This is a genomic window from Arthrobacter sp. KKT183 (genome assembly GCF_055657625.1).
Window position 1 is genome coordinate 1702300 of sequence record NZ_CM145770.1, and the last position, 57671, is coordinate 1759970.

The following is a 57671-nucleotide window of genomic DNA, read 5'->3' on the forward strand; positions in this document are numbered from 1 at the left end:
GGATACCAGGCCTGCACGACGGCCAGCAACCACACAATCGACGCCGGTACGGAAGGGTTGGTGCGCACCCTGGACACCCTGGACCGGCTCGGACTCGAACACACCGGCTCCTACCGCACCGAAGCGGACGCCCAGGAGTTGATGATCCTCGAGACGCCGGCCGCGCAGGTTGCAGTCATCGAAGCCACCTACGGTCTGAACGGCCTGATTCCGGAATTCCCGTGGCAGGTGGACATGCTCGACGCGCCCACCATGATCGCGAAGGCGGAGAGGGCGCGCGAGGAGGGCGCCGACGTCGTTATCGCGGCTATCCATGCCGGCGACGAATATGCGTCGCTTCCCAACCAGCAGCAGATCGACCTCGCCCATGCCCTTGCCGACAGCGGGGCGGTCGACTTCATCTATGGCCACCACACGCACTCGGTGCTGCCGATCGAGTATTACAACGACACCTGGATCGTCTATGGCCTGGGTAACGGCGTCACGGAACTGTCGCCGGTGTATGACGTGAACAATGAGGGATTGACCATTCGGGCGCAGTTCGCCGCCGATGAGTCAGGTCAGTGGTCGGTCAGCGACCTGGCCTGGGTGCCCTCGGTGATCGTCCGGGATCCGTACCGCTGGTGTTCGCTGGCTCCAGACCAGGAGCCGGGCTCCTGCTCAACCCCGGAGCATGAAGCGGCGGTCAAGGCCAGAACGCTGGCAACGGTGGAGACTTACGGCGCGTCCGAAGACGGCGCGCACCAGTGGCTGGTGACCGGGGAAGACTAAGCGGAACCGACTCAGCGCGGCCGGGCAGCAGCGTGGCGGCGCGCCAGCTCGGCAAGGCTGTCATCGACATCGCCCGGCTCGAAGGAGCCGTACTTGCGAGTCACCGCCTCACGGATCAGGAAGTCGGCAACCGCGGGATTCTTCGGCAACAGTGAGCCATGGAGGTAACTGGCGACGATGTTGAGGTGCCGGGCTCCTTCATGGTCCTCCTTCGAGTTATTGCCTTCACCCTTGGTCACGGTGGCGAGCGGACGGACGTTTGGACCGAGGAAGGTCTGACCGCTGTGGTTCTCATAGCCGTGGATGTCGCCGAACTCCTCGCTCCGGGCGACCACGTTCCCGATCAGCCGCTCCGACCCGCCATGCGTTTCGATGTCCAGGATTCCGATCCCGGGTATCACTGTGCCGTCATGGGTCTTGAAGAAGTTTCCGAAAAGCTGGTAAAGACCGCAGATCGCGAGCATGGGCGTACCGTCCCCGGCAAGCGAGCGAAGATGGGCTGCATTGGACTGCAGGTCCTGCTGGATTACAACCTGCCCGCTGTCCTGTCCGCCGCCGCCGATGAGGATGTCCACGTCTGAAGGGAAGGTGTCCCCGGCATTGTGTTCGAGGATCACCGCCTCATACCCGTGCCAGGCGAGGCGCTGCTTGAGCACCAGCACATTGCCCCAGTCGCCATAGATGTTCATGTCCCGCGGATAGAGCTGCAGGATCCGAACGGCGCCCTTACTCGCGGGCGGGTTAGCGGGAGAGCCCGCAGGAGTGCCGGAACTCATGAAACCACCTTCACATCGGTAATTTTGGACAGGTCCCTGCGGATCGCGAGCATCGCGGTATAGGTGCAGAAGATCCGCTTCGGGCGGTCCTTCGCACCGCGGATGAACCTGCGGAGTGCTGATCCGGTGTCAGGATCGATGTCCTGAACGGCGACGTCGTCGTACTGCAGTCGCAGTGCCATGTCATACGCGCGGACGCCGCTGACCATGTCCACGCCGCCGGCCCGCAGGCTGTCGAAATCAACGTCCCAGAGCCATGACATGTCCCGTCCATCGGCGTAATTGTCATTGATCGCGATCATGGTTGCGTAGCCTGCAGCATCGAAGGACTTCAGGCCCAGGCGGAAGCCGCTCGGATTCTTCACCAGGACAAGCTCCAGGGGCTGGCCGTCCACCAGCAGGGATTCCCCGCGTCCGAAGGCCGGCTCAACCGCTGCGAGCGAGCGCAGCATCGCGTCGCGTTGTGCCTCACCGCCCAGGATGATCCTCGCCATTGCGAGCGCCGCGGCGGCGTTGAAGATGTTGTAGACGCCGCGGAGGCTCAGGTCGACGGTGCTTGCCTCGCCGTCCATGCTGAACGTAGCGGTATTGGATTCGACCGTTTCAAGCACGACGTCGGCGGGCAGGGAAGAGGCTGGTGCTGTTCCTGTGGCGCCGCGAAGGTCATCATCGCTGGGAAAGGTGTCCCGGAGAGATTCAGCCAGCCCGAAATAAGCCACCGCGGCGTTGCGGACCGATGGTGCAATTGAAGCGACCCGCGGATCTTCCCGGTTCAATACCACCGTGCCGGTGGTCTTTACTGCGATGTGCTCGAGCAGCTTGGTGGTCTTGTCGATCTCACCGAAGCGGTCAAGCTGATCCCGGAGGACATTGAGCAGCAGAGAATGGGTCGGAGGGACCAGATTCACAAAGTGGACGGCGTGGGCTTCGTCCAGTTCCAGGACGGCGACGTCGGCTCTCAGCCGTCCGCGCCAGTCCACCTCGCCGAGCAGCGCGGCGGCAACGCCCCTGGTGAAGTTGCTTCCCGTCCGGTTGGTGAAGACTTTCAGCCCCTGGCCCTCAAGGAGTTCGACCACCATCTTGGTGGTGGTGGTCTTCCCGTTGGTGCCGCTGACGACGATGATGCCCTTGGGCAGGTTTCGCAGCGCCCGCGCCATGAAGCCTGGATCGATTCGTTCGACGACCAGACCGGGAAACGCCGAACCACCGCCGCGCAGACGCGTGAGCGCCCGAACTGTTTTGCCCAGGGGCACGCTCAAGGTAGACAGACCAGACATGGTGTCTAACTTATCGCGCTTTCGTTGCCTACCCGGTATGGCGCCCGACAGTCCCAGCGCCAAACTAGACTGGGTCGGTGACTTCCACCATTTCCCTTGGCGGTGCCGCCCTGCGCGTTGGCGTTCTCGCAGTGCAGGGCGACGTACGCGAGCACATCCGGGTGATCAAATCCTTGGGCGGAGAGGCGTCCGCCGTCCGGCGCCCCAGCGAGCTGGAGCAGGTCGAGGGCGTTATCATCCCCGGCGGGGAGTCGACCACCATGGACAAGCTGACCCGCGCGTTCGGGCTCGCCGAACCGCTGCGCGAACTCATCCGCGAAGGGTTCCCGGTCTACGGGTCCTGTGCGGGAATGATCATGCTCGCGGACACCATTGCTGATCCCTCCGTTGACCTGGCGGGCAATCCCCAGCAGACCATCGGGGGCCTGGATATCGTGGTCCGCCGCAACGCCTTCGGCAGGCAACGCGAGTCCTTCGAGACGGACCTCCCGTTTGAGGAACTGCCTGGGAACGGCTCCGACGTCCACGCGGTGTTCATCAGGGCCCCGTGGGTGGAGAAGGTAGGGGAGTCGGTGAAGGTCCTCGCACAGGTCGAGGCGCCGGATACGCCGCCCGCCGAGCACGGTGCCCACACTGGGCGTGACAGTGCCAGGGCACAGCCGGTCGCTAGGATTGTTGCAGTTCGCTCAGGAAACCTGCTCGCCACGAGCTTCCACCCGGAAGTGACCGGTGAGCATCGCATCCATGAGCTTTTCCTATCGTTGATCGCACAAAGAAGGGCAGAGCATGTCGGGGCACTCTAAATGGGCTACCACCAAACACAAGAAGGCCGTGATTGACGCCAAGCGCGCCAAGTCTTTCGCGAAGCTGATCAAGAATATCGAGGTGGCGGCCCGCGCCGGCGGCGCTGACCTGGCGGGCAATCCGGCCCTCGAGCTTGCCGTGCAGAAGGCCAAGAAGACGTCCGTTCCCATCGACAACATCAACCGGGCGGTCAAGCGCGGCGCTGGGCTCACCGGCGAAGTCGTCGACTACTCGGAGATCATTTATGAAGCGCGCGGACCCCAGGGTTCGGCGCTGCTCATCGAATGCCTCACGGACAACAAGAACCGTGCAGCCTCGGAGGTCCGGGTCGCCATTACCCGAAACGGTGGATCAATTGCTGATCCCGGATCGGTCGCCTACCTGTTCGCGCGCAAAGGCGTAGTCTCCCTGCCGAAGAAAGACTTGTCGGAGGACGATGTCCTGATGGCAGTCCTGGACGCAGGCGCTGAAGAGGTGAAGGAGTCGGGTGAATCATTCGACGTCCACTCCGAGCCCACAGACCTCCGCGCGGTCGTCGCGGGTCTCGAAGAAGCCGGTATCGAATACGAGACCGACGAGGTCGAGTTTGTCCCGTCGATGCAGGTTGAACTCGATGCGGACGCCGCACGCAAGTTCCTCAAGCTCGTGGACGCGCTCGAAGAGCTCGACGACGTCCAGAACGTGTACTCGAATGCGGAGCTCGGCGATGACGTGCTCGCTGAGCTGGAGAGCGACGATTAGTTTCCGCTCCGCCCATCTTGGGGGACACCCGTGACACTGCGGGTCATGGGTGTTGACCCGGGGTTGACCCGCTGCGGACTTGCCGTGGTCGATGTCGAACCGAACCGGCGCGCCACTCTGGTGGCGGTCGGTGTGGTCGGTACGCCGGCTGACCACAGCCTCGATCGCCGCCTGCTGATGATCGCCGAGTCAGTGGATGTGTGGCTGGACACGCACTCACCGGCGGTGCTCGCCGTCGAACGCGTTTTCAGCCAGCTCAACGTCAGCACCGTCATGGGTACCGCTCAGGCTTCGGGCGTGGTGATAGCGGCGGCGGCGAGGCGGGGCATTCCGGTAGCGCTTCACACACCGACCGAGGTCAAGGCGGCAGTGACGGGTAACGGCCAGTCTGACAAGGCCGCAGTGACCAAGATGGTGACGAAAATCCTTCGCCTCGCAACGCCGCCCACCCCTGCCGACGCCGCTGATGCACTGGCACTTGCCATCACGCACGCCTGGCGAACCGGAACTACGTCCTCAGCCCGAAGCCAGGGTGGGGTTGGCCAGACCGCAGCCCAACGGCTGTGGGCGGAAGCGGAAGCGAAGGCGCGTCAACGGCGATGAACCTACTCCCGGGTAGTCTGCGTGCCGGAGTACATCGGTGTGGCGGCGCCGGATAGTCCGCGCCGGGACGTACGCTGATTCGTAGATATGTTCGGTGATATTCGTTTCGATTCTCAGCATCTGGAGCCCAGCGCATGATCAGTTCTCTGACCGGGACCGTAAGCCATGTGGGCCTGCACTCGGCCGTACTCGACGTCAACGGGTTCGGAATGCAGGTACAGGCAACGCCCCAGACTCTTTCCACCCTCCGGCTTGGCAACCAGGCCAGGCTCAACACCTCGCTGATAGTCCGCGAGGATTCCATGACCCTGTTCGGATTCACGGATGCTGACGAGCGTGAGGTGTTCGAGACACTGCTGGGCGTCAGCGGCGTAGGCCCACGGTTGGCGCTGGCGGTGCTCGCGGTGTACGCCCCGGCGGCCATCCGCACCGCCGCATCGTCCGGGGATGACAAAGCATTCAGCAAGGTGCCGGGGATCGGCCCCAAGGGCGCGCGACGCATTGTGCTTGAACTCGCTGACAAACTCATTCCGCTTGAGACGGATACCCCAACTACAGCTTCCGGCGCCTGGCAGTCACAGGTTCTCGCCGCGATGATGGGTCTGGGCTGGTCGGAAAAGGACGCCGGCTCAGCCATCGACGCCGCAGTGAAGGATTCTCCAGAGATTGCGGCATCTGGGGATGTCGGTTCGATCCTGAAGCTCACACTGCGCAGGCTGGGCCAGGATGGCGCCCGCAGCTCGGCACGGGCTTCGGTGAACTGATGACAGATCAGGAACAGCCCCTTGTCTCGCCGGCCGTGGATCCGGAGGACCGGGCGGTCGAGGCAGCCCTGCGGCCGAAGAACCTGGATGATTTCGTCGGTCAGGCAAGAGTGCGCCGCCAGCTGTCCCTCGTCCTCGAAGCATCCCGGATGCGTGGCCGCAGCGCGGACCATGTTCTCCTTTCCGGACCTCCCGGGCTCGGAAAGACCACCCTGGCGATGATCATCGCCGCGGAGATGAATGCGCCCCTCCGCATCAGTTCAGGCCCCGCCATCCAGCATGCCGGAGACCTCGCCGCTATCTTGTCCTCGCTGACCGAGGGGGAGGTGCTCTTTCTCGACGAGATCCACCGCATGTCGCGCCCTGCGGAAGAAATGCTGTACATGGCAATGGAGGACTTCCGGGTAGACATCATCGTGGGCAAAGGGCCGGGCGCAACAGCGATTCCGCTGGATCTGCCACCTTTCACCCTGGTCGGCGCCACCACCCGCGCCGGGCTGCTGCCGGGTCCGCTGCGCGACCGGTTTGGATTCACCGGCCATCTCGAGTTCTACTCCACGGCGGAGCTTGAGCTCGTTCTCCGGCGCTCGGCCATGATGATGGACATGCGGGTCAACTCCGCAGCCTTTGCTGAGGTAGCCGGACGTTCCCGCGGCACCCCCAGAATCGCGAACCGCCTCCTCCGGCGCGTTCGTGACTGGGCACTTGTGAACGGCGTGGACGTCATCGATGCACGGTGCGCCGAATCCGCTCTGGATATGTACGAGGTTGACGCCAAAGGACTCGACCGCCTCGACCGGTCTGTGCTGACGGCGCTTGTGACAAAGTTCAATGGAGGGCCGGTGGGACTGTCCACTCTGGCCATTGCAGTAGGGGAAGAACCCGAGACCGTGGAAACGGTCGCCGAGCCGTATCTCGTGCGCGAGGGGATGCTCGGCAGAACGCCGCGCGGGCGAATCGCCACAGCAGCTGCGTGGGAACATCTGGGTCTGGTCATGCCTGCATCAATCGCAGCAGCCATGCCCGAAGGACTTTTCCCGGTCTACGAGGATGATCCCGTTTCCGGGGTCGAAATGGCGCTCGGGAGCGAAACGGAATGGAGCCGCAACAGCGGCTAGTGCGAAAGTTGAGGCCCATTCCCCGTAGACTGTTCTGACGCGTGGCGCAGCGCACGGTCAAAGCTCTGGAAACACTGCTGGCTTAATAGTCAGGCAGTGCTCCCGCGGACCGCGCGCAGCCGCGGAACTTCAGCGTCGGAATCACCTGCACCGCAGCCGACTGTGCTGACCAAATATAGGAACGGATCTTCTCTGTGCTCGCAAATGTAGTTGCCCAGACCACCGAGCAGACGGGTGGCGGGTTTGACATCTTCAGCCTGCTCCTCCCGTTGGCTCTCGCCTTTCTGATCTTCACCATGTTCCGCAAGCAGCGGAAGATGAAAAAGCAGGTCGCGGAGCAGCGCACCCAGATGGTCCCGGGTACCGAGGTCATGACCAACTTCGGTCTCTTCGGCACCATCGTTTCCCTCGACGAGGACAACAACAAGGCCCTTATCGAGCTTTCCCCGGGTGTTACCGCGACCGTTCACTCCCAGACCCTGAGCAAGGTGGTCGCCCCGGAACCGGTGGTCGAGGAAGAGCACAGCGTTCCCGACGACGCCTCCTCACTGACGGACCCGCTCAGCGATGCTGACCGCCCGCTTCGCGAAGAGACACCGGAAGAGTCAGCCGAGCGGCTGAACAGGGAAAACGCGCGCGACCGAAACGACAAAGACCAGTAACCTGCGACACGGCCGTACTCCTTCGGCCCGTCACGTCTCGAATTCCAACACCCAAAGGATTCACGCACCATGGCACGAACCGGCCCAGGCTCCGCCGCCAAACGTACCCTCGTATGGCTCGGCGTAGTCTTTGCACTCCTCGCCTTGCTGCTCGGCGGAGGCTCGCTGTGGAGTAACGCCAGCTGGGCACCGAAGCTCGCCCTCGACCTCGAGGGCGGTACCCAGATGATCCTCGCACCCGAGGTACAGGGCAGCAGCGAGGAAATAACCCCCGAACAGCTTGACCAGGCGGTCGAGATCATCCGGCAGCGCGTCGACGGCAGCGGTGTCGCCGAGGCCGAGATCAGCACGCAGTCGGGACAGAACGTCATTGTCGCGCTCCCGGGCATCCCTGAACCGGAGACGCGGGAACTGATCCAGGCATCGGCCCAGATGGAGTTCCGGCCCGTGCTTTTCGGAGGCCCTGGGCTTGCCCCGGCGGCTGAGACGCCGACGCCCGAAGACCAGCTTCCCACTCCGAGTGCCGAACCGACTGGTGCCAGCGATCCCAACTGGATAACCCCCGAGCTTCTGCAGGAGTTCGAGTCGACTGACTGCACCAGTCCGGAGGCACTTGAGCCTGCAGTCGAGCCGGCTCCCGCCGACCAGCCGATGGTTGCCTGCGAGCCGGACACACAGGGGAAGTACATCCTCGGTCCGGTCGAGGTTCGCGGCACTGAGATCGAGTCAGCCGATTACGGCATGGCGCGCAGTGCCCAGGGCCAGACCCTGAATGAGTGGGTCGTCAACATCGACTTCAACGATGAGGGTACCGAGACCTTCCGCGAAGTAACCGAGCGGTTGTTCGCCATCGGTCCGGGAGATCCACGGAACCAGTTCGCCATCGTGCTGGACGGCGTTATTGTTTCAGCTCCCACCACCAACGCAGTGATTCCTGACGGGCGTCCGCAGATCAGCGGCAGCTTCACGGAGGAATCGGCAGCAGCTCTCGCAGAGCAGCTGAAGTACGGTGCGTTGCCCATCAGCTTCGAAATTCAGAGTGAACAGCAGATCTCCGCCACGCTCGGAGCCGACCAATTGCGACTCGGTCTGATCGCCGGCGTGATCGGGCTGGTTCTCGTCGCTGTGTACTCGCTCTTCCAGTACCGGATGCTCGGCCTGGTGACGATCGCCTCGCTCGTGGTGGCCGGGGTGCTTACCTACCTGGCAATCTGCATCCTCGGCTGGACAGAAAACTATCGGCTATCCCTCGCCGGTGTAGCGGGGCTGATTGTCGCAATCGGTCAGACAGCAGACTCATTCATTGTGTACTTCGAACGCATCAGGGATGAGCTCCGTGACGGCCGTGGTCTGGTCCCGGCTGTCGAGAACGGGTGGCGGCGTGCCAAGCGAACCGTACTGGCGTCCAAGGCCATGAACCTTCTCGCCGCCGTCGTGCTGTATTTCGTGGCCGTCGGAAACGTGCGCGGTTTCGCGTTCACGCTTGGATTGACGGCAATCGCCGACCTCGTTGTCGTGTTCCTGTTCACCCACCCGGTAATGCGACTGCTCGCCATGACCCGGTTCTTCGGCGAGGGTCACCGCTGGTCCGGGCTTGATCCCTCGCGACTCGGCGTGCTTCCGCTGTACCGCGGAGCCGGCCGGGTGCGGCACAAGCCGGTAGAGCGGCCCGCAGTTGAACTGCGCGGCCGGAACAAGGCCGCTGCGGGTGAAGCTGAGCGGCGCATGACTATTGCTGAACGGCGCCTGGCTGAACAGCAGAAGGCCGTTGAAGAACAAAAGACCGTCAGTGCGCAAGCACGCGGAACCAAGGAAGGGGACAACCGATGAGCCGGTTCAGTTTTGCCGAATTCGGAAACGAACTGTATTCCGGCAAGCGGTCCTATCCCTTCGTTGGAAAGCGCAACCTGTGGTTCATGATCGCCGGTGTGGCGATCTTGCTCTCGCTGCTGGTTCCGGTGATCAAGGGTGGGTTCAACCTGGGCATCGACTTCCGCGGTGGGTCAGAATTCACCGTCTCGAATGTGCAGGACACTTCCGTCGCCGCGGGCGAACAAGCCGTCACCGAGGTGGTGCCGGAAGCGGTTCCGCGGGTAACCAACATTGCCCCGGAAACCATGCGTATCCAGACGGAACGACTCAGCGATGACCAAACCCTGAGCGTGCGTGATGGGCTGATCGGCGCCTATAACGTCACGGAGGAAGACGTCACGTCCAACTTCGTGGGGCCCACCTGGGGAGAGGATGTCAGCCGCCAGGCGATCATCGGTCTGGTTGTCTTTGTGGCTCTCGCCGCGGCGCTGATGGCGATCTACTTCCGCACCTGGAAGATGTCGGTTGCGGCAATGGCGGCGCTGGTGGTGGTGATGGTGACTTCTGCCGGCATCTACTCGCTCAGTGACTTCGAAGTCACTCCATCGGCAGTCATCGGCTTCCTGACGATCCTGAGCTATTCGCTGTATGACACAGTCGTGGTCTTTGACAAGATTCGGGAGAATACGGCAGATCTGGAGGTGTCCAGCAAGCGGACCTTCGGAGAGCAGGTCAACCTGGCGGTCAACCAGACACTTGTCAGGTCGATCAACACCTCCGTTGTTGCCGTCCTGCCAGTCGCTGCAATTCTTTTCATCGGCGCGATGCTGCTCGGCGCGGGCACCCTGCGGGACCTTTCACTGGCGCTTTTCGTCGGTATCATCATCGGCACGCTGACCACCGTGTTCGTTGCTGCTCCCATGTACGCGATGCTTCGGATGAACGAGCCTGACATCCGCAAGCAGGAGAAGCGCGTAATGCACCGCCGCTCCCTCGAAGCCAAGGAAGCTGATACCGCTCCGGCGTGACCTCGCTGCGTTGCGGCGCACACCGAGACAACGGCCCGGTACCTGCGAGGTGCCGGGCCGTTGGCGTTCCATCTTCCGGAAGCGGCACTGATCTCTACGCGGACGGCAAAACGTGCACGGGATGCCGCGGACGGCGGATAAACTTGGAAAGGCAGCCGTGAGTGTGGGATGTTGTAGCCTTACCCGTCCGCGGTGGGGATGACGGAAGTCCAACGGAAGTGGGGTAATGGGTGGCTGAAGCCAGTGGTCCCGGACGCCCGTCCGGAACCGGACCGTCCACAGGTCCGGGCACCGAAGCACGTACACAACCAACCCGTACGGTGGCTCCGGCGCCGGAGCGCCCCGCGACCGGATCCGGGTCCCCGGTTGCTACTGAAGGGGCCGTCGCGCCTGGCCGCAGGGAACGAACCCGTGCCCGCCTCGCACGCCTTGCCGGACGGGGAACCACAGATTATTCTCCGGTCCTCGAACCGCTGTTGCGCACCGCCCGCGCGAACAATCCGAAAGAGGATCTTGAGTTCATCAAGCGGGCTTATGAAGTGGCTGAGCGCAGTCACGAGGGCCAGAAGCGTAAAAGTGGTGATCCTTACATCACCCACCCGGTTGCGGTAGCCACCATTCTCGCTGAGCTCGGCATGACCGGGACAACCCTTGCCGCCGCTCTCCTGCATGACACCGTCGAGGACACCAGTTGCACCCTTGATGACATCCGGCGTGACTTCGGCCAGGAAGTGGCAATGCTCGTTGACGGAGTCACCAAGCTGGACAAGGTATCCTTCGGCGACGCAGCCCAAGCGGAGACCGTCCGCAAGATGGTTGTCGCTATGGCCAAGGACATCCGGGTCCTCGTGATCAAGCTGGCTGACAGGCTGCACAACGCGCGGACGTGGCGCTTCGTATCAGCCGAATCCTCCGCTCGAAAAGCACGGGAAACCCTCGAGATCTTCGCACCCCTCGCGCACCGCCTGGGCATGAACACCATTAAGTGGGAACTTGAGGATCTCTCCTTCGCGGCGCTGCATCCCAAGGTCTACGAGGAGATTGTGCGGATGGTGGGGGACCGCACTCCGGAGCGCGAAAAGCACCTGAACCTCGTCCGGGATCAGATCGGCGAGGACCTGCGCTCGGTGAAGATCAAGTCCACCATCACAGGACGCCCTAAGCACTACTACTCGATCTACCAGAAGATGATCGTGCGGGGTAAGGACTTCGACGACATCCACGACCTGATGGGTGTACGCGTGCTCGTTGACTCGGTGCGCGACTGCTATGCAACCCTGGGGCAACTGCATGCGAGGTGGAACCCGCTCCCGGGCAGGTTCAAGGACTACATCGCGATGCCCAAGTTCAACATGTACCAATCGCTGCACACGACGGTGATTGGCCCCGGCGGGCGTCCCGTTGAGATCCAGATCCGCACACATGATATGCATCGGCGTGCCGAGTACGGTGTGGCAGCGCACTGGAAGTACAAGAATCAGGGCGGGGCCGGCACCAGCGGTGTTCCGGACAACAGTGATATGGGATGGCTTCGCAGCCTCGTGGATTGGCAGCAGGAGACATCCGATCCCGACGAGTTCCTCGACTCGCTGCGGTTTGAGATCAACGCCCGTGAAGTATTCGTGTTCACGCCCAAGGGTGAGGTCATGGCGTTGCCCGCCGGATCGACGCCGGTCGACTTCGCCTACGCCGTGCATACCGAGGTTGGTCATCGCACCATTGGAGCCCGGGTCAACGGCAAGCTTGTGCCGCTCAACAGCGAGCTGAACCACGGCGACTGGGTGGAAATTTTCACTTCAAAGGCGGAGGGAGCCGGGCCAAGCCAGGACTGGCAGGGATTCGTCAAGAGTCCTCGGGCGCGGAACAAGATCCGTCAGTGGTTCACCAAGGAACGCCGCGAAGAAGCGATTGAGAAGGGCAAGGACCAGCTGACGCGCACTATGCGGAAGCAGAATCTTCCTTTGCAGCGGATGATGACGCACGACGCCCTGCTGGCGGTGGCCCAGGAACTGCGTCATGCGGACATTTCAGCGCTCTACGCCGCTGTTGGAGACGGACATTCCTCGGCCCAGAACGTCATCGAGCACCTTGTCACCCAGATGGGCGGCCATGCCGGCGCTGAGGAAGACATCGCTGAGGCGACGGTCGCAACGCAGCCGCGGCGCCCCAAGTTCTCGGATTCAGGCGTCACCGTGCGCGGTGTGGGTGACGTCTGGGTCAAGCTGGCCCGCTGCTGCACACCGGTCCCTCCCGATCCGATCGTCGGGTTCGTCACGCGGGGGTCTGGGGTCTCGGTGCACCGTAACGACTGCCGGAACGTCCAGGAGCTGCGGGACCAACCGGGCCGGATCGTGGACGTGGAATGGGCTCCCACGCAGTCCAGTGTGTTCCTGGTGGAGATTCAGGTAGAGGCGTTGGACCGCAAGAGCCTTCTCTCGGATGTGACCAGGGTGTTGTCCGAGAACCATGTGAACATCCTGGCAGCGAGCGTGAACACGTCGACCGACCGGGTGGCTATGTCGCGGTTCGCTTTCGAGATGGGCGATCCCAAGTACCTGAGCCACATCCTCAGCGCGGTGAGAAGGATTGACGGCGTGTTTGACGTTTACCGGACCACCGGATCCCAGCGGCGCATCTAGCGGCTGACACGCAGGGCCTCGCGCAAGCGACTCAACGCACGTGCTTTTCCGGGCACCCGCACGGAACTCTCCAGCGAGAGGATCACCAGGTGCAGCGGGCAGCGCAGTCCAGGTGCTGCGGCAATGCTTTTGAGCGTCTCAACAGCCCAGAAATCCTGACCGTGAATTGCGACGTCGAGCGCAGTCCGCAATGGAGAGGTCACTGGCACACCGCCGATTGTGGAAAGATCGCAGGGCCCCAGGGTGACCTGATGCATCACCGCATCACAGAAGGCGGGAAGCGCCGTTGTGCGCCGGCGATGATCGGTGACCAAGCTGACGACAGCTGGAGCAGGGGCGCAGCCGTACACCCAGGCCGCGCTCTGGCGGGCGAGCGCAACCCGCGCGTGGAGAGAGCGCGGAACCGTGTTGATGGCTGACTGGGCGCGAATCGCCGGAGTTGACGGCTGATCTGTGCGCACGTAGGACTCCCCGCAGACATGCGCCATCAAGCCGTCCATCCGCATGGCCTGCAACTCGACGGAACTGAACAGGCTTCCGCCGTGGAACAGCACTCCGCCCGTGGAGTTGATGGCAAGGTCCCGATGGGCAAGCCCGCGGCCCTGCACAGGAGGTCCTTGCGAATATGGCATGCCTCAAGCTTCCCCAACCGGCAGGAAAAGGGAAAGTCCCGGCCTACCCGCTGTGGATAACGGTGGACCGGGACTTCATGCCTGGAGGGCCGTACGTGCCTACGAGAAGTCTTGCGCCGATTTCTGCAGCATGTCCAGCCACTGCCTGCGCGCCTCGAGTGCCTCACGTGCCTCGGAGATCCGGCGGGCATCCCCGTTCTTCTCCGCTGCTGCCAGGTCTTCCTCGAGGGACGCGATGGTGCTCTCGAGCTGGCTGAGCGCGCTGTTGGTGCGTGCCTTGGTCTCCGGGTTGGTGCGCTGCCAGTGCTCCTGCTCCGCGGCCTGCACTGCATCTTCCACTTCACGCAGGCGCGCTTCGACGCGCCCCATGTCCGCCCGGGGAACCTTCCCGGCTTCTTCCCAGCGGTCCCGAATCGACTGCAGTGCCTTCCGGGCCGCGGTGGCGTCCTTGACTGGCAGAAGCTGACGCGCTTCCGCGATGAGGGCTTCCTTTACCACGAGGTTTGAACCGTATTCCTCATCAATGGCCTCGTTTGCAGCTTTGCGGGCAGCAAAGAACACGTCTTGTGCAGCCCGGAAACGGGTCCAGAGGGCGTCGTCGTCCTTGCGGCTCGCCCGCTTCGACCCCTTCCACTCGTCCATGAGCTGCCGGTACTCGGCTGCAGTGTGACCCCAGTCGGTCGAGGCGGAAAGCTCCTCGGCGCGGCGGATCAGTGCTTCCTTTGCCTGTTTTGCCTCTGCGTTGTCATTGTCGAGCTGCGAGAAGTACGCCCTGCGGTGACGATCGAAGATAGTGCGGGCCGAGCGGAACCGCTTCCACAGTGCGTCCTCGGTGCCCCGCCCGAGCCGAAGCCCGGACTTCTGAGCAGCTTTCCACTGCTCAAACAATTCGTTCATCCGGTTGCTGCTGGCCTTCCACTGCACGGTGGACGGATCGCGGCCGGCGATCTCCTCGGCCTCGGCAACGATCGCCTCCCGTGCTTCCCTTTCGCGGGCGCGGGCGGCGTCCTGCTCGGCCTTCTCCGCGGACTCAAGCTCCGTGACGAGGCTGACCAGTGCTTCAAGCCGGGCCTCCAGGGCACGGACATCGCCGACCATCTTCCGCTCGGAGACCTGCTCGGCAAGATGGGCGGCGGTCTTCCTCATGTCCGTGGTGGGTGCTTTTGCGTGGACCCGCTGCTCCAGCAGTGTGACCTGGCCGGCGACGTCGTCGTACTTGCGCACGAAGTAGCCCAGCGCTTCCTCGCGCGGGGCATCCGGGTACTGGCCTACGGGGAACTCCTCGCCGTCCACGAGCAGGAAGACATGACCGTCTTCCTCCACGCGGGCGAACTTCTCCGCCTCCGCCAGCGGGGTGCTGTGAATCGGGGGAGCAGCAACGACGGCGGGCGCGGCGGGACCGTTGGGCCGCGGTGCCATCGCGGCAGGGGTGGGGCGGGGACGCGCAGCGTTTGCGGCTCCCGGCACCGGCGCGGCCGGTTGCTCAGGAGCCGGCGCCGTGGGCTGCTCAGTAGCAGAAGGTTCTGCTGCAGCCTCAGGTTGCTCGATCCCGGTCGCTTCGGTTACAGGCATTTCGTCGGATTGCTGACTGTTTGTCACCGCTAAAAGTCTTTCGCTCGATGGACGGCCCACATGGCCGTGTCCCGTTGATTACTGCAAGGTTAATGAGTCTATCGTCACAGGCGTTGCCGGGGCTCCGTCCTCGCCGCCGCCTTGCACTCCGGCCTCGGCAACCTGCCGGACAAGGTCCAGACCGGAGGTCACCGAACCCATGATGGTGTATCCGCCGGTGTTCTGTGGAATCCGGGAATCCCTGTACACAATGAAGAACTGTGTCCCATTGCTGTCCGTCGCAGCACCGCGGGCCACGGCGATGGTGCCGGCAGGGTAGACGCCGTCTTCAGGAGTGTTCTCCACCGGACCCCACTGGTAGTTCGGATCACCCGCACCATCGCCGTTGAGGGACCCGCACTGCAGCACGCCCATGGTCTCCGCGGTAGTCAACCGGTGGCACGTCTTGCCTTCGAAGAACCCCTCCTGGGCGAGCGAGGTGAAGACGGCTACCGCCTGAGGGGCCTTGCTTCCGTCCAGCTGGACACCGATGTCGCCGACGCTGGTGGCAAGGGTCCCCGTGAACACTTTCCCCGCTGCACTCGACGGATCCGGAATGTTCGAGCTATTCGCCGTCGGCTCCGCCGGCGCGGTCTCCACAACACCGGGTGCCTCGTCAAGAACGTCCATCTGCGCGGCCGTGGGATTCGAGCTGAACCAGAACACCTGCAGGGCGAAAGCAATGGCGAGGACCGCCGCGGCCGCTATCCCCGCCGTCGTGCTGTCTTTCCGCCGCCGTTTCTCCTGAGCGCGCTCAAGCTCCCGCCGGGCCTCGATCTGACTGATATGACGGCGCATTTCGCGTCCGCGACGATCAACGGCCACGCGACCTCCTGTGTCCGGCGGTTGTTTCGGGTGCTGCCCACTTTTACCCTGGCACTCCCGGTCCGGTTAGTCCGGTCCGGCACGAACCACTAAAATGAATGCCGCAGACAGTGTAGGCACAGCTGACCGCTTACCTCTCGGCTTCCCCAGCATCCCGAACCGCCCGGTTGGGGACACCAGCGTCATTTCCCAAGGAGAGTTGCCGTATGGCACGAAAGTCCTCGTTGTCCGGATTTCCCGAATGGCTGCCCCAGGAACGTCTGGTGGAGCTGCACGTTCTGGACACCCTGCGACGGACGTTCGAGCTTCACGGATTCTCCAGCGTCGAAACCCGCGCGGTTGAAACAGTGGGTCAGTTGCTGCGCAAGGGGGAGATCGACAAGGAAGTCTACGCGGTATCGCGCCTCCAGGATGAGGACACCGGCGCCGCCGGCGACGACTCGCTGGCGCTGCACTTTGACCTGACTGTTCCCTTTGCACGCTATGTGGTTGAAAACGCCGGCCACCTTGCCTTCCCGTTCCGCCGCTACCAGATCCAGAAGGTCTGGCGGGGGGAGCGTCCCCAGGAGGGACGGGCACGGGAGTTCACCCAGGCGGATATCGATGTGGTGGGTGACGGCGCACTCCCGTTCCGCTACGACATCGAGCTTGCCCTCGTGATAGCCGAGGCGCTCAGCGCCTTGCCGATTCCCGACTTCCAGCTGCGCATCAACAACCGGAAACTGGCTGAAGGCTTCTATCGGGGAATCGGTCTGACGGACACTCCCGGGGTGCTGCGCAGCATCGACAAGCTGGAGAAGATCGGCCCCGCGAAAGTGGCGGAGCTGCTGAAAACCGAGCTGGGCGCCACGGCCGAGCAGGCGGAAGCCGCCCTCAACCTCGCCGGGATCCGCACGGAAAACACCTCCTTCGTTGACCGGGTGCGCGCCCTTGGCGTTGAAGACCCGCTGCTTGAGGAAGGACTTGGCGAACTCGAGCAGGTCATCGCGGAGGCATCGAAACGCGCACCGGGGAAGGTGATCGCCGATCTGAGCATCGCGCGCGGTCTCGACTACTACACCGGCACGGTCTACGAGACGGTGCTGGTGGGTCATGAGGCACTCGGCTCCATCTGCTCCGGCGGCCGCTACGATGCGCTGGCGAGCAAGGGCAACCGGACCTTCCCCGGCGTCGGGCTTTCCATCGGTGTTACACGCCTAGTGACGCGCATTCTGAGCCAGGACTTCGCGGCTGCCTCCCGCCAGGTACCGACGGCGGTCCTGGTCACCCTCGCAAATGACGACTCCTGGTCCGCCGCCCAGGATGTTGCCGCCGCGTTGCGCGGTCGCGGCATTCCCGTGGAGGTTGCGGCAACGGCCGAGAAGTTCGGCAAGCAGATCAAGTTCGCGGACCGCCGGGGCATCCCCTTCGTCTGGTTCACCTCGGAGGACGGCGCTCACGAGGTCAAGGACATCCGATCAGGGGAGCAGAGCGCCGCTGATCCCTCGTCGTGGACCCCTCCCGTTGAGGACCGCTGGCCGGCCGTCCTGCCTCAGGGCTGAGCCGGCGCGTTGCCCTGTAGTGCCGCCGTCAGTGCCGTCCTCGTTGTACGAGGAGCATAGCGGCGCGGCCAAGCAGCCCCACCAGCAGAATGACGGTCATGGTCAGGACCGACCGCACCGGAAGCGTGAACGCGAGCACCAGGCATCCCGTCAGGCCGAGTACATTCAGCGCCCGCGGAGCGTACCAGGGACGCGAGGCCAGGGTAAGCGCGGAGAGGTTCGCCACCGCGTAGTAGAGCAGCACACCGAAGCTGGAGAAGCCCACCACCGTCAGGACATCGGTTCCCAGCAGCAGTGCAATGACGACGACGGCAGTCGCCAGCTCCGCTGCGAACGGTGTGGCACGGCGGGCTGACACCGCGCCGAAAACCCGCGGCAGATCACCCTCTCGCGCCATAGCCAGGGTTGTGCGGGCGATCCCGCTGATCAGCGCGAGCAGTGCGCCGAGACTCGCCAGTGCCGCCGCAATCGCCACTGCCAGCCCAGGTAAGGACCCATTCGGCAGGAATACTTCGGTGAGAGGCGCCTGCGAGTCAGCGAGGGCGTCCGGCCCCACCGCGCGAAGCAGGCCGAACGCGAGCAGGAGGTACAGAGCCAGGGTGAAACCGAGTGCGCCGAAGATAGCCCGCGGAATGTTGCGCGCGGGCTCGCGGACCTCCTCGCCCATCGTGGCAATACGTGCATAGCCGGCGAACGCGAAGAACATGAGCCCGGCCGCCTGCAGGACGCCGGTGGGTCCAACCGGCACGGCGCCGGGGGCGTCGGCAGGCTGGGCAAAGGCCACAACAATGACGAAGGAGAGGACAGGCACCACCAGCGCAACGATGATCCGCGTCAACAGCGCGGTGCGCGTGATGCCTAACAGGTTAACGGAAGTCAGGGCCACTACGGCTGCCACCCCTGCAGCTTTCTCAAAGCCCGGAGCGGCGTACAGCCCGAAGGTGAGCGCCATCGCTGCACACGAGGCAAGTTTCCCGGTGATGAAGCTCCACCCGGCCAGGAAGCCCGGCCATTCGCCGAGCTGGCGCCGCCCGTAGGTATAGCTACCGCCGCTCACCGGATGCACGGTCGCCAGCTGGGCGGATGCTGCGGCGTTGGCATAGGCAACGACGGCGGCCAGGCCGACTGCGAGCGGCAGCAGGGAGCCGGCGGCTGCGGCTGCCGGGGAGAAGACAACGAAAACGCCGGCTCCAATGATGGATCCGATGCCGACGGTGGTGGCGTCGAACCCGCCGAGTTGTCTGTTCAATGCCTGCGGCATTTAGCGATGGTCCCCGTCCGGTGATAAGTGTGGCCGGGAATGCATCTCATCCGGCGGTAAACTCGAACACTGAGATTCAACCACGATTCACAGACTGGATTTAATTCCACCGGAAGGAATGCTGTGCTGCGCACACATGACCTGGGTTCACTACGGACCGGGCACATTGGACAGACCGTCACTCTCGCCGGATGGGTGGCCCGTCGGCGTGATCACGGCGGCGTGGCATTCCTCGATCTTCGTGACGCATCCGGCGTCGCCCAGGTAGTGGTGCGCGAGGAGGAGGTCTTCCATGGCCTGCGCAATGAGTACGTGCTGCAGATCATCGGCACCGTCGAGCAGCGCCCCGAGGGCAACGAGAACCCGGCGCTTGCAACCGGTGAGATCGAGGTCATCGCCGAGAAGGTGACAATTCTCAACACCTCGGACCCGCTGCCGTTCCAGATCGACGAGCATGTCGAGGTGGGCGAGGAGGCGCGTCTGAAGCACCGTTACCTGGACCTCCGCCGCCCAACGCCGAACGCCAACCTCCGCCTGCGCTCCGAGGCGAACCGGGTGGCCCGCGAGCTTCTGCACACAGACGGCTATGTGGAGATTGAGACACCCACCCTCACCCGTTCGACGCCTGAGGGCGCCCGTGACTTCCTGGTTCCGGCCCGTCTGGCGCCAGGGTCCTGGTACGCACTGCCGCAGTCACCGCAGCTGTTCAAGCAACTTCTCCAGGTGGGCGGCTTCGAGAAGTACTACCAGATCGCCCGCTGTTACCGGGACGAGGACTTCCGTGCCGACCGGCAGCCCGAGTTCACCCAGCTGGACATCGAGGCGAGCTTCGTCGAGCAGGATGACATCATCGCGCTCGGCGAGGAGCTGGTGACGGCGCTGTGGAAGCTGATCGACGTCGAGATCCCCACTCCGATCCAGCGCATGACCTACGCCGATGCCATGGCGCGTTACGGCTCTGACAAGCCGGACCTTCGGTTCGGTCTCGAGCTGACCGAGCTGACCGAGTACTTCAAGGACACCGGATTCGGCGTGTTCAAGTCTGCGTATGTGGGCGCCGTCGTCATGCCCGGCGGAGCCTCCCAGCCGCGCCGTCAGCTGGATGCCTGGCAGGAATGGGCCAAGCAGCGCGGAGCGAAGGGGCTTGCGTACGTCCTCATCGACGACGACGGCAGCCTCCGTGGTCCCGTCGCCAAAAACCTGACGGACGCCGAGCGGGATGGGCTGGCCGGCACTGTCGGTGCGAAGCCGGGGGACTGCATCTTCTTTGCCGCCGGCGAGAAGTCCTCCTCGCGTGCCTTGCTTGGTGCTGCACGGGTGGAGATCGGTCACCGCACCGGGCTGATCGATCCGGCGGCGTGGGCATTCGTGTGGGTCGTTGATGCGCCCATGTTCGAGCCGGCGTCGGACGCCGTCGCCGCCGGTGACGTCGCCGTGGGGACCGGTGCGTGGACGGCGGTTCACCACGCCTTCACCTCACCGAAGCCGGAGTACCTGGACTCTTTCGACACCGATCCGGGCAGTGCCCTCGCGTATGCCTACGACATTGTCTGCAACGGCAATGAGATTGGCGGCGGCTCGATCCGTATTCACCAGCGGGATGTTCAGCAACGGGTCTTCGCTGTTATGGGAATCAGCCCCGAGGACGCCCAGGAGAAGTTCGGCTTCCTGCTGGAGGGTTTCAAGTACGGCGCACCGCCCCACGGCGGCATCGCGTTCGGTTGGGACCGGGTTGTCGCACTGCTTGCCGGCAGCGACTCCATCCGCGACGTCATCGCCTTCCCGAAATCCGGCGGCGGCTATGACCCGCTCACGGCTGCTCCTGCACCGATCACGCCTCAACAGCGGAAGGAAGCAGGCGTGGACGCAAAGCCGGCAGGAAAGTCCGACGCGCCCAAAAATGTGAAAGAATAAGCTCGTACAACGTGCTCCGGGGTCGGTGTAATTCCGAACCGGCGGTTATAGTCCGCGACCCGCGCGCAGCCCCCTGGGGCAGCAAACGGTTGAGCCGGTGAAATTCCGGCACCGACAGTTAGAGTCTGGATGGGAGAAGCACGTGCAGCTTTGGCTGTGCTCTGTCGTCGGTGCCTCATGCGCCGTCGGCAGCGCCGGCCCTGCCTGTCGTTCCCCGGAGCCGTCATCGCGAGTTCTAAAGGGAACAGTATGGATCTACTGAGGTGGCTCTTCGAAGCCCAACTTTTCATCGGCGGCAGTCCATTGCTGCTTCGGGAAGTGCTCGGCAATGTCTTCGGTCTCCTGAGCGCGCTCGGGGGAATGCGCCGCAAGGTCTGGGCCTGGCCTGTCGGCATCGCCGGTAACCTGCTCCTGCTCACCGTCTTTCTCGGTTCGGTGTTCGGTGTAGCTTCCACGGCGAATCTCCTCGGACAGGCTGCCCGCCAGGTCATGTTCATCGCTGTCGCAGTCTACGGATGGCGCCGGTGGCGGCAGGCACAATCGGATGCCGGCGCGGCAATTACCCCGCGTTGGGCAACAAACCGAACACGTCTGGGGCTCGTTGCCGCCCTGGTCCTCGGCACTGTGGCCGTGACCCCGCTCTTCCGGGCCCTCGGTTCGTACGAGCCGGTCTGGGCGGACGCCTGGACCTTCGTCGGATCTCTGCTGGCCACGTTCGGAATGGCCAAGGGCTGGGTGGAATTCTGGCTCATCTGGGTGGCAGTCGATGTCGTTGGCGTCCCGCTCCTGTTCAGCGCCGGCTACTACGCTTCGGCTTTCATGTACCTGTTTTACGGGATCTTCACCCTCGTAGGCTTTGTTGTGTGGGCCCGGGCGCAGCGGCAGGCCGCCGCGCACCCGGTTGATCACGCACCCAGTCCTGAGCCGAGCCTGCCATGACAACCGGATCCGCCGGCTTCACCGCACCCGAAATGATGGCCATGGAGCACGCGCTCCTGCTCGCCGGCCAGGGCGTTCGCGGCGCCAACCCTCTGGTGGGCGCTGTTGTTCTGGATAGGGACGGCGCAATGGTAACCACCGGTTTCCACCTGGGCGCCGGCACTGACCATGCGGAAGTAGCCGCGCTGAAGAGTGCGGCCCTGCAGGGGGTGGATCCCGCCGGTTGCACCATGGTGGTGACGCTGGAGCCCTGCAACCACACCGGTCGCACAGGTCCCTGTACCGAGGCGATCATGGAAGCCGGCATCACGCGCGTTGTGTACGCGGCTGCCGATCCCACTCCTGATGCCGCCGGCGGTGCCGCACGGCTCGCCAACCACGGAATCGATGTGGCGGGCGGGCTCCTCGAAGATGCCGCAACGGAGCTGAACCGCCGCTGGCTCGTTGCCGTGCAGGCCCGGCGCCCTTTCGTTACAGTCAAAGTGGCGCAGAGCCTGGATGCGCAATCCGCGGCAGCGGACGGCTCAAGCCAGTGGATCACCGGCCCGCACGCGCGCGCAGACGGGCACACTATCCGTGCCCGCGTCGACGCCGTCCTGGTGGGCACCGGCACCGTCCTTGCCGACAATCCCCGCCTCACCGCGCGGGCCCTGGACGGATCCGATGCCAGCCGCCAGCCGCTGCGGGTTGCCGTCGGGCTACGGGGCATCCCCGGGGATGCCGCGGTGCGTGGAAGCGGATTTGTGCACCTGGAAACCCGTGATCCGCTGGCCGTGTTGACTGAATTGTTCAGCCGGGGCGTCCGGCACGTTCTCGTAGAGGGCGGCCCGCAACTGGTCGGAGTCTTCCTCATGGCTGATCTTGCCGATGAACTCTTCGCGTATGTCGCGCCGATGCTCCTTGGCGCCGGTGTGCCCGCCTTCCAACGGCTCGGTGTGGCAACGCTTACTGACGCCCATGTGTGGCGTCTGGATCCGGACGGGGCCGCGGGTCTCACGCAGCTCGGTGACGACGTGCGGCTGCACCTCAAACCCATTGCGCCGCCTCCGGCGCCCATCACGAAAGGCCTCTAAGTGTTCACAGGAATTGTTTCCGGGCGGGGCAACGTCACCGCCCTCCGCACCTCGCCGGACGGCGGCAGCGCGGTGCTTGTGTTCGAGGCCGGTTCCACAGGGGCCGGGCTCGAGCCCGGCGGGTCCATCGCTGTGGACGGGGTATGCCTGACCGCGACCGTTATCGACGACGGCCGAATCAGCGTGGATGTGATGGGGGAGACGCTGAGGCGAACGACAATCGGGGGCCTGACGGAGGGCCGCAGGGTCAACCTTGAGCGTTGCGTACCGGCGAACGGCCGTTTGGACGGCCACGTTGTGCAGGGTCACGTCGACGGCGTCGGTACGCTCCTCGAGCGTGAGAATTTCGGCGATTGGGAGCGCTTGCGTTTCAGTCTGCCCGTCCCTCTGGACCGTTATGCCGCTGAAAAGGGGTCCATCGCCGTGGACGGTGTCTCACTGACGGTGACGGCCGTGAGCAACGCCGGAACACCCGAGCCCTGGTTCGAGGTCGGCCTGATCCCCACAACCCTCACCGAGACGGGCCTGGGAGCCAAGAACATCGGAGATCCTGTGAACCTGGAGATGGATGTCCTGGCCAAATACGCTGAGCGGCTGCTCGCGTTCACGGGAAAGGAAGGCCGGGCATGATTCGCAGCGGCGCGGGCAGTGCCCCGGACCCCCAGAGCGGTGCGGTGCTTGAGATTGTGCTTGACCCGGTGGACACGGCCGTTGCCGCAATGGCGGCGGGCCGCGCCGTCGTCGTTGTTGACGACGCCAACCGGGAAAACGAGGGCGACATCATCTTCGCTGCCCAGTTCGCAACAACGGAACTGACCGCCTGGACCATCCGGTACACCTCGGGCGTGCTCTGCGTTCCGGTGACCGGAAGAACCGCGGACCGGCTGGAGTTGCCCGCCATGGTGATCAACAACCAGGACGCCAAGCAAACGGCCTACACCGTGTCCTGCGACGCCGCCGCCGGCGTGAGCACCGGTATCAGCGCCGCGGACAGGGCACTGACCGCCAGGACGCTGGCGTCGTCGTCGGCGGTTCCCGCTGACCTCACGCGGCCGGGTCACATGTTCCCCCTGCGGGCGGTGGAGGGCGGAGTGCGGGAGCGGCGCGGTCACACCGAAGCTGCAATTGACCTGTGCCGGCTGGCCGGTGTGGAGTTGGCCGCCGTTATTGCGGAAGTCACGCACGACGACGGCGGCATGATGCGCCTGCCGGCGCTGCGTGAGTTCGCCACCCGCTTCCAGGCGCCGCTGATTTCGATCGAGGACCTGGTGGAGTACCTTGCCGCAGGCGACACGGGAGCCGCTGGATGAGCGCGGTTACCGGCGGTCCCGTAGTCACTATTCCGACGGCGTACGGACCGTTCACCGCGCAGGCCTGGACGGATGCGGCCTCCGGCGTGGAGCACCTGACCATGTCCGCGCCCGGCACGGACATCGCTGACGGTGCCCCGCTGGTCCGGATACACTCGGAGTGCCTCACCGGCGATGTGTTCGGCTCCTACCGCTGTGACTGCGGTGAGCAGCTTGAGCAGGCGCTCGGGCTGGTTCAGGAACAAGGCGGGTCGGTTGTCTATCTGCGGGGCCAGGAAGGTCGCGGGATCGGCCTTGCCAACAAGCTGCGCGCGTATGCGCTGCAGGAGAACGGCGCCGACACGGTCGAGGCAAACGAGCAGCTTGGTCTTCCGGTCGATGCGCGCGATTACCAGGCCGCGGCAGGAATCCTCACCGCTTTGGGCATCACGAAGATCCGCCTGCTGAGCAACAATCCCGTCAAGCGGGAACACCTTGAGCGGTACGGCATCACCGTGGTGTCGATGGTGCCTTCCGAGATTCCATCGCGACTGGAAAATCAGCAGTACCTCGAGACGAAGCGGGACCGCCTCAACCACCAGCTGTCCCATCTGGAGGAGCGGTTCCACCAGCGTCCCCAGGAAAAGATCGTTCAGCAGAGCTGACAGTTCCTTCCGCCAATCCACCCCCCCCATCCCAAGGAGAACCATGGCCGGACACGGCGCCCCCACCATCGACGTCACCAGCATTGCGCACCAACAGCAGGAGCCCGTCCGGCTCGCCGTCATTGCCGCCAGTTGGCACACCGCCATCATGGACGGGCTCCTTGACGGCGCCCGCCGGGCCGCCGCGGATGCCGGCATCGAACCCGTGGTGATTCGCGTACCGGGCAGCTTTGAGTTGCCGGTCGCAGCGGCGAGGCTGGCGCCCCACTATGACGCCGTCGTCGCTCTCGGTGTAGTCATCCGCGGCGGCACACCGCACTTCGACTACGTATGCCAGGCTGCGACCTCGGGACTCACCGAAGTCAGCGTGCGCACGGGTGTGCCTGTGGGCTTCGGCGTGTTGACCTGCGATACCGAAGAGCAGGGCCTTGACCGCGCCGGGCTCGCCGGATCGAGCGAGGACAAGGGATATGAAGCCACCGCCGCAGCATTGGCAACAGCTGCTGTACTGGGGCCCTGGGGCACGTGAACCTCAGGGAGGCCTCGCGTCGGGAGTTTCGTCACACAGAACGGCCCCGGTACGGCGTATCTCATGGAACCCAGTAACCTAGACAGAGTGAAATCCTTCGACACCCTCTTCGCCGAGCTGAGCGAGAAAGCTGCCGCCCGTCCATCGGGGTCACGCACCGTGACCGAGCTGGAGTCAGGCGTGCACGGCATCGGCAAGAAAGTAGTCGAGGAGGCCGCCGAAGTGTGGATGGCCGCCGAGTATGAGTCGAATGAAGCTGCTGCAGAGGAAATTTCCCAGCTGCTGTACCACCTCCAGGTCATGATGATCGCCAAGGGACTCACGCTGGAAGACGTTTACAAGCATCTGTAGCCGCGCGGCGACAATCTTCGCAGAACTCGCGCGCGGCCCAGAGCCTGCTTTCAGGCAACGTCTCCCGCAAAACCCTCCTTCCCAAAGGAACCCCATGCTTCGAGTTGCAGTCCCCAACAAGGGATCCCTGTCCGAATCCGCCTCCGCAATGCTCAGCGAGGCGGGCTACCGCCAGCGTCGCGACACCCGTGAACTGGTGATGGTGGACCCCGAGAACGAGATTGAATTCTTCTTCCTCCGGCCGCGGGACATAGCCGTCTATGTCGGTTCCGGAACCCTCGACGTCGGAATCACCGGCCGCGATCTCTTCCTTGACGCCCAGGTGGAAGCCGAAGAGCTTCTGCCTTTGGGCTTTGGTGCGTCGACGTTCCGCTTCGCCGGCCCGGTCGGAAACTTCAGCTCCGTCGCCGAACTTGAGGGGCGGCGCCTGGCCACCAGTTATGACGGGCTCCTGCGCGACTTCCTGGCTGAGCAGGGCGTCAGCGCCACGGTTGTCCGGCTTGACGGCGCTGTGGAATCGTCAGTGCGCCTCGGCGTCGCAGACGCGATCGCGGATGTCGTCGAAACGGGAAACACCCTGAAGGCCGCCGGCATGGAGATCTTCGGCGAACCCATCCTGAAAAGCGAGGCAGTCCTCATCGGGCGCAAAGGCGCAGCGCCTGTCGGGTTGGACATCCTGATCCGTAGGCTGCAGGGGGTGCTTGTCGCGCGCCAGTATGTGCTGCTCGATTACGACATCCGCAAGGAACTGGTGGATCAGGCCGCGGCGCTGACTCCGGGTCTTGAATCGCCCACTGTCTCGCCGCTGCGTGATTCCGACTGGGTTGCCGTCCGGTCCATGGTGAAGCGCCACAGCACCAACCGGATCATGGATGAGCTCTACGACCTCGGCGCGCGCGCCATCCTGGTGAGCACTATCCACGCGTGCCGGATCTAGGGGCGGAGACCATTCATGAGCGTGGCCATCCGCGTCATACCCTGCCTTGATGTCGACGCCGGACGCGTGGTCAAGGGAATCAATTTCGAAGATCTCCGCGACGCCGGGGATCCGGTGGAACTGGCACACCGTTATGACCGTGCGGGAGCCGACGAACTGACATTCCTTGACGTCACCGCGTCCTCCGGCAACCGCGCCACCACTTTCGACGTGGTTGCAAAGACTGCTGAGGAAGTGTTCATCCCACTGACGGTGGGCGGCGGCGTCCGGGAGATTTCCGACGTCGACCGGCTGCTGCGCGCGGGCGCCGACAAAGCATCCATCAATACCGCAGCGGTCGCCCGCCCACAGGTCATCGATGAGATCACGTCCCATTTCGGCTCGCAGGTCCTGGTACTCAGCCTGGATGCGCGCCGGACGGACAATCCGGCGGCTCACTCAGGCTTCGAAGTGACCACGCACGGCGGCCGCAAGGGGACCGGGATCGACGCGGTCGCCTGGGCACGGGAAGCAGCTGAGCGCGGCGTCGGCGAGATCCTACTGAACTCCATCGATGCTGACGGCACCCGCGAAGGCTTCGATCTTGAGATGATCCGGGCTGTGCGGGCGGCAGTGAAGGTGCCTCTGATCGCCTCCGGGGGAGCGGGTAGGCCGGATCATTTTCCACCGGCCGTTGCAGCGGGCGCCGATGCGGTATTGGCGGCATCGGTGTTCCACTTCGGTCCAGTTGACGCGATAGCCGAGGTGAAGCGGGCTATCCGGGACGCAGGCTTTCCGGTTCGTTAGAACCTAACCCCGGGGGTTGGCCAGAGCCTGGCCTCCCTAGAGCCCAACCTCGGCGCTCTCAAGGAGCGCCACGGCGTCAGGTTGTCCTTCGAAAGTGACCAGTGCATGGCGTGTGCGGCCGTGAGCATGCATGAGCAGTTCCCCGGGTTCGCCCACAATGGCCACCGAGACGGGGGCTCGTTTCGCTACATGCCTGGGACCGTCCGGCCGGACCAGCACAATGCCAAGATCCACGCCGCGGTACAGGATCGCGGCGCGCTTGATCAGCTCGTCCCACAGCGCGTTCGAGTACTCCTCGTCCAGCGCGCGCGGCGCCCACCTACTGGTTGCCCGCCGGACGTCCTCGGTATGCACGAAGTACTCGATCAGGTTGGTGCTGGTGTCAATCGACCGCACTCGCATGGGTGAGTGAAACGGATGCCCCTTGCGGAAGTCGTTGACAAGGGCTTCGTAAGCCGGCGTTGAGGCGGATTTCGCCGCTAGTGTGCGGGTGGCCTTTTCCGAAACAACGGACAGCGGCTTGATGAGGGCCCCGATGCCGACGCTGGGTCTGTGCCCGCGCAGATACAGGTGGGCGGCGAGTTCCTTCGTTTGCCACCCGTCGCAGAGCGTGGGGGAGTGAGGCCCGGCCGCGAGGAGGGTTTCGGCGAGGACTTCACGGGAAGGATCAACGAAATGCATCACTGTTGAAAATAGCATGATGGACGCTCCCCATGCCCGCCGGTGGGCGCTCGTCCCCTGCGACACGACTAGAATCAGTTGCGATGTCACAACACCCCGAACCCGATCCTCCTTCCGTCGCCGGTGAAACACCCGGGCTCGATCCCGCGGTGGCCCACGCACTCAAGAAAGACGCCTCCGGTCTCGTTGCGGCCATCGTCCAGGAACACGACACCGGGGATGTCCTGATGCTGGGCTGGATGGATGAAGAAGCGCTGCGGCGAACCCTGACCAGCGGCCGCGTCACCTTCTACTCGCGGTCGCGGCAGGAATACTGGCGCAAGGGCGACACTTCCGGCCACGTCCAGTATGTGAAGTCGGTTTCGCTGGACTGCGACGGCGATGCCCTGCTGGTGCGGGTGCACCAGGTCGGCGCAGCATGCCATACCGGCACGCGGACCTGTTTCGACGGTAGGGAGCTTGCCGCCGTCGTCGGCTCCGCGTGAGCCATACCGTTTGTATCAGGAGACCAACAGTCCGCCCGCCGTTGCGGATGGACGCGAGATTCAGGAAGCGCATGTCATGGACGAGCTCGGAGTAATCAGCCCAGGCCTGGAGGAGTTCCGCGCCCTTGCCCGGGACCGGCGGGTGATTCCTGTCCGCCTGATGGTGCTTGACGACGCGCACACGCCGATCGGGATCTACCGCAAACTGGCAGATGGCCACCCGGGTACGTTCCTCATGGAATCCGCTGCTGAGGGCGGAGTGTGGTCGCGGTACTCGTTCATCGGCGTGAATTCGCGGGCAACTCTCACCACCAGGGGCGGTGAGGCCTGCTGGCTTGGCGAGCCTCCCGCGGGAGTTCCTGTGGATGGCAATCCGGTCGAAGCACTCCGGCGCACCGTCGAGGAACTCCAGACCGCACGCTTCGACGGGCTTCCGCCCTTCACCTCCGGCATGGTCGGCTTCATCGGCTGGGAATCGGTCCGTCACTGGGAACGGCTCACCTCCCCGCCCGAAGACGACCTCGATCTGCCCGAACTGGCCATGAACCTCGTCACCGACATGGCCATTCACGACAATGCAGGCGGCAAGGTGACGCTGGTGGCCAATGCCATCAACTATGACAATTCCCCGGACCGCGTTGACGAAGCCTGGCACGACGCCGTTGCACGCCTCCGCGGCATGCTGCAGCGACTCGCCTCCGCATCGGATCAGCCGGTGTCAGTTTTGGCCGGCGGCGCAACCGACAGTGCAGCGCTGATGTCCCGCGTGCGTGAACGCTGGGATCGCGACCGGTACCTGGCGGCGATCGAGCGCGGCAAGGAAGCCATCGTGGACGGCGAGGTATTCCAGGTTGTCATCTCGCGCCGGTTTGAACTGGACTGCGATGCATCAGCGCTGGATGTCTACCGGGTGCTGCGGACCACCAACCCCAGCCCGTATATGTACCTGTTCAGCCTTGAGGATCCAACTGGACGGCCGTATTCAATCGTCGGCTCTTCACCCGAAGCGCTCGTCACCGTCAACGGCTCAGAAGTCATTACCCACCCCATCGCCGGGTCCCGGCCGCGCGGTAGGACAGCCGAACAGGACCGTGCCCTCGCGGAGGAACTCCTCGCTGATGAGAAGGAGCGTGCGGAGCATCTCATGCTGGTGGACCTGGCACGCAATGACATCTCGAAGGTATGCCGGCCGGGAACCGTGGACGTCACTCAGTTCATGGAGGTAGAGCGGTTCAGCCACATCATGCACCTGGTGTCCACCGTCGTCGGGGAACTGGCCCCGGAGCGGTCCGCCTATGACGTGCTCGCAGCGACTTTTCCAGCCGGGACCCTGTCCGGAGCGCCCAAACCGCGCGCGCTCCGGCTGCTTGATGAACTTGAACCGCACAAGCGGGGCATCTATGGGGGAGTTGTGGGTTACTTCGATTTCGCCGGTGACATGGACATGGCCATCGCCATCCGGTCAGCACTGCTGCGCGACAACCGCGCCTATGTTCAGGCCGGCGGTGGGATTGTTGCCGATTCCAGCCTTGAGGCCGAGGCACAGGAAACGGTTAACAAGGCCGCAGCTCCGCTGCGCGCCGCGCTGATCGCCTCGAGCCTTCATCCGGTAACCGGTACGGGGGCGGGCACTCCGTGAGCGCGTCCTCCCAGTCAGGCGCTCCTGCCGTCTCCCGCACACCCGCCCTGCGTCGCAGGGGCTTTCTCGTCCTCGCGACGGTCGCCTCGGCTCTGGCCGCCTTCGGCAGTACCACCCAGACCTGGCTGTCGGTGGCCCTGCCGCAATCCGGGGTGCAAACCCCTTCCATTGAAGTGGCAGGCTCAGATGCAGCCACAGGTGTGACCGCATTCGCGCTGGTGGGTCTGGCCGCGGCGCTGGCAGCATCGATCGCCGGCCGCATCGCGCGGTGGATCATCGCTGTCATTCTGACCGTTGCCGGCGCCGGTATTGCCCTCAGCAGCTTGGCTGTCGCCACCGATCCAGCGAGCGCCGCGGCACCCGCGATCGGAGAATCTCTCGGCGTCACCAGCCAGGACGGCGCCTCCGTCACGGCGACCGCCATGCCGTGGCTGGCCGCCGTGGCGGGGCTGTTGCTGGTGCTCTGTGCTGTCTGGCTGCTCATCGCCGGCCGCGGCTGGCGAACGGCCCGTCGCTACGAAAACCGGCAGGATTCCTCGCCCACCCGGAACCCGCAGGCGAAGGCGGACACCAATGCTGACGAGATAGACAGCTGGGACAGCCTCAGCCGGGGTGAGGATCCGACAGGCTGAGTGCCCTTGAGGATTCAGCGCGGCCCTGAATCAGTGCCGTGCTGAATCAATGGCAGAATGGACACCAGACCACAGCACAAGGAGATACGCCATGGCTAAGACCGCGCCCGAGACCCGTTCCAACCAAACCCCGATGGCTGAGCATTCCTCCGTCCATGATGAGACCATCGGACACGGCAACAGCCCGGCGGCGTGGACCTGTGTCTTCGTGATGCTTGCCGGCGCGGCACTGTCCGCGTTCGCCTACATCTTCGCAAGCACCGAGGGCAACCTGGATGCCGGAACCATCCTGTTCTGGATCGGCATCCTCATTATGGTGATCGGCCTCGCGCTCGGAATCATCCTCAAGAAGGCAGGGTTCGGGGTCGGCGGCCACAGGCTCAAGAACACCGGGCACTAAGTGAGCGTTCTCGACGACATCATCCTCGGGGTCCGGGAGGATCTCGATGCACGCAAGATACTTCTTCCGCTTGAAGAGGTTCGTATCCTCGCCGAGCAGGCACCTGCGCCCCGGAACGCGTATGCCGCGCTGGCCGTGCAGGCCGAGGGTGTCAGCGTCATCGCCGAGGTGAAGCGGAAGAGTCCGTCCAAAGGCGAACTGTCAGCAATCCAGGATCCAGCTGAGCTGGCTGCGGCCTATGAGCGAGGCGGAGCCTCGGTGATCAGTGTCCTTACCGAGGAGCGGCGCTTCGGCGGATCGCTGGCAGATCTCGACGCCGTCCGTGCAGCCGTGAACCTGCCGATCCTGCGCAAGGATTTCACGGTGGACGAGTACCAGATCTGGGAAGCACGCGCGCATGGCGCGGATCTGATCCTGCTGATCGTTGCAGCGCTCGACGACGCCACACTCGCCTCCTTCCTCGAACTCACCGAAGAGCTAGGCATGCACGCTCTCGTCGAAACGCATACCGCTGAGGAAGTGCAACGCGCGCTGGCCGTTGGTGCCCGCATCATCGGCGTGAATGTGCGCAACCTCAAGACGCTGGATATTGACCGCTCCGTCTTCCCGGTACTTGCCGGGCTCATTCCTTCCGGTGCGGTTGTAGTTGCCGAATCAGGCGTCCGGGACATCTCCGACGTCGAAAGCTATGTAGCGCAGGGCGCGCGTGCAGTGCTCGTCGGCGAGGCGCTGGTCAGCCACTCCAACCCGGAGGCCACGGTTGGCGAGTTCACCCGCGCAGGCGCGGCATTACGCCACTGAGATTTGCATCACTGAGGCAGTTCCCGCCAGCGCGGACGGCCGCACCCCATCACGACAGGACGACAGGTTCATGACTGAAACCCCACAACCGCAGGCTGCAACTGACGGCGCTGCAGACGCGTTTCTCGCCGGGGGATCGCTGCGCCATGCGCAGGGCCCGTACTTCGGCGCGTACGGCGGACGCTGGATGCCCGAGTCGCTGATCGCCGCCCTGGATGAACTGGAAGAGACCTTCGACAAGGCCAAAGCTGATCCGGACTTCCTGGCCCAGATAGCCGAACTCAACCGGTCCTACTCCGGCAGGCCGTCCCTGCTGACGGAAGCACACCGGTTTGCAGAGCACGCGGGCGGCGTACGGGTATTCCTCAAGCGTGAGGACCTCAACCACACCGGATCGCACAAGATCAACAACGTGTTGGGTCAGGCCCTGCTGGCCAAGCGGATGGGAAAGACCCGCGTGATCGCTGAAACGGGTGCCGGCCAGCATGGAGTGGCCAGCGCCACTGCCGCCGCCCTGCTCGGCCTCGAATGTGTTGTCTATATGGGTGCGGAGGACTGCCGGAGGCAGGCACTCAACGTCGCACGCATGCAGCTTCTGGGAGCGGAAGTCATTCCCGTCACCAACGGATCGCAGACGCTGAAAGACGCCATCAACGACGCACTGCGTGACTGGGTGGCCAACGTGCAGACTACGCACTACCTCCTCGGAACGGCTGCCGGCGCCCACCCCTTCCCGGCAATGGTGCGCTATTTCCATGAGGTGATCGGAGAAGAAGCACGCGAGCAGATCCTCGATCTTGCGGGCCGCTTGCCGGATGCCGTCTGTGCCTGCATCGGCGGCGGCTCCAATGCCATCGGAATTTTCCACGGCTTCCTCGATGATCGCGAAGTTGCCCTCTACGGATTTGAGGCAGGCGGGGACGGCGTTGACACCGGACGCCATGCTGCCACGATCACGCTCGGACGGCCGGGCGTCCTTCATGGTGCGCGCTCGTACCTGATGCAGGATGATGATGGGCAAACCGTCGAGTCGCACTCCATCTCCGCCGGCCTGGACTACCCGGGAGTCGGCCCGGAGCACGCGTTCCTTGCAGACATCGGCAGAGCCAGTTATGAACCGATCACAGACGCTGAAGCCATGGAAGCCTTCCGCCTGCTGTGCCGCACCGAGGGCATCATCCCCGCCATCGAGTCTGCGCATGCGCTGGCGGGGACACTGAAAGTGGGCCGGCGCCTGGCTGCGGAGGGTGGGGATCCGCGGGAGAAGATTATTATCGTGAACCTCTCCGGCCGTGGCGACAAGGATGTGGCCACAGCCGCGGAATGGTTTGACCTGTTGCCCGAGGACAGCGCGGAAGCCGAGATCGGCGCGGAAGGCGAACAACTGTGAGCACCGGAACCATGAGCAAGTCAGCCGCCGCAATCGAGCGTGCCCGTGCTGAGGGACGCACAGCCCTTATCGGCTACCTTCCGGCCGGTTTCCCCGACGTGCAGACCACAATTGACGCCGCAGTCGCACTCGCGGAAAACGGCGTGGACCTGATCGAGATCGGGATTCCCTACTCGGACCCCGTGATGGACGGTGCAGTCATTCAGCAGGCGACTGTCGAGGCGCTGCAGAACGGCTTCACCGTTCGTCAGATCTTCGACGTTGTCGAGGGAATCACCGGACGAACAGATGCGGCAGTCCTCGTGATGACCTACTGGAACCCCGTCATGCGCATGGGAGTCCGTGAGTTCGCCGGCCGCCTGGCCGCAGCCGGAGGAGCCGGACTCATCACGCCTGACCTCGTTCCGGACGAGGCAGCCGAGTGGATGGCTGTCTCGGAAGAGTTCGGGCTCGACCGCGTGTTCCTGGTCGCTCCCTCAAGCTCTCCTGAACGCATGCAGTCCACGGTCGATTCAACGCGGGGATTTGTCTACGCCGTGTCCATCATGGGCATTACAGGCGCCCGTTCCTCGGTCAGCTCGGCTGCGCGCGAGGTTGTTGCAGCGGCCCACCAAGCCGGTGCTGAGCGGGCCTGTGTGGGACTCGGAGTGTCCACTGCTGAACATGTCCGGGAGATCGGGGCTTATGCGGACGGGGTGATTGTCGGCACCGCCCTCGTTGCAGCCCTGCGTGATGGCGGCGTTCCCGCCGTGGCCGCACTGGCGAAAGACCTGAGCACCGGAACCGGAAAGGGCTGACCATGATCCCCGCCAGCATCCCCAGCCCGCCCGCAGAATGGGCCAGCTTCTCGATCGGTCCAGCCACTATCCATGCGTACGCGCTCTGCATCCTCACCGGCATCATCGTTGCGCTGCTCCTCACCTCGGCGCGTTGGAAGCGCTACGGCGGCAACCCCGACGTCGTCTGGGATGTTGCCATCTGGGCTGTTCCTTTCGGGCTGATCGGCGGGCGCCTCTACCACGTCTTTTCCTCACCGGACGCGTATTTCGGGCCTGACGGAGATCTCTCGCGCATACCCCGGATCTGGGAAGGCGGCCTGGGAATCTGGGGTGCCGTTGCCCTCGGAGCGGTCGGGGCCTGGATAGGCTGCCGCCGCGCCGGCGTCAGACTCGCCGCCTTTGCGGACGCTGCTGCGCCCGGAGTCCTGCTCGCGCAGGCAATCGGCCGTTGGGGTAACTGGTTCAACCAGGAACTGTTCGGTGCGCCAACCGATCTGCCGTGGGGACTCGAGATCGACGCCGACAACCCCAACTTCCCCGCGGGTGCGGATCCGGGAACGCTGTTCCACCCCACCTTCCTGTATGAATCGCTCTGGAACCTGGCAGGCGTTGCACTCCTGCTGCTCCTGGACCGCAAATTCAAGCTGCGCGGCGGGCTCATGTTCTGGCTGTACGCCGCCTACTACACGGCGGGCCGGGTCTGGATTGAAGCCCTGCGGATCGACGACGCCGAAATGATCACCATTCTCGGGGTGACCCAGCGTCTGAACGTGTGGACGAGCGTACTCGTGCTGGTCGTCTCGCTCGCCATTTTCGCGTACCTGTCAGTGAAGCAGCGGGGCGTAACCGAGCACTTCGTCTACCTGCCCGGACGCGCTCCAGTCGGCACGGACAACGACGAAACCGTGCACGCAGCGGCAGATAACGGATCGGGCACAGACGTCCAGAGTTCGGACACATCGGCTGGGACAGAGCCGGGGCGTGCTAATCTTCCAGAAACAAAAGACGCCTCGGGTACGCCTGCCTCCGCTGGACTTGCCCCCGAGGAACCCCGGGAATCAGATCCCCGAAACTAGCGTCCAGCTGGGCCACCGCCCTAGCTCAAGACACTGTCACAGCGTCGTGGCTCTGCTCGGTATACCAGCTGGCTCACAGGCTTCCGCCCCGTACCGCGCTTGACCAGGCCGTACCGCCGTCAGTTCATGCCCGCATTCTCTGCCGGCGTGAGGCGTGCCGGTTCTACAATGTGCACAAGGAAATGAAGCGCTTCCCTGCAGGGGAAGGCGCGCCCGGGGCCGAAGCTGTCCCCTCCCGACGCTCCATCATGGGGGAAGGACTCTATCTATGACTGCACCCATCACTGGTTTGCCTCCGAAGGCGACCCACAGCGAATCGCCGTTCACGCGGTTCGCGTCATACCCGAAGGCATCCGGACTTTACAACCCGGAAAACGAGAAGGACGCCTGCGGTCTGGCCGTCATTGCCACGCTCCGCGGGGAGCCGGGCCACGACATCGTTGATGCAGCGCTCACCGCCCTGCGCAACCTCGAACATCGCGGCGCCGTAGGGGCTGACGAGGGAACGGGCGACGGCGCGGGCCTCCTCACCCAGGTTCCTGACGAATTCTTCCGCGCGGTCGTTGACTTCGAGCTTCCCGCCGCCGGTACCTACGCCGTCGGCACCGCCTTCCTTCCAGCCGAGGCCGGCGAAGAGGCAACTGCCCGTGCCGGGATCGAGAGCCTTGCCGAGTCCGAAGGCCTTTTGGTTCTCGGCTGGCGAGAGGTTCCCATCACCGTTGACCTCGTCGGATCCATGGCCAGGGCCTGCATGCCGCACTTCGTGCAGTTGTTCATCGCACCCGTTGCCGGCACAGCCCAGGATCTTGATGCCAGGGCCTTCCGTCTGCGCAAGCGCGCCCAGAACAAGTACGGCGTGTATTTTCCCTCGCTGTCGTCCAGGACCATGGTCTACAAGGGAATGCTGACCACGGCGCAACTCGAGCCTTTCTACCCGGACCTGTCAGACCCGCGCTTCAAAACCAAGCTCGGCATTGTCCACTCGCGCTTTTCTACGAACACCTTTCCTTCGTGGCCGCTGGCGCAGCCCTTCCGCGCCATTGCGCACAACGGGGAAATCAACACCGTCAAGGGCAACCGGAACTGGATGCGTGCGCGGCAATCGCAGCTTGCCAACCCCCTGTTGGGCGATTCGCCCGAGGAACTGTTCCCCATTTGCACCCCGGGCGCCTCAGACTCCGCGTCCTTCGATGAGGTAGCGGAACTGCTGACCCTGGCCGGACGCCCCATCACGCACGCAATCATGATGATGATTCCGGAGGCGTGGGAAAACCACACGTCCATGGACCCGGCCCGGCGCGCCTTCTACCAGTACCACTCGATGCTCATGGAGCCCTGGGACGGCCCGGCAGCGGTTTCCTTCACGGACGGACGGCTTGTCGGGGCGGTGCTGGACCGCAACGGCCTTCGCCCCGCCCGGTATTGGGTGATGGAAGACGGTCTTGTCGTCCTTGCCTCCGAAGTCGGCGTCATCGACGTCAAACCCTCCAAGATCGTGCGCAAGGGGCGCGTATCACCCGGCAAGATGTTTCTCGTTGACACGGAGGACGGCCGCATCATTGAGGACCAGGAGGTCAAAGCCGAGGTCGCAGCGGCCAACCCGTGGGGCGAGTGGGTGAAGGAAAACCTGATCGACCTGAAGGACCTGCCTGAGCGCGAGCACGTTGTACACACCAAGGCTTCGATCAACCGCCGGCAGCGTACCTTCGGCTACACGCAGGAGGAACTGCGCATCCTGCTCGGACCCATGGCGAAGGCTGGTGCGGAGCCGCTGGGCGCAATGGGTTCGGACACGCCGATCGCTGTCCTGTCCAAGCGGCCGCGCCTTCTGTTCGACTACTTTGTGCAGTCCTTCGCGCAGGTCACCAACCCGCCGCTGGATGCGATCCGCGAGGAACTGGTCACCTCAATGGGCGTGACCATCGGGCCGGACGGAAACCTGCTCTCCGCCAGGCAGGTGCGCTCCAAACAGATCGCGCTGACCTTTCCGGTCATCAACAATGATGAGCTGGCGAAGATCGCCAACCTTGAATCCGACGACGGCGACCGCCTCACGGTCCGCGTGCGCGGTCTGTACAGGGTCGACGGCGGCGAAGCATCCCTGCGCGCCCGGCTTGCGGAAATCTGTGAGCAGGTTTCCAGCGCAATCAACCGCGGCATCCAATATGTGGTGCTCTCGGACCGCGACTCCAACGCGCAGTGGGCTCCGATCCCGTCGCTGCTGCTGACCAGCGCCGTTCACCACCACCTGCTGAAGAGCGCCACGCGGACCAAGACGTCCCTGGTAGTCGAAGCCGGCGACGTTCGGGAAGTGCACCATGTTGCGGTGCTCATCGGTTACGGTGCGTCCGCCATCAACCCCTACCTCGCCATGGAAAGCTGCGAGGAACTCGTCCGCAATGGGGACATCACCGGCGTCACCGCGGAGCAGGCTGTCGCGAACCTGATCAAGGGCCTCGGCAAGGGCGTGCTGAAGATCATGTCCAAGATGGGTATCTCCACCGTCAGCTCCTACTGCGGCGCGCAGACCTTCGAAGCCCTCGGGCTCGCGCAGGAGTTGGTGGACGAATACTTCCACGGCACGCAGACGCAGTTGGGCGGCGTCGGGCTGGACGTGGTTGCTGCCGAGGCAGCGGCGCGTCACGAGTTCGCGTACCCGCAGGACGGGATCGAAGACCCGTACCGCAGCCTGGACAATGGCGGCGAATACCAGTGGCGCCGGGAAGGCCCGCCGCACCTGTTCAATCCCGAAACGGTGTTCCGACTGCAGCACGCCACGCGTGAACGCCGCTACGACATTTTCAAGTCGTACACCAAGGGTGTTGACGACCAGTCCCGCGAGCTGATGACCCTGCGCGGCCTGCTCGGTTTCAAAGAAGGGCTGCGGCCGCCGGTACCGCTCGATGAAGTAGAGCCGGTATCGAGCATCGTCAAGCGTTTCTCCACCGGCGCCATGAGCTACGGGTCCATCTCCCAGGAGGCCCACGAGACCCTTGCCATCGCCATGAACCGCCTGGGCGCAAAGTCCAACACCGGTGAAGGCGGCGAGGACGTGGAGCGGCTGCTGGATCCTGAGCGTCGCTCGGCGATCAAGCAGGTTGCATCGGGACGGTTCGGCGTCACCAGCCTCTACCTGACCAACGCCGACGACATCCAGATCAAGATGGCGCAGGGAGCCAAGCCCGGCGAGGGCGGCCAGCTGATGAGCCAGAAGGTCTATCCGTGGGTTGCCCGGACGAGGCACTCCACACCCGGGGTCGCGTTGATCTCACCGCCCCCGCATCACGACATCTACTCGATCGAGGATCTCGCGCAGCTGATCTATGACCTGAAGCGCGCCAACACCTCAGCGCGGGTCCACGTGAAGCTGGTTTCAGAGGTCGGGATCGGCACAGTGGCTGCCGGCGTCACAAAGGCGAAGGCCGACGTCGTACTCATTTCCGGGCATGATGGCGGAACGGGTGCCAGCCCGCTCAACTCGCTGAAGCATGCGGGCGTCCCCTGGGAGCTCGGCGTGGCTGAGACTCAGCAGACGCTGATGCTCAACGGCCTGCGCGAGCGCGTGGTGGTCCAGGTTGACGGGCAGCTCAAGACCGGTCGTGACGTCCTGATCGCAGCGTTGCTCGGCGGCGAGGAGTTCGGTTTCGCAACCGCACCGCTCGTGGTTTCGGGCTGCATCATGATGCGCGTGTGCCATCTGGACACCTGCCCGGTAGGCGTGGCAACGCAGAATCCGGAACTGCGAAGCCGCTTCACCGGCAAGCCGGAGTTCGTGGTGAACTTCTTCGAGTTCATCGCCGAGGAAGTCCGCGAACTGCTCGCCGAACTCGGTTTCAGGACGGTGGCTGAGGCGATCGGCCACAATGAAGTGCTTGACGTTCAGCGTGCCGTTCGGCACTGGAAGGCCGACGGGCTGGATCTCGATCCCATCCTGCGCGGAAACGAATTCGGTGAGGATGCACCGCGCCGGAATCTGATCGTGCAGAACCACGAGCTGGACCAGCACTTCGACAACAAGCTGATTGATATGAGCAGCGACGCGCTGAACCACCGCGCGCCGGTGCGCATCACACTCGACGTTGTCAACACCGACCGCTCGGTCGGCACCATGCTGGGCTACGAGGTCACCCGCCGGTTCGGTACGGAGACCCTCGCAACGGACACCATCGATGTCACGCTGACCGGCCAGGCGGGCCAGTCACTTGGAGCCTTCCTTCCGGCCGGCATCACCTTGCGGCTGCTGGGCGACTCGAATGACTACGTCGGCAAGGGCCTGTCCGGCGGGCGCATCATTGTGCGTCCGGATCGCGCGAACGTCTTTGCGGCGGAACGCAATGTTATTGCAGGGAACGTCATCGGCTACGGCGCGACAAGCGGCGAGATCTTCCTCCGCGGCCAGGTGGGGGAGCGTTTCCTGGTGCGCAACTCCGGCGCCACAGCCGTTGTCGAGGGAATCGGCGACCACGGATGCGAGTACATGACCGGTGGGCAGACACTGATCCTTGGGCGCACCGGGCGGAACTTCGGCGCCGGTATGTCCGGAGGCACCGCCTACGTCCTCGACCTCGATGAATCCCGCCTGAATGTGCAGGCGCTGAACAGCGGCGAACTGAAGCTGGAGGAACTGGACGCCGAGGATATCGAGATTGTCCGCCAGTTGCTGCTCCGTCACCAGGAGGAGACCGGGTCGCCTCTCGCAGCGAAGCTGCTTGAGGATTTCGAGAGCACCGTGCCCCGCCTGACCAAGGTGCTGCCGCGTGACTTCGCACGTGTCCTCGACGCCCGCGCCGCTGCCATCGAAGAGGGGCTCGACCCCGACGGGGAAGAGGTCTGGAACAGAATTTTGGAGGTTACCGGTGGCTGACCCACGCGGATTCATGAAGGTACGCGAGCGGCAGACGCAGCCGCGCAGGCCCGTTCCGGTCCGGATCATGGACTGGAAGGAAGTGTATGAGGCCCAGGAAAAGGGTGTGCTGAAGAGCCAGGCCGGCCGGTGCATGGACTGCGGCATCCCGTTCTGTCACCAGGGCTGCCCGCTGGGGAACCTCATTCCGGAGTGGAATGACCTGATGTGGCGGGACAAGGGCCGCGAGGCAATCGACCGGTTGCACGCCACCAACAATTTCCCGGAGTTCACCGGACGGCTGTGCCCCGCTCCCTGTGAGGCGTCCTGCGTTCTCGGGATCAACCAGCCTCCGGTCACGATCAAGCAGGTCGAGGTTTCGATCATCGACGAGGCGTTCGACAACGATTGGGTCCACCCCCACCCGCCGGAGCGGCTGACGGGCAAGACCATCGCCGTCGTCGGCTCGGGCCCGGCGGGCCTTGCCGCAGCGCAGCAGCTCACCCGGGCGGGGCACACAGTCGCGGTCTACGAGCGCGATGATCGCATCGGCGGTCTCCTGCGCTACGGGATCCCGGACTTCAAGATGGAGAAGATCCAGCTCGACCGGCGACTTGACCAGATGAAGGCCGAGGGGACGCGCTTCCGGGCGGGTGTTGAGGTAGGCCGTGACATCAGTTGGGACCAGCTGCGCCGCCGCTATGACGCCGTCGTAATCTCAACCGGTGCAACGGTACCGCGCGATCTGCCGATTCCCGGCCGCGATCTTGACGGCGTGCATTTCGCCATGGAGTACCTCGTTGAATCGAACCGGGTTGTCGCGGGGGAGGAAATCGAGGACCAGATTCATGCCGAGGGCAAGCACGTCGTCATTCTCGGCGGCGGTGACACCGGCGCCGACTGCATCGGCACCGCTCACCGGCATAAGGCAGCCTCGGTCACCACTCTGGCAATCGGGCAGCAGCCGCCGATTGAGCGCATGGCCAACCAGCCCTGGCCTACTTTCCCCACGTTGTTCGAGGTAGCAAGCGCGCACGAGGAGGGCGGTGAGCGTACCTATCTGGCGTCAACGGTCGAATTCGTCGGTGAGAACGGCAAGCTCACCGCCGTGCGTGTCGCCGAAACCGAATTCAGCAACGGGAAGAGGCTCCCGAAGCCCGGAAGCGAGCGGGATATCCCCGCGGACCTGGTGTTCCTCGCACTGGGGTTCACGGGCCCGGAACCTGCCGGAATCGCTGACCAGCTCGACGCGGCTTTTGACGGGCGCGGTAACGTTGAGCGCGATGGGTACTACATGACCAACACGCCTGGAATCTTCGTTGCAGGCGATGCGGGACGCGGACAATCCCTCATCGTCTGGGCTATCGCCGAGGGGCGTGCGTGCGCGGCTGCGGTTGATCAGTGGCTGATGGGCCAGACCAAGCTGCCCGCGCCGGTAGCACCGACAGACCGCGCGCTCAACGTCCTGTAGTTCCCAGGACGCCTAGAGCGCACAGCAATCCACGAACACGACACGACAGGCAAGGTTTATGAGACGCGCAAAGATAGTGGCCACATTCGGCCCGGCAATCGCGAGCTATGAGAACACCCTCGCAGTACTTGAGGCCGGGGTGGATGTCGCCCGTATGAACATGAGTCACGGTGACCACACCGTGCACAACCAGACCTATGAGTTTGTACGGAAGGCGGCTGAGGAACTCGGCCGCCCCGTTGGAATTTTCGCGGATCTGCAGGGCCCTAAGATCCGGCTGGGCCGCTTCGTCGACGGACCCCACGTGCTGCTTCCGGGTGACACGTTCACCATTACCACCGAGGACGTCGAGGGCACCGCCGAGATCTGCTCGACCACCCACAAGGGACTGCCGCAGGACGTCAACGTCGGCGACACCCTGCTGATCGACGACGGCAAGGTAGCGATGGTCGCCGTTGCGGTCGACGACACCAAGGTAACCGCCGAGGTCACCGTGGGCGGCGCAGTCTCCAACAACAAGGGCATCAACCTGCCCGGTGTGGCAGTCAATGTTCCGGCGTTGAGCGACAAGGACGAGGAAGACCTCCGTTGGGCGATCCAGCGTGGCGTCGACATGGTGGCGCTGTCCTTCGTACGGAATGCAGCCGACGTCGACCGCGTCCACGAGATTATGGATGAGGAGGGCCGGCGCGTTCCGGTCATCGCCAAAATCGAGAAGCCGCAGGCTGTCGACGCGATAGAAGAGATCATCGATGCCTTTGACGCCATCATGGTGGCGCGAGGCGATCTCGGTGTGGAGCTGCCGCTTCAGGACGTCCCCATTGTGCAGAAGCGAGCCGTTGAGCTCGCCCGCCGCTGGGCCAAGCCGGTCATCGTCGCCACCCAGGTGCTCGAGTCAATGATCGACAATCCCCGTCCTACCCGCGCCGAAGCTTCGGACTGCGCCAATGCAGTGCTCGACGGCGCTGACGCGGTCATGCTGTCCGGAGAGACCAGCGTTGGAAAGTACCCGATCGAGACGGTGCGCACCATGGCGGACATCATCGAGTCCACCGAGAAGCATGGACTTGACCGCGTACCCCCGCTGGGCAGCAAGCCGAAAACACGCGGTGGCGCCATTACGCGCGCAGCCGTGGAAATCGCCGACCAGCTGGATGCGAAGTACATCTGTACCTTCACCCAGTCAGGCGACTCCGCACGCCGCCTGTCCCGCCTTCGCCCGACGAAGCCTGTCTTCGCCTTCACTCCGTCGCAGTCAACTCTCAACACGATGTCGCTGATCTGGGGTGTGCAGCCGATGCTCGTGGAATACGCGGAACACACCGACCAGATGACCGCCCAGGTGGACCGGGTGCTCTTCGAGCAAAAGCTGGTGGACCTGAATGACCTCGTGGTCATCGCCGCGGGTTCACCTCCGGGACAGTCCGGTTCAACGAACTCGATCAAGGTGCATAAGGTTGGCGATATCGCCGACGCCGGACAATTGCCTGACCACTACTCGCCCAGCAAGGAGAAGGTCGGTCCCTGGCCGGTCAAGAACAAGCACAAGTAACTCTCTGCCCAGGAACTGAATCCGGCACAGACTGAAGAAGGGACCTTGCCTCAGCGGCAAGGTCCCTTCTCTGCTTTGTGGAGAGCCTAATTGACCTGGTTGATGATGGTTTCTGCAACTTCACGCATGCTCAGACGGCGGTCCATGGACGTCTTCTGGATCCAGCGGAAGGCCTCAGGCTCGGTAAGCCCCATCTTCGTGGTGAGCAGGCTCTTTGCGCGCTCGACAAGCTTGCGCGTGGCGAACTGCTCCTGGAGGTCGGAGACCTCGTTCTCCAGGGCCTTAATTTCCTCGTGGCGGGAGAGAGCGATTTCGATAGCAGGAACCAGATCAGCAGGCGTGAAGGGCTTGACCACGTAGGCCATTGCGCCGGCGTCACGGGCGCGCTCCACGAGCTCCTTCTGGCTGAAGGCAGTCAGAAGGACTACCGGCGCTATGCGGGCCTTCACGATCTGCTCAGCGGCGGTGATTCCGTCCATGACCGGCATCTTCACATCCATCAGCACAAGGTCCGGCTTATGTTCCTTGGCCAGCTCAACGGCCTTCTCGCCGTTATCCGCCTCGGCGACAACGTCATAGCCCTCGCCGCGCAGGATCTCCACGATGTCGAGGCGTATGAGGGTTTCGTCCTCAGCGACAATCACGCGCCGCGCCGGGCTCGAGTTAGCTGAGTCGCGGTTTTGAGACACTGGTGGCTCCTAGGTATGCGTTCAATGATTCTGCGTTTTCCGAGTGCAGCAGCGCAGCCGAAAAGGCACGGTGCACCGGTTCACTGGAACAGCCTATCGGCATGTAGAGTAGATTCGCGCACCCGGGGGTTCATGAGTCATGGAACTCACGTTGGGTGCATTGAACGGCCCGAATGGCGGAATTGGCAGACGCGCTGCACTCAAAATGCAGTATCGAAAGGTGTGTGGGTTCGAGTCCCACTTCGGGCACCGCCGGGTTAAAATGTCGTTCTTCCGACTCATTGCGGTATCACGGCGCCACATGCTTTCTAATGGAGACATGTCGATGTCCTCCTACCTGGCGTTTTGCGGATTGTGCGTGGTGCTGGCTGTGACGCCCGGCCCTGATAGCTTCCTCATTCTTCGCTTCAGTCTCCGGAAGCTGTCCTCCGGTGTCGCCGCTTCCTTCGGCTCCGCCGTCGGCTACCTTGCCTGGGCCGGTTTGGTCGCCGTCGGTCTTGCGGCCCTCATCGAACAGTCAGCGGTCGCGTTTCGGGGGCTGAAAGTGCTCGGCGGCATCTACCTTGTTTATCTGGGAATCAAAGCCATCCGGGGAGACGGGAAGAAATCTTCGGCTGTCGTTCCGGACGGCGCGGAGATGGCAGGTGCGCGGGCCTGGAGTTCGTGTGCAGCCGGGCTGACCTCCACAATGCTGAATCCGAAGGTGGGACTGTTCTTCCTCGCCGTGGTGCCGCAGTTCCTCCCCAAGGACGGGTCAGTCTTCGCTGTCACCATGCTGCTTGGGGCAACCCTCGGACTCATCGTGCTGGTCTATCTGGCAGGTCTGTGCCTCGTTGCGGCCAAGGCAAACGCCTGGCTGAACCGGCCGCGCGTCACCCGGAATCTGGAGATTTCATCCGGGGGCGTCCTCGGGGTGCTGGGCATCGGAACCGCCGCGTCCGCAGCCTACGCCTGAGCGCCGCTTCACCCGTTTGGCTGGCGCACGTCCCTGATCAGATTGGTGATACGGGCAGTGGAAAGCCGCTTCCCCTCCTCATCCGTCATAACCACCTCATGCGTAGCAAGGGTGCGTCCCAGGTGGATGGCGACGGCGGTGCCGGTGACCAGCCCGGCAGAGGCGGACCGGTGGTGCGTGGCGCCGATTTCGATGCCGACTGCCTGCCGGTCTGGCCCGGCATGGATTCCTGCTGCGAAGGAGCCGAGCGTTTCGGCCAGGACGAGGTGCGCCCCGCCATGCAGGATGCCCGCTACCTGCTGATTTCCCTCGACAGGCATGGTGGCGACCATCCGCTCCGCACTCATCTCCTGGAAAACAATGCCCATCTTGGCAGCGAGCCGGCCAATGCCATGTCCCCGCAGCCAGTCGTGCATGTGCGTCGGCACGCCGGCGGCAGTAAGTTCCTCGAGGAACGGGTGGGAGCGCTCGGGTCCTGCGTCCGGAGTGAATTTGTCATCCATGGGAACTAGGCTGGCACCTGTGAGCCAAACAAACCAAACCGTCCAGACTGACGAGCGCACCGGCGTGCAGGGCAGCGTGCAACCAGATGTCGGGACCGGCGCCGCGCCGGCTGCCGTCAATACGCTGGAGCGATCCCGCCTGCTGGTCGTTGACGGCCATTCCATGGCTTTCCGGGCGTTCTACGCGCTGCCTGCCGAGAACTTTTCCACGGACACCGGCCAGCACACCAACGCGGTGTACGGGTTCACTGCCATGCTGATCAATCTGTTGCGCGACCAGGAGCCCACGCACGTAGCCGTTGCCTTCGACCTCGACACGCCAACCTTTCGGGATACCGAATACTCCGAGTACAAGGGCGGACGTTCGCGGACGCCGGAGGAGTTCCACGGCCAGATTGACCTCATCATCAAAGTGCTTGAGACCATGCGCATTCCCACGCTCTCCATGGAAGGCTTCGAGGCTGATGACGTCCTGGCCACTCTGGCAGTCGGCGCGGCCGAGCGGGGCTGGGATGTTCAGGTAGTTAGCGGGGACCGCGATGTTTTCCAGCTGGTGAATGACCGCGTCACGGTCCTGTACCCCAAGCAGGGCGTTACCAACATCCCGCAGATGGATGCCAAGGCCGTGGAGGAGAAGTACTTCGTTCCCCCTCACCTGTACTCGGATCTCGCTGCGCTCGTGGGGGAGACGGCGGACAACCTCCCCGGCGTTCCCGGAGTAGGCCCGAAGACAGCCGCCAAGTGGATCCTGAAGTATGGCGGCCTCGAGGGCATCATCGAGAACCTTGACGCCATCGGAGGCAAGGTAGGCGATGCGCTCCGCGAGAACATCGAGAACGTCAAGCGCAACCGGCGTCTGAACCGCCTCCTGACAGATCTGGAACTCCCTGTCGATCTGCAGGCCACGGCCGCTCAGCGGCCTGACCGTGATGCCGTCGAGGATCTGTTCGACGCGCTGCAGTTCAATGTGCTCAGGAAGCGTCTGTTCGATCTCTTCGGAGAGGAAGAGCCGGACATCGCCAGGGATGAGATGGCACCGCCGGAGCACCAGATCATCACAGCGGCCGCTGAACTGACCCGGTGGTTCAACGGAACCAATCAGGCAACAGCGGCAGTGCAGGTTGTCACGCGGTCCACGAGCGGGGGAGAGGAAGCTATCGGGGTGGCGCTCGTGACGGCTTCGGCAGCCGTGTACGTTCCGTTCGAGGAACTGGGTGCTGACGCGGAGCACGTCATCGCGCAGTGGCTCCAGGACCTGGATGCACCCAAGGTGGTCCATGATTTCAAAGCGGCTTACAAGCTGCTCCATGCCCGCGGTTTCACCCTTGCGGGTGAGGTCGATGACACTGCGATTTCCGGATACCTCATCCAGCCCGACCGACGAAGCTACGAACTCGCTGACCTCAGCCAGGTCCATCTGAAGCTCACCCTCCCGACGGCGGCGGCTGCCGCCGGCGGTCAGCAGGCGCTGGCGCTTGAGGAAGAGGACGTCGCCACTCCTGCCGTTGCCGCTGCCTACGCCGCTCTCGAGCTGAGCAGGCATTTCGCGGGCCAGCTGGTGGAGCGCGGAGCCAACCAATTGCTCGCGGGACTGGAACTGCCCCTGTCCGAGGTACTGGCCCGGATGGAGCTCACGGGAATCAGCGTCGCGGTGGACGGACTGGACCGCCTTTACGACGACTTCTCTGCAACCATGGCGAACACCAGCGCCGAAGCCTTCAAAATCATCGGCAAGGAAATCAATCTCGGTTCTCCCAAGCAGCTCCAGGCTGTGCTGTTCGACGAGCTTGCGCTGCCGAAGACGAAGAAGATCAAGACCGGATACTCCACGGACGCAGATGCCCTGACGGATCTGATCGTCAAGACGGGACACCCTTTCCTGGAGCAGCTGCTCGCGCACCGCGACGCCTCGAAGCTCCGCCAGACGGTGGAGGGACTACGCAAATCGGTGGCGGACGACGGTCGTATCCACACCACGTACGTTCAGACGATCGCCGCCACCGGGCGCCTTTCCTCCATGAATCCGAACCTGCAGAACATTCCGATCCGCTCCGATGAGGGTCGGAGAATTCGGGAGGCGTTCGTGGTGGGCCCGGGCTACGAGTCCCTGATGACCGCCGATTATTCGCAGATCGAAATGCGGATCATGGCGCACCTCTCCGGTGATGAGGGCCTGATCGAGGCATTCAACGAGGGGGAGGACCTGCACCGCTTCGTCGGTTCGCACATCTTCCACGTGGCTCCGGAGGACGTCACCAACGCCATGCGCTCGAAGGTCAAAGCCATGTCCTACGGGCTGGTGTACGGCTTGAGCTCCTTCGGCCTCTCGAAGCAGCTGGCCATTTCTGTGGACGAGGCGCGCACCTTGATGGGCGACTACTTCGATAGGTTTGGGGCTGTGAGGGACTACCTGCGCGGAATCGTCGAGCAGGCGCGGAAGGACGGTTTCACCTCCACCATCGAGGGCAGGCGGCGCTATCTGCCGGACCTTTCGAGCGACAACCGGCAGCTGCGGGAGATGGCAGAGCGCGCAGCATTGAACGCACCGATCCAGGGATCAGCAGCGGACATCATCAAGAAGGCTATGCTCGGCGTCGAGAATGAACTGCGGTCCCGGGGGCTCACCTCCCGGATGCTGCTCCAGGTACACGATGAACTGGTGCTCGAAATCGCTCCCGGCGAGCGGGATGAAGTTGAGCAGCTGGTCCGTGCTGAAATGGCCGGTGCGGCGGACCTATCCGTTCCGCTCGACGTCTCGGTCGGCACCGGTACGAGCTGGCACGAAGCTGCCCATTAGGCGCAGGGGCTAGCCAGGCATGGTTCGTCAGGGCGCGGACGGTTAGGGTGGATTCTCGTGAGCACGCAAACGCAGACCGACTCCGCAGTACCCCGTATCGAGACCTTCTCCGTGGACGCGGACACCGACACCTCTCCTGACGGCGCACTTGCCGCCTGGTTCGAGGGTGTGAGCTTCGGCTTCCACGAGGGGCGGCTCGAGGCTGAGGACCTGCCGAAACTCGCCGAGGCGCACGCGGCGGACGGGCGAGTCCTCTGGGGTGCGTACGACGACAACCCCGGCCCTCACGCCTGGAACCCGCGCATTCCGGTGGCCACCTACGGCACCATGGTGAACTCGCTCAATGTGGGCGGCGGCAAATTCCTTGATGCGCACCTGATTACGGCCGTCACGGTCCGGGCAACCCACCGGCGACGGGGGCTCCTTCGCCGCATGATCACCGAGGACCTGCAGGGAGCGGCAGACCGCGGGCATGCTCTTGCGGCGCTGACCGCATCCGAAGCAACAATTTACGGCCGGTTCGGTTTCGGAACGGCCACCCACACGACCTCGGTAGAGGTGGACGTCCGTGAGCGGTTTGCGGTCACGTCCCCGTCGTACGGCCGGATGGAGGTTGTGGACGCGGACGCCGCCGTCCACCTCACGCAGGAGATATTTGCCGGCTTCCACGCCCGAACGCTCGGATCCATCGGCCGCCAGTACGCGTACGCCCGCCGGTCGTCCGGCCTCTGGGGCGAGGAGCGTCCGCAGCCGGACAAGGCGTTGCGCACCGCTGTCCATTACGACGACGACGGCCGCCCGGACGCTTTTGTCTCCTACTCGTTCGCCGGCTGGGACAAAACGCCCTACACCATGCGCGTGAAGGACCTGGTAGCAGTGTCCGAGGCGGCCTACCTTGAGCTGTGGCGGTATCTCGGGTCCCTTGACCTGATCGAGCGAGTCACCTTCACTATGGCGTCCGTTTCTGACCCGCTTCCGTGGGCCCTGGCGGACCGGCGCTGCCGTGAACTGAAGTCCGACGAAGACGTGCTGTGGCTGCGCATCCTTGATCCGGTGGCTGCCCTCGAAGCAAGGGCGTATGAGCACGACGGTTCGGTGGTGCTCCACGTGCAAGATCCGTTGGGCCATGCGCACGGTGCTTTCCTCCTGGAAGTGAGGGGCGGCAAGGCTGACGTGATGAGGCTTGGCGCTGAAGCCGCCGTTGGCCTCGACATGGATGTCGCAGCGCTCGGATCGCTGTACCTCGGTGGGGTGACCGCATCGACGCTGGCAAGTGCCGGCCGGATCAGGGCCAACTCTGCCGACGTACTGGAGAGTGCGGACCGGTTGTTCGCCCATTCCCGTCAGCCGTACTGCATCACACACTTCTAATTCGAGGGGCGGCAGGTTCGACCGTTGCACCAACTACGAACTGCGCACCGCCGCTGACCGGCGCTTTGACCGGCGTTGTGCCGCAACGCTAGACTGGGTAAGCATGTCCCACGCACGGTGGGTCCCGCATGAGCTTTATCCGATATTTTTATTTTCCATTTGTCCGCATCCGGGCAGGTTCCTCATCACGGTGGGTACATATTTGGTGTGCCTTTCCGCGGGGTTCCGCAAGAGTCCGGATCAACTCATAATCCACAACGGAGCCCCAACTACATGACCATCACCACCACCGAGAAGCCAGGTGCCCCGCAGGTCGCTATCAACGACATCGGCACCGCTGAGGACTTCCTCGCAGCTATTGACGCCACCATCAAGTACTTCAACGACGGAGATCTCGTCGAAGGAACGGTTGTCAAGGTTGACCGCGACGAAGTCCTGCTCGACATCGGTTACAAAACCGAAGGTGTCATCCCTTCCCGCGAGCTTTCCATCAAGCACGATGTCGATCCGGGAGACGTGGTCTCCGTTGGTGACGAGGTTGAAGCGCTTGTCCTCACCAAGGAAGACAAAGAAGGCCGCCTCATCCTCTCCAAGAAGCGTGCGCAGTACGAGCGCGCCTGGGGCGACATCGAGAAGGTCAAGGAAGAAGACGGCGTCGTCACCGGTACGGTCATCGAAGTTGTCAAGGGTGGTCTCATCCTCGACATCGGCCTGCGTGGCTTCCTCCCCGCTTCCCTCGTGGAAATGCGTCGTGTCCGCGACCTCGCTCCGTACATCGGTCAGCAGATCGAAGCCAAGATCATCGAGCTGGACAAGAACCGCAACAATGTTGTGCTGTCCCGCCGTGCCTGGCTTGAGCAGACCCAGTCCGAGGTTCGCTCCACGTTCCTCAACAAGCTGGAAAAGGGCCAGGTTCGTCCAGGCGTCGTGTCCTCCATCGTCAACTTCGGTGCCTTCGTGGACCTGGGCGGCGTAGATGGACTGGTTCACGTTTCCGAGCTGTCCTGGAAGCACATCGACCACCCGTCCGAGGTTGTCGAGGTTGGTCAGGAAGTAACCGTCGAGGTTCTCGAGGTTGACCTGGACCGCGAGCGTGTCTCGCTGTCGCTCAAGGCCACCCAGGAAGATCCGTGGCAGACCTTCGCCCGCACTCACGCGCTGGGCCAGGTTGTTCCGGGTAAGGTCACCAAGCTGGTTCCGTTCGGCGCCTTCGTACGCGTTGAAGACGGCATCGAGGGCCTTGTCCACATCTCCGAGCTGGCTGTCCGCCACGTTGAACTGGCTGAGCAGGTTGTCTCCGTAGGTGATGAGCTGTTCGTCAAGGTCATCGACATCGACCTCGAGCGCCGCCGCATCTCGCTGTCCCTCAAGCAGGCCAACGAGGGCGTCGACGCCGACAGCACCGAATTCGATCCGGCTCTCTACGGCATGGCCGCTGAGTACGACGAAGAGGGCAACTACAAATACCCCGAGGGCTTCGATCCCGAGTCCAACGAGTGGCTTGAAGGCTACGAGACGCAGCGCGCGGCCTGGGAAGCCCAGTACGCTGAGGCTCAATCCCGCTGGGAGTCCCACAAGAAGCAGGTTGAGCAGCACGCTAACGACGACGCTGCTGCAGCTAACGAGCCTGCAGACTCCGGCACGACCAGCTACTCCTCGGAGCCGGCTCCGGAAACGAATGCGGGCGCCGGCACCGGTACCCTCGCATCCGACGAGGCGCTGGCAGCACTCCGTGAGAAGCTGACCGGAAACTAGGTCCTTTCAACGCAGGAAGCTCCCGCCCATTGGGCGGGAGCTTCCTGCGTTAATCGGACCGTACGGTTAATCGGACCGTACGGTTAATCGGACCGTACCTCGGAACTAACGTGTACGCGTTGACACGGTGACCGTGAACCGCGGGTCCCGTGCCACCTGCCTGGTTGGGCCCACAAGCCTCTCGAGCGCCTGCCGGTAGTGCAGATGGCTGTTCCACACCGCCCACAGCTCACCGCCCGGTCGCAGTGCGCGCCCTGCCTCCGCAAACAGCTTCAACGCAATTCCCGCATGTACGGTGTGCCCGGAGTGGAATGGCGGATTCAGGACGATGAGTTCGTCTCCAGCGTCGGATCGTCCTGACAACCCATCTTCGCGCACGACGGCGACCTGCCCGCTGACACCGTTGGCTTCGGCTGTGGCTCTGGTGGCGGCAACGGCGGCCGCCGAGCTGTCAGTCGCTGTGACCTGGAGCGCCGGACGGGTGAGCGCAAGATACGCCGCGATAGTGCCGTTCCCGCAGCCGAGGTCCACGGCGGATGCAGCTGGCGGCGCATGATGAAGGTGCTGCAGCAGCAGCCGCGTCCCTGGATCCAGTTTGGCACCGCCGAAGGTGCCTCCGCAGGCCCGCAGCTGCAGCGGCCGGGGGAGGCCGACGTCGTACTCCGCCGTGGTGGGAAAAGGGCAGGCACCGACAGGCAGGGCACCGGTGGCGGTGAGCACGCGGGATTTCTGCCTCGCCAAGCCGGCTGTTACCGCCCCGAAGTATCGGCCGAGTATCTGGTTCATGGCCGGTGTCATGTGCTTCACCCGGCCGCCCGCTAGCACTGTGACGTTGGGCGAGGCAGCGGCCGCGATGTGCCAGGCAATCTCTTCGAGTGCTTCCAGGGAACGTGGCAGCTGCAGCAGAACCAGCGTGGCGCCGTCGAACAGGTCCGGTCCCAGCGGGTGGAAGGCATACTCCCCTGATAAACCGAGGAGGGCGGCGTTAGCATCCAACGCGCGTTCGCTGGTGATCGGGTCCTGGTGGACGTGTACTTTCCGCGCTCCCCTGTGTTGGGCGCCCAACGTCAGCGCGCCATGGGTATCACCTACTACCGCGACACCGCCGCTGGCGGGCAGGTGTTCCACCATGGTGTCGAGGAGCAGTCTGTCGGTGGCATCGTAAGCAAAAAGGTTGTCCGCCTCGATATCCGGCCGGCGCCGCAGCTCTGTGAAGGGGAAGTCAGACACAGTCCGCCCACTCCCAGCCGGCAGGTTCCGCAGCCAGCTCTCCCGCGGTGTTCCCCGCCAGCATGCCCTGGAATGCATCCAGCGCTGCGTGGTCGTCCTGCACCGCGACGGTCAGCCCGGTGAACGTCCCTTCATAATCCACCGCCGCAATGATCATGCCTGCTCGCCTCAACTCATTCTCCAACCGGCCTGCAGTCGCGGGCCGTGAATGAGATTCACGACATCAGTTTCGGTCTCCACCCTATGCAGGACTTTGATGAAGCGGGAGCGGCGGATCTCCAACTCATGTCGGTGGTGGCCGGCGATCCTGGTGTAGCGCGCTACCGTTCCCGCCGTCTCACTCACCGTCCAAGTGTAGGCATCCCGGGCGCCGCTGCGCTCCCAATAGCCAACGACGGCGGTAGCCTTAAGTTCATGCTGAGAGTTGGATTGACGGGTGGAATCGCCGCAGGCAAATCTCTGGCAGCGTCGACGCTGCAGGAACTCGGAGCGGTCCTCATTGACGCCGACCAGCTTGCGCGGGCTGTAGTGGAGCCGGGCACGGAGGGTTTGCGGGAGGTTGCGGACGCCTTCGGAAGCGAAGTGCTTCTACCGGACGGCTCGCTGGACCGGCCGGCACTCGGTGCGCGGATCTTCGCCGATCCCGGTGCGCGGGCACGACTGAACGCGATCATCCACCCGCGCGTGCGGCGCGAGGCGGCCAAAGCAGAAGCTGCCGCCCGCGCGGCCGCCGCTGGTGCCGTCGTCGTGCATGACATCCCGCTCCTGGTGGAAACAGGACAGGAGGACAGCTTCCATCTGGTGCTTGTCATTGATGCCCCTCAACAGACGCGCGTGCGCCGCATGATGGAGAACCGCGCGATGACCAAGCAGGAGGCACTGGGACGCGTCGGGGCTCAGGCTGACTCCTCGACGCGCAATGCCGCAGCCGACGTGGTGCTGCACAATGCAGGAAACCCCGCGGACCTGGCCGCTGCGGTCAAGCATTTGTGGGCGAAGCGGATACTTCCTTTCGCCCGCAACATTGACCAGCGGCAGCGGGCAGCACGGCAGGGCGGGCCGGTGCTGGTTCAGGATGGGGACTGGCCCCGGCAGGCCTCACTGCTCATCCGGCGGTTGACGCGGGTGGATCCGCGCGTCCTGGGCGTGGAACACATCGGTTCCACCTCCGTTCCCGGGCTTCCGGCGAAGGACGTTCTGGACCTGCAGCTGACAGTGGCTTCCCTTCACGACGCCGACGGTCTTTCCGACCGTCTGGCTGAAGCGGGGTTTCCACGCCTTCCCGGTATCTGGCAGGACACTCCCACCGCGGAAGTACCGGAACCCGAGAAGTGGCAGAAGCGGCTGCACTGCAACGCTGATCCGGGGCGTCCAGTCAACCTGCACGTCCGTGTGGCGGGTTCACCGGGCTGGGAGTACGCCCTGGCATTCCGCGACTGGCTGCGAACCAATCCGGACATGCTCGCGGCCTACGCGGCCGAGAAGGAACGGTGCGCCGCAATCCACCGCGACGACACCACCATCGCCGGCTATGCCGCCCGCAAGGAGGATTGGTTCACCACGTTCGCTGCGCCCAGGTTGACCACCTGGAAGAACGACGCCGGCTGGTCGCCCGAGCAGTACCTCCCACGCTGAGCAGTCCGTTCAGCCTCCAGCAAAGAGCACCTCTGCGGACGGTCGTTGTCCGCAGGTGGACGGTAACGTAAGACTATGAGTCTTGCGCAGGAGATCAACCGTGTTGTCGCGCCTTTCGAAGTGATCAGTGAGTACCAGCCGGCCGGCGATCAGCCCACTGCCATCAAGGAACTGTCCGAGCGCATCAATGCCGGCGAGAAGGATGTCGTGCTCCTCGGCGCCACCGGTACCGGCAAGAGTGCAACCACGGCCTGGCTTATCGAGCAGGTGCAGCGGCCCACCCTGGTGATGGTGCAGAACAAGACCCTCGCCGCGCAGCTCGCCAACGAGTTCCGCGAGCTGCTGCCCAACAACGCGGTTGAATATTTTGTTTCCTATTACGACTACTACCAGCCCGAAGCCTACGTTCCGCAGACCGATACCTTCATTGAGAAGGACTCCTCGATCAACGAGGAAGTGGAGCGGCTCCGGCACTCTGCCACCAACGCCCTCCTGACCCGGCGGGACGTAGTGGTGGTGGCGACGGTCTCCTGCATCTACGGCCTCGGGACTCCCGAAGAATATGTTGCCGCCATGGTCACGCTCCGGCGCGGCCAGGAAATGAACCGGGATGACCTGCTGCGCCAGTTCGTCGCAATGCAATACGTGCGCAATGACATGGACTTCCACCGCGGCACCTTCCGGGTGCGCGGAGATACGGTCGAGATCATTCCCATGTACGAGGAGCAGGCAATCCGGATCGAGTTCTTCGGTGACGAGGTGGAGTGCATCTACACGCTGCACCCGCTGACGGGCGAGGTCATCCGGGAGGAGACGGAGATGTACGTCTTCCCGGCCTCGCATTATGTGGCCGGACCGGAACGGATGGGCCGGGCAATCACCAGGATCGAGGATGAACTGCGGGAACGCCTTCAGGAGCTGGAATCGCAGAACAAACTCGTCGAGGCTCAGCGGCTGCGCATGCGCACCACCTATGACCTCGAGATGATGCAGCAGATGGGATTCTGCAACGGCATCGAGAACTACTCACGCCACATCGACGGCCGGATCGGCGGCACCGCACCACACTGCCTGCTTGACTATTTCCCAGACGACTTCCTGCTGGTCGTGGACGAGTCCCACGTGACCATCCCGCAGATCGGTGCCATGTATGAGGGAGATATGTCCCGTAAACGCACGCTGGTGGATCATGGTTTCCGCCTGCCGTCCGCCATGGACAACCGGCCGCTGAAATGGGATGAGTTCCTGGAGCGGATCGGCCAGACCGTCTACCTGTCGGCTACGCCCGGAAAATATGAGCTCAGCAAGTCAGACGGCTACGTCCAGCAGATCATCCGGCCCACCGGCCTGGTGGACCCGGAAGTCATCATCAAGCCCAGCAAGGGGCAGATCGACGACTTGCTCGGAGAAATCCAGATCCGGGTGGAGCGGAACGAGCGCGTCCTGGTCACCACGCTGACCAAGCGGATGGCGGAAGACCTCACCGGTTATCTGCTTGAGCACGGAGTAAAGGTCGAGTACCTGCACTCCGATGTCGACACCCTGCGCCGCGTGGAGCTCCTGCGTGAGCTCCGGATGGGCACTTTCGACGTGCTGGTCGGTATCAACCTGTTGCGGGAAGGCCTGGACCTTCCGGAGGTCTCCCTGGTAAGCATCCTCGATGCAGACAAGGAGGGCTTCCTCCGCAGTTCGACATCGCTGATCCAGACCATTGGCCGTGCTGCCCGTAACGTGTCCGGCGAGGTGCACATGTATGCGGACAGGATCACCGATTCGATGGCCAAGGCAATCGAGGAAACCAACCGCCGTCGTGAAATTCAGGTGGCCTACAACACCAAGCATGGCGTGGATCCGCAACCGTTGCGCAAGCGCATCGCGGACATCACGGACACCATTGCCCGCGAAGACGCCGATACCCGTGCGCTGCTGGAGAAGACGGCGAAGTCCGCCAAGGGCAAGGGGAAGGGCAAGGGTTCAGCGATCCGGCATGACGGTCTGGCCGCGGTCCCCGCAGAGGACCTTACAGACCTGATTAGCCAGCTCACCGCCCAGATGCATGCCGCGGCAGAAGAGCTCCAGTTTGAGCTCGCAGCGCGTTTGCGTGATGAGGTAGGAGACCTCAAGAAGGAGCTGCGGCAGATGCAGTCAGCCGGGCACGCCTGATCCATGCCGGAACAGGGCGGCGCCGGCAGTGGGTCATTTACTGAGATCCGGGTCCACGGCATCGGGGATCATGAGTACTACACCAGTCTCGGGCTGCCCGTTCAGAAGCCGCTGAATGCGTGGGTCCAGGTTGCCACGCCGCCTCCGCTGCCGAACCACCGGCTGCGCATCGTCAACTGGTCGCGTTCCCGCAGGAAACAAGCAGGCTTCCTGTGGTATCTCGCGTTCCCTTTCACGATGGCGAACGTGGCCGGACGGATGGAACCGGCCGGCGCCGGTGCTGCGCGGGCCGCACTTCTGCGAACACTCGTCGGGGTAATCGCAGTAATTCTCACCTTGTCGCAGCTTGCCTGGCTGATCGTGCTCGGCGAGACCGTCCTGCGCTACGTGAGCCTTCCGCCGCCTACGCTGCGAGCGGTCCCGCTAATCGCTGCCTGCCTGCTCACCGCGTGGTTGACGTACCGGTACCGGACCGTGGTGATGGCGCAGTCTGAGCAACATCGCCGCCAATTACTGCCGCTGGCTCATGCGGCAGTCGTGGTCTGCAGCGGTGTCCTGCTGAGCGTCGCGCCGCCGGCCCAGCTTCTCCACCGGGGATGGCCCTCCACCCCCATACCGGGGGGTGCCTCGCGGCTCGACGCGATGGCCCTGTGGATAGCACTCAGTATCGCCATCGGGTTTCTCGTGGCTCTGGTGCTGGCCATCCGCAGCAACGCCGGTATTCACAACGGCAGCAGTCCCAACGCCCCGCTTGCTGCTGCGGGCGTCCTGCTTGCCGTGTCCCTACCCCTCATGCACGCGGTCACTGCGCTTGTCCGCATGCTCCTCGACAACCTGCTCGGCTACATCACCGGCCTGTTTGGCCGGGTTCGTGTGCCCCAACCGCATTCCGGCATCCTGCTTTCCTACGACAATCCGGTCGATCCCGGGGACAGCCGACTCGATCTCTTCCCGTTCCTCGCGCTTATCGCCGCGGCGGCTGCGCTGGTGGCTACCGCCGTCGTGCTGGCCATGGAGCGGGGGCTGGGGCTGCCGCCGGTGACCCGCGGTAAGGCCGCGCGCGGGCGCTGGTGGCATGATGTCTGTGCAGCGGCACCGCGACTGCTGCCCCGGATCCTCCCGTTCGCCGTGGTACTGGCACTGATAACGATGACGACGGCGGTTGCCCTCGGCGAGGGCAGGCTCGGCGGCCCGTGGCTGGCTCTGGCCATCCTGCTGCTGCAGATCGCCGGGGCGGTGGTGGTGCTGGTGGTCTTGCTCGGGCAGCTCCGGACCCTGCGGGAGGTACTGGGCAAGATTGCCGACGTCGCAGGCTTCTGGCCCGTCCGCGACCACCCGCTGGCGGGATCGTCCTACCGGGACGCGGCCGTTGCAGGTATCGCCGAACTGACGAACCGCCACTCCGCGGACGAGGTGGTGCTCGTGGCGCACAGCCAAGGATCGGTGCTCTGCGCGTGGCTCGTAGCCCGCTCACGG

At 63.9% G+C, this 57671-nt stretch carries 50 protein-coding genes, 1 tRNA gene and 1 riboswitch (2 of these 52 only partly in view); of the genes, 40 read left to right on the forward strand and 11 right to left on the reverse strand.

The window, feature by feature from the left end:
- On the forward strand, positions 1 to 771 hold the 3' portion of the coding sequence (locus ACZ2GY_RS08160) for a CapA family protein (protein ID WP_471673478.1). 243 nt of this gene lie to the left of the window's left edge; only the last 771 of its 1014 coding nucleotides appear in the window; its start codon lies off the left edge, out of view; the stop codon is at positions 769 to 771.
- 11 nt (positions 772 to 782) lie between these two features.
- On the opposite strand, the gene ACZ2GY_RS08165 is transcribed toward ACZ2GY_RS08160, so the two are convergent.
- Positions 783 to 1547, reverse strand: coding sequence for a type 1 glutamine amidotransferase (locus ACZ2GY_RS08165; RefSeq protein WP_277358378.1), 765 nt, complete (start codon positions 1545 to 1547; stop codon positions 783 to 785).
- On the reverse strand, positions 1544 to 2815 hold the full coding sequence (locus tag ACZ2GY_RS08170; protein ID WP_346028423.1) for a MurT ligase domain-containing protein: 1272 nt from the start codon (positions 2813 to 2815) through the stop codon (positions 1544 to 1546). Before ACZ2GY_RS08170 ends, ACZ2GY_RS08165 begins: the two co-directional genes overlap by 4 nt.
- An 86-nt stretch (positions 2816 to 2901) precedes the next feature.
- Between ACZ2GY_RS08170 and pdxT the strand changes: the two genes are divergently transcribed.
- The 9 genes from pdxT (at position 2902) to ACZ2GY_RS08215 (ending at position 12995) form a co-directional block, all read left to right on the forward strand.
- Positions 2902 to 3627 carry a pyridoxal 5'-phosphate synthase glutaminase subunit PdxT gene (gene pdxT, locus ACZ2GY_RS08175; protein ID WP_277358377.1) on the forward strand — a complete coding sequence of 242 codons (726 nt, stop codon included), beginning with the start codon at positions 2902 to 2904 and terminating at the stop codon, positions 3625 to 3627.
- Positions 3611 to 4369 (forward strand): YebC/PmpR family DNA-binding transcriptional regulator, encoded by a 759-nt coding sequence (locus ACZ2GY_RS08180; protein ID WP_056547429.1) that lies wholly within the window; start codon positions 3611 to 3613, stop codon positions 4367 to 4369. Before pdxT ends, ACZ2GY_RS08180 begins: the two co-directional genes overlap by 17 nt.
- A 30-nt stretch (positions 4370 to 4399) precedes the next feature.
- Entirely contained in the window at positions 4400 to 4972 is a 573-nt protein-coding gene (ruvC, locus tag ACZ2GY_RS08185) for a crossover junction endodeoxyribonuclease RuvC (protein ID WP_277358376.1), read from the forward strand.
- A gap of 134 nt (positions 4973 to 5106) precedes the next feature.
- Entirely contained in the window at positions 5107 to 5736 is a 630-nt protein-coding gene (gene ruvA / locus ACZ2GY_RS08190) for a Holliday junction branch migration protein RuvA (RefSeq protein WP_277358375.1), read from the forward strand.
- Positions 5736 to 6854 (forward strand): Holliday junction branch migration DNA helicase RuvB, encoded by a 1119-nt coding sequence (gene ruvB, locus ACZ2GY_RS08195; RefSeq protein ID WP_471673479.1) that lies wholly within the window; start codon positions 5736 to 5738, stop codon positions 6852 to 6854. The genes ruvA and ruvB overlap by 1 nt, the downstream gene beginning before the upstream one ends.
- A 194-nt stretch (positions 6855 to 7048) precedes the next feature.
- Positions 7049 to 7516, forward strand: coding sequence for a preprotein translocase subunit YajC (locus ACZ2GY_RS08200; protein WP_277358373.1), 468 nt, complete (start codon positions 7049 to 7051; stop codon positions 7514 to 7516).
- Between the two features lie 69 nt (positions 7517 to 7585).
- Positions 7586 to 9346, forward strand: a complete 1761-nt coding sequence (gene secD / locus ACZ2GY_RS08205; protein ID WP_056547440.1) for a protein translocase subunit SecD — start codon at positions 7586 to 7588, stop codon at positions 9344 to 9346.
- Positions 9343 to 10356, forward strand: a complete 1014-nt coding sequence (gene secF / locus ACZ2GY_RS08210; protein WP_056547443.1) for a protein translocase subunit SecF — start codon at positions 9343 to 9345, stop codon at positions 10354 to 10356. Before secD ends, secF begins: the two co-directional genes overlap by 4 nt.
- Positions 10357 to 10676: 320 nt before the next feature.
- Positions 10677 to 12995, forward strand: a complete 2319-nt coding sequence (locus ACZ2GY_RS08215; protein WP_346028422.1) for a RelA/SpoT family protein — start codon at positions 10677 to 10679, stop codon at positions 12993 to 12995.
- On the opposite strand, the gene ACZ2GY_RS08220 is transcribed toward ACZ2GY_RS08215, so the two are convergent.
- The 3 genes from ACZ2GY_RS08220 to ACZ2GY_RS08230 all read right to left on the reverse strand — a co-directional run bounded on the left by ACZ2GY_RS08220 (position 12992) and on the right by ACZ2GY_RS08230 (position 16063).
- A complete protein-coding gene (locus ACZ2GY_RS08220) occupies positions 12992 to 13627 on the reverse strand; it encodes a hypothetical protein (RefSeq protein WP_277358372.1) in 636 nt (211 codons plus the stop codon). The two genes, ACZ2GY_RS08215 and ACZ2GY_RS08220, sit on opposite strands and share 4 nt — an antisense overlap.
- Before the next feature lie 99 nt (positions 13628 to 13726).
- Entirely contained in the window at positions 13727 to 15226 is a 1500-nt protein-coding gene (locus tag ACZ2GY_RS08225) for a DUF349 domain-containing protein (RefSeq protein ID WP_471673480.1), read from the reverse strand.
- A gap of 51 nt (positions 15227 to 15277) precedes the next feature.
- A complete protein-coding gene (locus ACZ2GY_RS08230; RefSeq protein ID WP_318532995.1) occupies positions 15278 to 16063 on the reverse strand; it encodes a peptidylprolyl isomerase in 786 nt (261 codons plus the stop codon).
- 206 nt (positions 16064 to 16269) lie between these two features.
- On the opposite strand from ACZ2GY_RS08230, the gene hisS reads away from it, so the two are divergent.
- Positions 16270 to 17604 carry a histidine--tRNA ligase gene (gene hisS, locus ACZ2GY_RS08235; RefSeq protein ID WP_471673481.1) on the forward strand — a complete coding sequence of 445 codons (1335 nt, stop codon included), beginning with the start codon at positions 16270 to 16272 and terminating at the stop codon, positions 17602 to 17604.
- Between the two features lie 28 nt (positions 17605 to 17632).
- Here hisS and ACZ2GY_RS08240 read toward each other — a convergent pair whose 3' ends face one another.
- A complete protein-coding gene (locus ACZ2GY_RS08240; RefSeq protein WP_471673482.1) occupies positions 17633 to 18865 on the reverse strand; it encodes an APC family permease in 1233 nt (410 codons plus the stop codon).
- A gap of 123 nt (positions 18866 to 18988) precedes the next feature.
- Between ACZ2GY_RS08240 and aspS the strand changes: the two genes are divergently transcribed.
- From aspS to hisF, 10 genes are all read left to right on the forward strand, one after another.
- Positions 18989 to 20779, forward strand: coding sequence for an aspartate--tRNA ligase (aspS, locus tag ACZ2GY_RS08245; protein ID WP_471673483.1), 1791 nt, complete (start codon positions 18989 to 18991; stop codon positions 20777 to 20779).
- An 8-nt stretch (positions 20780 to 20787) separates the two neighbouring features.
- Positions 20788 to 20924, forward strand: a riboswitch (FMN riboswitch).
- Between the two features lie 104 nt (positions 20925 to 21028).
- On the forward strand, positions 21029 to 21718 hold the full coding sequence (pnuC, locus tag ACZ2GY_RS08250; RefSeq protein ID WP_471673484.1) for a nicotinamide riboside transporter PnuC: 690 nt from the start codon (positions 21029 to 21031) through the stop codon (positions 21716 to 21718).
- Entirely contained in the window at positions 21715 to 22791 is a 1077-nt protein-coding gene (ribD, locus tag ACZ2GY_RS08255; protein ID WP_277357219.1) for a bifunctional diaminohydroxyphosphoribosylaminopyrimidine deaminase/5-amino-6-(5-phosphoribosylamino)uracil reductase RibD, read from the forward strand. The genes pnuC and ribD overlap by 4 nt, the downstream gene beginning before the upstream one ends.
- Complete coding sequence (locus ACZ2GY_RS08260) at positions 22792 to 23421, forward strand: riboflavin synthase (protein WP_277357218.1); 630 nt, start codon at positions 22792 to 22794, stop codon at positions 23419 to 23421.
- Positions 23422 to 23510: 89 nt separating this feature from the next.
- The gene (ribB, locus tag ACZ2GY_RS08265; protein ID WP_277357234.1) at positions 23511 to 24101 is read left to right on the forward strand and encodes a 3,4-dihydroxy-2-butanone-4-phosphate synthase; all 591 of its coding nucleotides are present in this window, start codon (positions 23511 to 23513) and stop codon (positions 24099 to 24101) included.
- A complete protein-coding gene (gene ribA, locus ACZ2GY_RS08270; protein ID WP_346028307.1) occupies positions 24098 to 24745 on the forward strand; it encodes a GTP cyclohydrolase II in 648 nt (215 codons plus the stop codon). The genes ribB and ribA overlap by 4 nt, the downstream gene beginning before the upstream one ends.
- Before the next feature lie 43 nt (positions 24746 to 24788).
- Entirely contained in the window at positions 24789 to 25274 is a 486-nt protein-coding gene (gene ribH / locus ACZ2GY_RS08275) for a 6,7-dimethyl-8-ribityllumazine synthase (protein WP_277357216.1), read from the forward strand.
- An 87-nt stretch (positions 25275 to 25361) separates the two neighbouring features.
- A complete protein-coding gene (locus ACZ2GY_RS08280; protein WP_277357215.1) occupies positions 25362 to 25625 on the forward strand; it encodes a phosphoribosyl-ATP diphosphatase in 264 nt (87 codons plus the stop codon).
- Between the two features lie 94 nt (positions 25626 to 25719).
- Positions 25720 to 26562, forward strand: coding sequence for an ATP phosphoribosyltransferase (gene hisG, locus ACZ2GY_RS08285; RefSeq protein ID WP_056547474.1), 843 nt, complete (start codon positions 25720 to 25722; stop codon positions 26560 to 26562).
- Between the two features lie 15 nt (positions 26563 to 26577).
- Positions 26578 to 27348 (forward strand): imidazole glycerol phosphate synthase subunit HisF, encoded by a 771-nt coding sequence (gene hisF / locus ACZ2GY_RS08290; protein ID WP_277357214.1) that lies wholly within the window; start codon positions 26578 to 26580, stop codon positions 27346 to 27348.
- Between the two features lie 36 nt (positions 27349 to 27384).
- Here the strand turns inward: hisF and ACZ2GY_RS08295 are convergent, their stop codons facing one another.
- The gene (locus ACZ2GY_RS08295; RefSeq protein WP_277357233.1) at positions 27385 to 28029 is read right to left on the reverse strand and encodes a TIGR03085 family metal-binding protein; all 645 of its coding nucleotides are present in this window, start codon (positions 28027 to 28029) and stop codon (positions 27385 to 27387) included.
- A gap of 83 nt (positions 28030 to 28112) precedes the next feature.
- Between ACZ2GY_RS08295 and hisI the strand changes: the two genes are divergently transcribed.
- The 11 genes from hisI to pyk all read left to right on the forward strand — a co-directional run bounded on the left by hisI (position 28113) and on the right by pyk (position 43097).
- Complete coding sequence (hisI, locus tag ACZ2GY_RS08300; protein WP_346028306.1) at positions 28113 to 28514, forward strand: phosphoribosyl-AMP cyclohydrolase; 402 nt, start codon at positions 28113 to 28115, stop codon at positions 28512 to 28514.
- Positions 28515 to 28590: 76 nt separating this feature from the next.
- On the forward strand, positions 28591 to 30153 hold the full coding sequence (locus ACZ2GY_RS08305) for an anthranilate synthase component I (RefSeq protein ID WP_277357212.1): 1563 nt from the start codon (positions 28591 to 28593) through the stop codon (positions 30151 to 30153).
- Complete coding sequence (locus tag ACZ2GY_RS08310) at positions 30150 to 30785, forward strand: Trp biosynthesis-associated membrane protein (RefSeq protein ID WP_471673486.1); 636 nt, start codon at positions 30150 to 30152, stop codon at positions 30783 to 30785. The genes ACZ2GY_RS08305 and ACZ2GY_RS08310 overlap by 4 nt, the downstream gene beginning before the upstream one ends.
- A 91-nt stretch (positions 30786 to 30876) precedes the next feature.
- The gene (locus ACZ2GY_RS08315) at positions 30877 to 31185 is read left to right on the forward strand and encodes an HGxxPAAW family protein (protein ID WP_056547493.1); all 309 of its coding nucleotides are present in this window, start codon (positions 30877 to 30879) and stop codon (positions 31183 to 31185) included.
- Entirely contained in the window at positions 31186 to 31986 is an 801-nt protein-coding gene (gene trpC, locus ACZ2GY_RS08320; protein ID WP_471673487.1) for an indole-3-glycerol phosphate synthase TrpC, read from the forward strand.
- 70 nt (positions 31987 to 32056) lie between these two features.
- Positions 32057 to 33376, forward strand: coding sequence for a tryptophan synthase subunit beta (gene trpB / locus ACZ2GY_RS08325; protein ID WP_277357209.1), 1320 nt, complete (start codon positions 32057 to 32059; stop codon positions 33374 to 33376).
- A gap of 11 nt (positions 33377 to 33387) precedes the next feature.
- A complete protein-coding gene (gene trpA / locus ACZ2GY_RS08330) occupies positions 33388 to 34173 on the forward strand; it encodes a tryptophan synthase subunit alpha (RefSeq protein ID WP_471673488.1) in 786 nt (261 codons plus the stop codon).
- 2 nt (positions 34174 to 34175) lie between these two features.
- Positions 34176 to 35231: a prolipoprotein diacylglyceryl transferase gene (gene lgt / locus ACZ2GY_RS08335; protein WP_471673489.1), complete on the forward strand. Its 1056-nt coding sequence runs from the start codon at positions 34176 to 34178 to the stop codon at positions 35229 to 35231.
- A 268-nt stretch (positions 35232 to 35499) separates the two neighbouring features.
- Positions 35500 to 40095: a glutamate synthase large subunit gene (gene gltB, locus ACZ2GY_RS08340; RefSeq protein WP_346028302.1), complete on the forward strand. Its 4596-nt coding sequence runs from the start codon at positions 35500 to 35502 to the stop codon at positions 40093 to 40095.
- Entirely contained in the window at positions 40088 to 41545 is a 1458-nt protein-coding gene (locus tag ACZ2GY_RS08345) for a glutamate synthase subunit beta (protein WP_277357206.1), read from the forward strand. The genes gltB and ACZ2GY_RS08345 overlap by 8 nt, the downstream gene beginning before the upstream one ends.
- Before the next feature lie 58 nt (positions 41546 to 41603).
- Complete coding sequence (gene pyk, locus ACZ2GY_RS08350; protein ID WP_277357205.1) at positions 41604 to 43097, forward strand: pyruvate kinase; 1494 nt, start codon at positions 41604 to 41606, stop codon at positions 43095 to 43097.
- 86 nt (positions 43098 to 43183) lie between these two features.
- On the opposite strand, the gene ACZ2GY_RS08355 is transcribed toward pyk, so the two are convergent.
- Positions 43184 to 43786, reverse strand: coding sequence for an ANTAR domain-containing response regulator (locus ACZ2GY_RS08355; RefSeq protein ID WP_056547505.1), 603 nt, complete (start codon positions 43784 to 43786; stop codon positions 43184 to 43186).
- 167 nt (positions 43787 to 43953) lie between these two features.
- Here ACZ2GY_RS08355 and ACZ2GY_RS08360 point away from each other — a divergent pair.
- Both ACZ2GY_RS08360 and ACZ2GY_RS08365 read left to right on the forward strand, forming a co-directional pair.
- A tRNA-Leu gene (locus tag ACZ2GY_RS08360) sits at positions 43954 to 44035 on the forward strand.
- A 76-nt stretch (positions 44036 to 44111) separates the two neighbouring features.
- Entirely contained in the window at positions 44112 to 44741 is a 630-nt protein-coding gene (locus tag ACZ2GY_RS08365; RefSeq protein WP_471673491.1) for a LysE family translocator, read from the forward strand.
- A gap of 8 nt (positions 44742 to 44749) precedes the next feature.
- On the opposite strand, the gene ACZ2GY_RS08370 is transcribed toward ACZ2GY_RS08365, so the two are convergent.
- The gene (locus ACZ2GY_RS08370) at positions 44750 to 45244 is read right to left on the reverse strand and encodes a PaaI family thioesterase (RefSeq protein WP_056547511.1); all 495 of its coding nucleotides are present in this window, start codon (positions 45242 to 45244) and stop codon (positions 44750 to 44752) included.
- A gap of 163 nt (positions 45245 to 45407) precedes the next feature.
- Here ACZ2GY_RS08370 and polA point away from each other — a divergent pair, with 163 nt between their 5' ends.
- From polA to rpsA, 3 genes are all read left to right on the forward strand, one after another.
- The gene (gene polA / locus ACZ2GY_RS08375; protein ID WP_404800682.1) at positions 45408 to 48041 is read left to right on the forward strand and encodes a DNA polymerase I; all 2634 of its coding nucleotides are present in this window, start codon (positions 45408 to 45410) and stop codon (positions 48039 to 48041) included.
- A gap of 57 nt (positions 48042 to 48098) precedes the next feature.
- A complete protein-coding gene (locus tag ACZ2GY_RS08380; protein WP_471673492.1) occupies positions 48099 to 49412 on the forward strand; it encodes a GNAT family N-acetyltransferase in 1314 nt (437 codons plus the stop codon).
- 273 nt (positions 49413 to 49685) lie between these two features.
- Entirely contained in the window at positions 49686 to 51167 is a 1482-nt protein-coding gene (rpsA, locus tag ACZ2GY_RS08385; RefSeq protein WP_056547515.1) for a 30S ribosomal protein S1, read from the forward strand.
- 105 nt (positions 51168 to 51272) lie between these two features.
- On the opposite strand, the gene ACZ2GY_RS08390 is transcribed toward rpsA, so the two are convergent.
- Both ACZ2GY_RS08390 and ACZ2GY_RS08395 read right to left on the reverse strand, forming a co-directional pair.
- The gene (locus ACZ2GY_RS08390) at positions 51273 to 52397 is read right to left on the reverse strand and encodes a class I SAM-dependent methyltransferase (protein WP_471673493.1); all 1125 of its coding nucleotides are present in this window, start codon (positions 52395 to 52397) and stop codon (positions 51273 to 51275) included.
- On the reverse strand, positions 52390 to 52554 hold the full coding sequence (locus ACZ2GY_RS08395) for a hypothetical protein (protein ID WP_277357200.1): 165 nt from the start codon (positions 52552 to 52554) through the stop codon (positions 52390 to 52392). Before ACZ2GY_RS08395 ends, ACZ2GY_RS08390 begins: the two co-directional genes overlap by 8 nt.
- Before the next feature lie 47 nt (positions 52555 to 52601).
- Here ACZ2GY_RS08395 and coaE point away from each other — a divergent pair, with 47 nt between their 5' ends.
- The 3 genes from coaE to ACZ2GY_RS08410 form a co-directional block, all read left to right on the forward strand.
- Complete coding sequence (coaE, locus tag ACZ2GY_RS08400) at positions 52602 to 54032, forward strand: dephospho-CoA kinase (RefSeq protein ID WP_471673494.1); 1431 nt, start codon at positions 52602 to 52604, stop codon at positions 54030 to 54032.
- 75 nt (positions 54033 to 54107) lie between these two features.
- Positions 54108 to 56195: an excinuclease ABC subunit UvrB gene (gene uvrB / locus ACZ2GY_RS08405; protein ID WP_471673495.1), complete on the forward strand. Its 2088-nt coding sequence runs from the start codon at positions 54108 to 54110 to the stop codon at positions 56193 to 56195.
- Between the two features lie 3 nt (positions 56196 to 56198).
- Positions 56199 to 57671, forward strand: the 5' portion of a protein-coding gene (locus ACZ2GY_RS08410; protein ID WP_346028294.1) for a hypothetical protein. It continues 294 nt past the right edge of the window; only the first 1473 of its 1767 coding nucleotides appear in the window; its start codon is at positions 56199 to 56201; the stop codon falls past the right edge of the window.

What these genes read in the sequence shown, in the direction of transcription:
- ACZ2GY_RS08165 (WP_277358378.1), bottom strand. Translation starts at nt 1,547, where the DNA reads ATGAGTTCCGGCACTCCTGCGGGCTCTCCCGCTAACCCGCCCGCGAGT.
- ACZ2GY_RS08180 (WP_056547429.1), top strand. Translation starts at nt 3,611, where the DNA reads ATGTCGGGGCACTCTAAATGGGCTACCACCAAACACAAGAAGGCCGTG.
- ruvA (WP_277358375.1), top strand. Translation starts at nt 5,107, where the DNA reads ATGATCAGTTCTCTGACCGGGACCGTAAGCCATGTGGGCCTGCACTCG.
- ruvB (WP_471673479.1), top strand. Translation starts at nt 5,736, where the DNA reads ATGACAGATCAGGAACAGCCCCTTGTCTCGCCGGCCGTGGATCCGGAG.
- secD (WP_056547440.1), top strand. Translation starts at nt 7,586, where the DNA reads ATGGCACGAACCGGCCCAGGCTCCGCCGCCAAACGTACCCTCGTATGG.
- secF (WP_056547443.1), top strand. Translation starts at nt 9,343, where the DNA reads ATGAGCCGGTTCAGTTTTGCCGAATTCGGAAACGAACTGTATTCCGGC.
- ACZ2GY_RS08220 (WP_277358372.1), bottom strand. Translation starts at nt 13,627, where the DNA reads ATGCCATATTCGCAAGGACCTCCTGTGCAGGGCCGCGGGCTTGCCCAT.
- hisS (WP_471673481.1), top strand. Translation starts at nt 16,270, where the DNA reads ATGGCACGAAAGTCCTCGTTGTCCGGATTTCCCGAATGGCTGCCCCAG.
- ACZ2GY_RS08240 (WP_471673482.1), bottom strand. Translation starts at nt 18,865, where the DNA reads ATGCCGCAGGCATTGAACAGACAACTCGGCGGGTTCGACGCCACCACC.
- pnuC (WP_471673484.1), top strand. Translation starts at nt 21,029, where the DNA reads ATGGATCTACTGAGGTGGCTCTTCGAAGCCCAACTTTTCATCGGCGGC.
- ribD (WP_277357219.1), top strand. Translation starts at nt 21,715, where the DNA reads ATGACAACCGGATCCGCCGGCTTCACCGCACCCGAAATGATGGCCATG.
- ribB (WP_277357234.1), top strand. Translation starts at nt 23,511, where the DNA reads ATGGCGGCGGGCCGCGCCGTCGTCGTTGTTGACGACGCCAACCGGGAA.
- ribA (WP_346028307.1), top strand. Translation starts at nt 24,098, where the DNA reads ATGAGCGCGGTTACCGGCGGTCCCGTAGTCACTATTCCGACGGCGTAC.
- ribH (WP_277357216.1), top strand. Translation starts at nt 24,789, where the DNA reads ATGGCCGGACACGGCGCCCCCACCATCGACGTCACCAGCATTGCGCAC.
- hisG (WP_056547474.1), top strand. Translation starts at nt 25,720, where the DNA reads ATGCTTCGAGTTGCAGTCCCCAACAAGGGATCCCTGTCCGAATCCGCC.
- hisF (WP_277357214.1), top strand. Translation starts at nt 26,578, where the DNA reads ATGAGCGTGGCCATCCGCGTCATACCCTGCCTTGATGTCGACGCCGGA.
- ACZ2GY_RS08295 (WP_277357233.1), bottom strand. Translation starts at nt 28,029, where the DNA reads ATGCATTTCGTTGATCCTTCCCGTGAAGTCCTCGCCGAAACCCTCCTC.
- hisI (WP_346028306.1), top strand. Translation starts at nt 28,113, where the DNA reads ATGTCACAACACCCCGAACCCGATCCTCCTTCCGTCGCCGGTGAAACA.
- ACZ2GY_RS08305 (WP_277357212.1), top strand. Translation starts at nt 28,591, where the DNA reads ATGGACGAGCTCGGAGTAATCAGCCCAGGCCTGGAGGAGTTCCGCGCC.
- ACZ2GY_RS08315 (WP_056547493.1), top strand. Translation starts at nt 30,877, where the DNA reads ATGGCTAAGACCGCGCCCGAGACCCGTTCCAACCAAACCCCGATGGCT.
- trpB (WP_277357209.1), top strand. Translation starts at nt 32,057, where the DNA reads ATGACTGAAACCCCACAACCGCAGGCTGCAACTGACGGCGCTGCAGAC.
- trpA (WP_471673488.1), top strand. Translation starts at nt 33,388, where the DNA reads ATGAGCAAGTCAGCCGCCGCAATCGAGCGTGCCCGTGCTGAGGGACGC.
- lgt (WP_471673489.1), top strand. Translation starts at nt 34,176, where the DNA reads ATGATCCCCGCCAGCATCCCCAGCCCGCCCGCAGAATGGGCCAGCTTC.
- gltB (WP_346028302.1), top strand. Translation starts at nt 35,500, where the DNA reads ATGACTGCACCCATCACTGGTTTGCCTCCGAAGGCGACCCACAGCGAA.
- pyk (WP_277357205.1), top strand. Translation starts at nt 41,604, where the DNA reads ATGAGACGCGCAAAGATAGTGGCCACATTCGGCCCGGCAATCGCGAGC.
- ACZ2GY_RS08365 (WP_471673491.1), top strand. Translation starts at nt 44,112, where the DNA reads ATGTCCTCCTACCTGGCGTTTTGCGGATTGTGCGTGGTGCTGGCTGTG.
- ACZ2GY_RS08370 (WP_056547511.1), bottom strand. Translation starts at nt 45,244, where the DNA reads ATGGATGACAAATTCACTCCGGACGCAGGACCCGAGCGCTCCCACCCG.
- polA (WP_404800682.1), top strand. Translation starts at nt 45,408, where the DNA reads ATGGCTTTCCGGGCGTTCTACGCGCTGCCTGCCGAGAACTTTTCCACG.
- rpsA (WP_056547515.1), top strand. Translation starts at nt 49,686, where the DNA reads ATGACCATCACCACCACCGAGAAGCCAGGTGCCCCGCAGGTCGCTATC.
- ACZ2GY_RS08395 (WP_277357200.1), bottom strand. Translation starts at nt 52,554, where the DNA reads ATGATCATTGCGGCGGTGGATTATGAAGGGACGTTCACCGGGCTGACC.
- uvrB (WP_471673495.1), top strand. Translation starts at nt 54,108, where the DNA reads ATGAGTCTTGCGCAGGAGATCAACCGTGTTGTCGCGCCTTTCGAAGTG.